Source organism: Nonomuraea sp. MG754425 (assembly GCF_021699195.1).
Taxonomy (GTDB): Bacteria; Actinomycetota; Actinomycetes; order Streptosporangiales; family Streptosporangiaceae; genus Nonomuraea.
This window is the reverse complement of the sequence record NZ_SSXE01000069.1, coordinates 1-53,801: the sequence shown is the minus strand read 5'-3', so window position 1 is coordinate 53,801 and position 53,801 is coordinate 1. Positions and strand designations below refer to the sequence as shown.

45 protein-coding genes are annotated in these 53,801 nt (G+C 72.8%); 19 read left to right on the top strand and 26 right to left on the bottom strand.

Translation table 11 applies throughout. From position 1 onward, the window contains the following. Positions 1-187 precede the first annotated feature (187 nt). The 9 genes from FAF44_RS23915 to FAF44_RS23875 form a co-directional block, all read right to left on the bottom strand. Complete coding sequence (locus FAF44_RS23915) at positions 188-1,033, bottom strand: single-stranded DNA-binding protein (protein WP_237105472.1); 846 nt, start codon at positions 1,031-1,033, stop codon at positions 188-190. A gap of 257 nt (positions 1,034-1,290) precedes the next feature. After that, positions 1,291-2,913, bottom strand: a complete 1,623-nt coding sequence (locus tag FAF44_RS23910; RefSeq protein ID WP_237105471.1) for a YfjP family GTPase — start codon at positions 2,911-2,913, stop codon at positions 1,291-1,293. After that, the gene (locus tag FAF44_RS55905) at positions 2,910-5,600 is read right to left on the bottom strand and encodes a dynamin family protein (protein ID WP_237105470.1); all 2,691 of its coding nucleotides are present in this window, start codon (positions 5,598-5,600) and stop codon (positions 2,910-2,912) included. Before FAF44_RS55905 ends, FAF44_RS23910 begins: the two co-directional genes overlap by 4 nt. Continuing rightward, a complete protein-coding gene (gene cobA / locus FAF44_RS23900) occupies positions 5,597-6,829 on the bottom strand; it encodes a uroporphyrinogen-III C-methyltransferase (protein ID WP_237105469.1) in 1,233 nt (410 codons plus the stop codon). The genes FAF44_RS55905 and cobA overlap by 4 nt, the downstream gene beginning before the upstream one ends. 79 nt (positions 6,830-6,908) lie before the next feature. Further along, positions 6,909-7,904, bottom strand: a complete 996-nt coding sequence (gene speB / locus FAF44_RS23895) for an agmatinase (protein ID WP_237105468.1) — start codon at positions 7,902-7,904, stop codon at positions 6,909-6,911. Positions 7,905-7,948: 44 nt separating this feature from the next. Further along, positions 7,949-9,019 (bottom strand): nicotinate-nucleotide--dimethylbenzimidazole phosphoribosyltransferase, encoded by a 1,071-nt coding sequence (gene cobT, locus FAF44_RS23890; RefSeq protein ID WP_237105467.1) that lies wholly within the window; start codon positions 9,017-9,019, stop codon positions 7,949-7,951. Positions 9,020-9,040: 21 nt separating this feature from the next. Continuing rightward, on the bottom strand, positions 9,041-9,886 hold the full coding sequence (locus FAF44_RS23885; RefSeq protein ID WP_237105466.1) for a sirohydrochlorin chelatase: 846 nt from the start codon (positions 9,884-9,886) through the stop codon (positions 9,041-9,043). Positions 9,887-9,956: 70 nt separating this feature from the next. Beyond that, the gene (gene cbiE, locus FAF44_RS23880) at positions 9,957-11,132 is read right to left on the bottom strand and encodes a precorrin-6y C5,15-methyltransferase (decarboxylating) subunit CbiE (RefSeq protein ID WP_237105465.1); all 1,176 of its coding nucleotides are present in this window, start codon (positions 11,130-11,132) and stop codon (positions 9,957-9,959) included. A gap of 81 nt (positions 11,133-11,213) precedes the next feature. Further along, the gene (locus FAF44_RS23875; protein WP_237105464.1) at positions 11,214-12,293 is read right to left on the bottom strand and encodes a GNAT family N-acetyltransferase; all 1,080 of its coding nucleotides are present in this window, start codon (positions 12,291-12,293) and stop codon (positions 11,214-11,216) included. A 78-nt stretch (positions 12,294-12,371) separates the two neighbouring features. Between FAF44_RS23875 and FAF44_RS23870 the strand changes: the two genes are divergently transcribed. Continuing rightward, positions 12,372-12,782: a DUF2795 domain-containing protein gene (locus tag FAF44_RS23870; RefSeq protein ID WP_237105463.1), complete on the top strand. Its 411-nt coding sequence runs from the start codon at positions 12,372-12,374 to the stop codon at positions 12,780-12,782. 3 nt (positions 12,783-12,785) lie between these two features. Beyond that, positions 12,786-13,826, top strand: coding sequence for a Vms1/Ankzf1 family peptidyl-tRNA hydrolase (locus FAF44_RS23865; RefSeq protein ID WP_237105462.1), 1,041 nt, complete (start codon positions 12,786-12,788; stop codon positions 13,824-13,826). Here FAF44_RS23865 and FAF44_RS23860 read toward each other — a convergent pair. The 3 genes from FAF44_RS23860 to FAF44_RS23850 are packed head-to-tail and all read right to left on the bottom strand — an operon-like array spanning position 13,816 to position 16,526. After that, positions 13,816-14,373 carry an LUD domain-containing protein gene (locus FAF44_RS23860; RefSeq protein ID WP_237105461.1) on the bottom strand — a complete coding sequence of 186 codons (558 nt, stop codon included), beginning with the start codon at positions 14,371-14,373 and terminating at the stop codon, positions 13,816-13,818. The two genes, FAF44_RS23865 and FAF44_RS23860, sit on opposite strands and share 11 nt — an antisense overlap. A gap of 18 nt (positions 14,374-14,391) precedes the next feature. Then, positions 14,392-15,798, bottom strand: coding sequence for a lactate utilization protein B (locus tag FAF44_RS23855; RefSeq protein WP_237105460.1), 1,407 nt, complete (start codon positions 15,796-15,798; stop codon positions 14,392-14,394). Then, a complete protein-coding gene (locus FAF44_RS23850) occupies positions 15,795-16,526 on the bottom strand; it encodes a (Fe-S)-binding protein (RefSeq protein ID WP_237105459.1) in 732 nt (243 codons plus the stop codon). The genes FAF44_RS23855 and FAF44_RS23850 overlap by 4 nt, the downstream gene beginning before the upstream one ends. An 87-nt stretch (positions 16,527-16,613) precedes the next feature. Between FAF44_RS23850 and FAF44_RS23845 the strand changes: the two genes are divergently transcribed. Beyond that, the gene (locus FAF44_RS23845; protein ID WP_237105458.1) at positions 16,614-17,312 is read left to right on the top strand and encodes a FadR/GntR family transcriptional regulator; all 699 of its coding nucleotides are present in this window, start codon (positions 16,614-16,616) and stop codon (positions 17,310-17,312) included. On the opposite strand, the gene FAF44_RS23840 is transcribed toward FAF44_RS23845, so the two are convergent. After that, positions 17,309-18,736, bottom strand: a complete 1,428-nt coding sequence (locus FAF44_RS23840; protein ID WP_237105457.1) for a sulfatase — start codon at positions 18,734-18,736, stop codon at positions 17,309-17,311. The two genes, FAF44_RS23845 and FAF44_RS23840, sit on opposite strands and share 4 nt — an antisense overlap. Before the next feature lie 82 nt (positions 18,737-18,818). Here FAF44_RS23840 and FAF44_RS23835 point away from each other — a divergent pair, with 82 nt between their 5' ends. After that, entirely contained in the window at positions 18,819-19,820 is a 1,002-nt protein-coding gene (locus FAF44_RS23835; RefSeq protein ID WP_237105456.1) for an LLM class F420-dependent oxidoreductase, read from the top strand. A gap of 21 nt (positions 19,821-19,841) precedes the next feature. Here FAF44_RS23835 and FAF44_RS23830 read toward each other — a convergent pair whose 3' ends face one another. Next, complete coding sequence (locus FAF44_RS23830) at positions 19,842-21,782, bottom strand: FtsX-like permease family protein (RefSeq protein ID WP_237105455.1); 1,941 nt, start codon at positions 21,780-21,782, stop codon at positions 19,842-19,844. Then, positions 21,779-22,456 (bottom strand): ABC transporter ATP-binding protein, encoded by a 678-nt coding sequence (locus FAF44_RS23825; RefSeq protein ID WP_237105454.1) that lies wholly within the window; start codon positions 22,454-22,456, stop codon positions 21,779-21,781. Before FAF44_RS23825 ends, FAF44_RS23830 begins: the two co-directional genes overlap by 4 nt. Positions 22,457-22,546: 90 nt before the next feature. On the opposite strand from FAF44_RS23825, the gene FAF44_RS23820 reads away from it, so the two are divergent. Then, entirely contained in the window at positions 22,547-23,194 is a 648-nt protein-coding gene (locus FAF44_RS23820; protein WP_237105453.1) for a response regulator transcription factor, read from the top strand. Positions 23,195-23,240: 46 nt separating this feature from the next. After that, positions 23,241-23,957, top strand: a complete 717-nt coding sequence (locus FAF44_RS23815; protein ID WP_237105452.1) for a DUF4328 domain-containing protein — start codon at positions 23,241-23,243, stop codon at positions 23,955-23,957. 11 nt (positions 23,958-23,968) lie between these two features. Here FAF44_RS23815 and FAF44_RS23810 read toward each other — a convergent pair whose 3' ends face one another. The 3 genes from FAF44_RS23810 to FAF44_RS23800 are packed head-to-tail and all read right to left on the bottom strand — an operon-like array spanning position 23,969 to position 28,791. Next, a complete protein-coding gene (locus FAF44_RS23810; RefSeq protein WP_237105451.1) occupies positions 23,969-27,700 on the bottom strand; it encodes a DNA polymerase III subunit alpha in 3,732 nt (1,243 codons plus the stop codon). Continuing rightward, positions 27,700-27,966: a DUF6504 family protein gene (locus FAF44_RS23805; protein WP_237105450.1), complete on the bottom strand. Its 267-nt coding sequence runs from the start codon at positions 27,964-27,966 to the stop codon at positions 27,700-27,702. Before FAF44_RS23805 ends, FAF44_RS23810 begins: the two co-directional genes overlap by 1 nt. A gap of 57 nt (positions 27,967-28,023) precedes the next feature. Continuing rightward, entirely contained in the window at positions 28,024-28,791 is a 768-nt protein-coding gene (locus FAF44_RS23800; protein ID WP_237105449.1) for a GntR family transcriptional regulator, read from the bottom strand. 223 nt (positions 28,792-29,014) lie between these two features. Here FAF44_RS23800 and FAF44_RS23795 point away from each other — a divergent pair, with 223 nt between their 5' ends. The 10 genes from FAF44_RS23795 (at position 29,015) to FAF44_RS23750 (ending at position 39,192) form a co-directional block, all read left to right on the top strand. Beyond that, the gene (locus FAF44_RS23795; RefSeq protein ID WP_237105448.1) at positions 29,015-30,055 is read left to right on the top strand and encodes an ABC transporter substrate-binding protein; all 1,041 of its coding nucleotides are present in this window, start codon (positions 29,015-29,017) and stop codon (positions 30,053-30,055) included. Next, entirely contained in the window at positions 30,052-30,894 is an 843-nt protein-coding gene (locus tag FAF44_RS23790; RefSeq protein ID WP_237105447.1) for an ABC transporter permease subunit, read from the top strand. The genes FAF44_RS23795 and FAF44_RS23790 overlap by 4 nt, the downstream gene beginning before the upstream one ends. Continuing rightward, the gene (locus tag FAF44_RS23785; RefSeq protein ID WP_237105446.1) at positions 30,882-31,748 is read left to right on the top strand and encodes an ABC transporter permease; all 867 of its coding nucleotides are present in this window, start codon (positions 30,882-30,884) and stop codon (positions 31,746-31,748) included. The genes FAF44_RS23790 and FAF44_RS23785 overlap by 13 nt, the downstream gene beginning before the upstream one ends. Beyond that, entirely contained in the window at positions 31,745-32,821 is a 1,077-nt protein-coding gene (locus FAF44_RS23780; protein ID WP_237105445.1) for an ABC transporter ATP-binding protein, read from the top strand. The genes FAF44_RS23785 and FAF44_RS23780 overlap by 4 nt, the downstream gene beginning before the upstream one ends. Further along, a complete protein-coding gene (locus FAF44_RS23775) occupies positions 32,811-33,422 on the top strand; it encodes an HAD family phosphatase (protein ID WP_237105444.1) in 612 nt (203 codons plus the stop codon). The genes FAF44_RS23780 and FAF44_RS23775 overlap by 11 nt, the downstream gene beginning before the upstream one ends. 67 nt (positions 33,423-33,489) lie before the next feature. Further along, positions 33,490-35,124 carry a serine/threonine-protein kinase gene (locus tag FAF44_RS23770; protein WP_237105443.1) on the top strand — a complete coding sequence of 545 codons (1,635 nt, stop codon included), beginning with the start codon at positions 33,490-33,492 and terminating at the stop codon, positions 35,122-35,124. A gap of 51 nt (positions 35,125-35,175) precedes the next feature. Continuing rightward, entirely contained in the window at positions 35,176-36,123 is a 948-nt protein-coding gene (locus FAF44_RS23765; protein WP_237105442.1) for a quinone oxidoreductase, read from the top strand. 5 nt (positions 36,124-36,128) lie between these two features. After that, positions 36,129-36,755: a LysE family translocator gene (locus FAF44_RS23760; protein WP_237105441.1), complete on the top strand. Its 627-nt coding sequence runs from the start codon at positions 36,129-36,131 to the stop codon at positions 36,753-36,755. 117 nt (positions 36,756-36,872) lie between these two features. Beyond that, a complete protein-coding gene (locus FAF44_RS23755; RefSeq protein ID WP_237105440.1) occupies positions 36,873-38,813 on the top strand; it encodes an FG-GAP-like repeat-containing protein in 1,941 nt (646 codons plus the stop codon). 76 nt (positions 38,814-38,889) lie between these two features. Then, positions 38,890-39,192 carry an antitoxin gene (locus FAF44_RS23750; protein WP_237105439.1) on the top strand — a complete coding sequence of 101 codons (303 nt, stop codon included), beginning with the start codon at positions 38,890-38,892 and terminating at the stop codon, positions 39,190-39,192. 92 nt (positions 39,193-39,284) lie between these two features. Here FAF44_RS23750 and FAF44_RS23745 read toward each other — a convergent pair whose 3' ends face one another. Beyond that, complete coding sequence (locus FAF44_RS23745) at positions 39,285-40,601, bottom strand: MFS transporter (protein WP_272894921.1); 1,317 nt, start codon at positions 40,599-40,601, stop codon at positions 39,285-39,287. Between the two features lie 135 nt (positions 40,602-40,736). On the opposite strand from FAF44_RS23745, the gene FAF44_RS23740 reads away from it, so the two are divergent. Continuing rightward, the gene (locus tag FAF44_RS23740; RefSeq protein WP_237105437.1) at positions 40,737-42,233 is read left to right on the top strand and encodes a cobyric acid synthase; all 1,497 of its coding nucleotides are present in this window, start codon (positions 40,737-40,739) and stop codon (positions 42,231-42,233) included. 1 nt (position 42,234) lies between these two features. Here FAF44_RS23740 and FAF44_RS23735 read toward each other — a convergent pair whose 3' ends face one another. From FAF44_RS23735 to FAF44_RS23725, 3 genes are all read right to left on the bottom strand, one after another. Next, complete coding sequence (locus FAF44_RS23735; protein WP_237105436.1) at positions 42,235-43,050, bottom strand: SAM-dependent methyltransferase; 816 nt, start codon at positions 43,048-43,050, stop codon at positions 42,235-42,237. Between the two features lie 84 nt (positions 43,051-43,134). After that, positions 43,135-44,142 carry a 1-acyl-sn-glycerol-3-phosphate acyltransferase gene (locus tag FAF44_RS23730; RefSeq protein ID WP_237105435.1) on the bottom strand — a complete coding sequence of 336 codons (1,008 nt, stop codon included), beginning with the start codon at positions 44,140-44,142 and terminating at the stop codon, positions 43,135-43,137. Positions 44,143-44,167: 25 nt separating this feature from the next. Further along, the gene (locus FAF44_RS23725; protein ID WP_368857768.1) at positions 44,168-44,749 is read right to left on the bottom strand and encodes a patatin-like phospholipase family protein; all 582 of its coding nucleotides are present in this window, start codon (positions 44,747-44,749) and stop codon (positions 44,168-44,170) included. Positions 44,750-44,842: 93 nt separating this feature from the next. Between FAF44_RS23725 and FAF44_RS23720 the strand changes: the two genes are divergently transcribed. Further along, positions 44,843-45,925, top strand: coding sequence for a MerR family transcriptional regulator (locus tag FAF44_RS23720; protein WP_237105434.1), 1,083 nt, complete (start codon positions 44,843-44,845; stop codon positions 45,923-45,925). A 53-nt stretch (positions 45,926-45,978) separates the two neighbouring features. Beyond that, a complete protein-coding gene (locus FAF44_RS23715) occupies positions 45,979-46,890 on the top strand; it encodes a DNA-3-methyladenine glycosylase (RefSeq protein ID WP_237105433.1) in 912 nt (303 codons plus the stop codon). A 16-nt stretch (positions 46,891-46,906) separates the two neighbouring features. Here FAF44_RS23715 and FAF44_RS23710 read toward each other — a convergent pair whose 3' ends face one another. From FAF44_RS23710 to FAF44_RS23695, 4 genes are all read right to left on the bottom strand, one after another. Beyond that, complete coding sequence (locus FAF44_RS23710) at positions 46,907-47,194, bottom strand: hypothetical protein (protein ID WP_237105432.1); 288 nt, start codon at positions 47,192-47,194, stop codon at positions 46,907-46,909. 129 nt (positions 47,195-47,323) lie between these two features. Beyond that, entirely contained in the window at positions 47,324-48,688 is a 1,365-nt protein-coding gene (locus tag FAF44_RS23705) for a cell wall metabolism sensor histidine kinase WalK (protein ID WP_237105431.1), read from the bottom strand. 95 nt (positions 48,689-48,783) lie between these two features. Continuing rightward, the gene (locus FAF44_RS23700) at positions 48,784-49,899 is read right to left on the bottom strand and encodes a HupE/UreJ family protein (protein WP_237105430.1); all 1,116 of its coding nucleotides are present in this window, start codon (positions 49,897-49,899) and stop codon (positions 48,784-48,786) included. A 99-nt stretch (positions 49,900-49,998) separates the two neighbouring features. Further along, a partial coding sequence (locus FAF44_RS23695) for a metallophosphoesterase (RefSeq protein WP_237105429.1) occupies positions 49,999-53,801 on the bottom strand: 3,803 nt, incomplete at its 5' end.

Sequence of the window (53,801 nt, the reverse complement as noted above, 5' to 3'; positions counted from 1 at the left end):
GTGCCTTCTTCTCCCGCCGAACCGCCCTCTCCCTCCCCCCCCCGAGGGCCTTTCTTTCGGGCCACACTTTGCTTCCTCCGGGGTTCTCCGCTTTCAGGCTTCCCCGCCTGTGGCTTGCCTCCTGCTGACCCCTCGCCGCTGCCAGGTGCCGCGGGGGCGACGGACGACGCCCCCGCGGTTCCCCTCGTTAGGCCGCCGCCGTCTCGGCCAGGGCCAGTTGCTCGTCGCCGGCGTCCGCGGTGTCGGCTCTCGTACCGCGTCGCCTTCCGCGGGCCTCACCGACCGGGACTCGTGCCGCGCTGTCCTCCGTGTCCGGTGCGCGCAGGGCGCCGCCCTTCTGGCCGCGCTTGCGCCCAGGGCTTCCCGTGGCATCCACGGTGCCGTTCGGTGCTTCCGGCAGGCTCGCCGAACCGGCCTCCAGCCCAGCCCAACCAGCCAGGTCAGCCGCGTTCGCGGGGTCGGCGCCGTCAGGGGCCTCAGGGGTGGGGTAGGTGTTCGCCGTGCCCACAGATGTCGTGCCGTCGGTGTCGGCGTCTGTCGTGTGGAAGGGGTTGGGCTCCTCACGAGGGAACGCGCGGGACGCGAGGTGCCGGTTGCGGGGGCCCATGGCCCAGTCGCGGGTTTCCTCGTCGAGGCGGTCGCGCATCTCCTTGCTCACCGCCCCGCTCCCGGCTCGCTCCGGTTTGGTGAAGGCTCCGGTGCCCCAGCGCAGGTCGTGCCCCACCGCGCTCGCCTCGATCTCGGGCATGAAGCGGCGATCTCCCTCGACGCCGAACTCCCGGATGCGCAGCCTGCCCGACACCACCACCGGATGACCTGCCCGGATGGAGGTCGCGACGTTCTCCCCCAGGGCACGCCAGCAGCGGACCGTGAAGCAGACCTTCTCGCCGTCTGCCCACTGGCCGGTCTTCTTGTCGAAGTATCGGTGCGAGGTGAGCACCTTCAGCGAGGTGACTCTGGTGCCCTCGTCGAAGCTGTACTGCCTCGGCTCTGCGGCGACGTTTCCGGTGAGCGTGATGTAGATGTCGTTCATCCCGTGCCTCCCATGTGGCGGGCCGACTGCCCGCGATCTGGGGAACACGGTGCCGTGGACGGGCGGGGGCCGAGGCAGGCGAACGCCATTCTGTGGATGACCGGGCACGGAGGCGGCGAGGGCTGTGGATGAGGACGTCAGCGCAGATGCACCCGCGAGTTCAGGCTCAACCCGCCCGTAGCCCCCCGGGGTCGAGAGGCAGGAGGACGGAGGCGGCCGGTGCGCGATCGTACGGGCTCACCGGCTACCGCCGCGTCTCAAACGGACAGCTCGCGCAGTGCCGTGTGGAAGGAGTGGTGCCGGCCCAGTTCCCGCTCCACCGGCTCCACCACCATCGTCGTGGACACCGCCGCGACCCTGCGGCGCATCTCGCGTTCCAGCCGCTCCCGCTCCCGTGAGGCCCCGAGTTCGACGAAGTTGCGGGACGCGATGCCGGACAGCGCCCCGAGGCCGAGCACGGAGGCCATCATCAACCCCACCCACGGCAGCGTCGCGGTGTCGCCGAGCAGTTCGAGGGACGAGGGAAGCCGGCCCGGCATGAGCAGCCCGACCGCCAGCCAGGCGATCCCGGCCACGAACGCCGCCACCAGGAAGTACTGCCACACCTTGAGCGCCCGCCACCAGCCCGGCACGCGGTCGAGTTGCGGCGCGACCTCCGAGAGGTCTTCGGTCAGGGCCTGCGGGAGCTTGCCGGAGCGGGACCTCGCCGCCTGGTGGACGGCCGTGCGCCACACCGGGCTCATGCCCACGGACAGGCCGTCGGCCAGCGCCTGCACCGCGTTGGAGACCTCGGCCGACTGGGCGCTCACCGAGGCGGTGGCGATGCCGTGGATCTCGGAGCTCACGTCGTCGAGGCGCAGGCTCTTCAGCGGGTCGCTGCGGAACTTGCCGAACCAGCGCGGGTACGGCCACCCCACCCACAGGTTCGACCGCGCCGCGTAGACGTTCTCCATGGCCTCGCCCACGGCCGGGACGCCGACCGCGTCGCACAGCGCGTCCGTCAGCCCCATCCGGCGGGCCTCGTCGACCGTCGAGGGCGCGGAGAGCGATTCCCCCATCGGCATGGCCTGGCTGAGCTTCTGCTCGAACCGGTGCAGGTCGGCCTCGAGCTTCTGGATGGCGGCGCGCCGCCGGGAGACCGCGGTCGCGATGACGCTCTTGAGGCTCTCGATGCCGCGCCCGGTGACGGCGGAGGTCGGTACGACGCTCGGGTGCTCGACGCCTTCCCTGCGCAGCAGGTCGTTGAGGTCGATGACCAGTTCGGCCAGTTCCTCGGTGGTCAGCCGGTCGGCCTGGTTGAGCGCGAACACGGTGACCGCCTCGTGGCCCGCCAGCTCCGTCACGTAGCGCCGGTGGGTGGAGGCGTCGGCGTACTTCTGCGGGTCCAGCACCCAGACCACCAGGTCGGCCAGCCCGATGAGCCGGTCGGCCTCGGTGTCGGTGAGCGCCCTGATCGAGTCGTGGTCGGGCAGGTCGAGCAGGATCAGCCCGTGGAGCTGGCTGTCGCCCTTGTCGAGCGCGCTGGCCCGGGAGAAGCGATGCCGCCACTGGATCTGCAGCCAGTCGAGCAGCGGCCCCGCGCCCTCCAGCCCCCACACGCAGGCGTGGGTACGGGCGGTGGTCGGCCTGCGTACGCCCGTCGGCGACAGCTCCAGCCCGGAAAGCGCGTTGAACAGCGACGACTTACCGCTGCCGGTGCCGCCCGCGAGCGCGACGACGGTGTGCTCGGACGACAGCTTGAGCCGGTTCCCGGCCCGCTGCAGCAACGCCCCGGCGTCGTCGAGCAGCTTCTTGTCCAGCCGCCCCGGGCCCAGCTCCACCACCTTGGTGAGCGCGGCCAGCCGCGGAGCGAGCCCCGGTCTGGTGGTGGTCATGGTCATCGAACGACCTCAAGGTTGTACGTTGCCTGATATAGCCGGGTCGCGACGGACTCGTCGGGAATGCCCGCGGAATCGAGCGCTCGCACGTAACGCATGGCCTCCTCGTCGAACAGCATGCTGATCCTGGCCCGCAGGTCGCTGAGCGCCTTGGCGCCGATGCCGCGCAGCGACTCCGCGCCGAGCAGCGCGTTGACCAGCCGGTGCGGGACCCCTTCGCCGTTGCCGCCGCTGAACATGGCGACCATGAAGATCACGGCGAGCGAGTCGGGGTCGAACGAGACCAGCTTCGACACCGACCTCTTGGCCACGCCCTCCGTGCGCACGAGCTCGCTCAGATGTTCCTGCCAGGACGCGATGGCCCGGCCGGTGAGCCGGATGAGCTCGTCGGACGGCCGGTCGAGATCCGCCCCGAGCTTGGCCCCCAGCTCGGAACGGCGTCGCCAGCGGGCCGCCGCGTCCGCGCAGGCACGGTTGGCGGCGGCGACGATGACCGACTCGAGCCCGGTGCGGATCGCCGCCTTGAACGCCAGCACCCGCTCCGGCGCCTGCTTGGCCGCCCGGCCGCGCTTGCGCAACTGCAGCGAGCGCACGAGGTCGCCGGACCCGGCGAAGTCCTGCCAGCGGGCCAGCACCTCGCCGTGCAGCAGCGAGCCGTTCTTGGATGCCTTGTCGATCTCACTGAGGGCGCGCAGGAAGGCCCCCTCCACGTCGCCGCGCAGCTCGGTCCGGAACGCGACCTGCGCCTCCAGGTGCTTGGCCAGCGCGGGTACGCGGGTGCGGAAGCTGTCGAGCACGCCGTTGAGCGTCTCGCGCACGGCCTGCGCCCGCCGCTCCTCGTCCACCGACAGCTCGGCCAGCCACATCCGCAGGTCGGTCACCTCGGAGTCGGGCAGCTTGCCGTCGCCCACCTGCGACTCGTGGATGACGAACCGGTCGATGTCGCCGAGGCCGTACTCGGTGAGCATGCGGACGAAGTGCTTGAGCACCACGTCCGCCGAGCGCTGCGGCACCCGTGACAGGACGATGGCCAGCCGGGCGCCGCGCTCCTTGGCCAGCCGCAGCAGGCTCCACGCGGGGGCGTCGGCGTAGCGGGCGGCCGTGGTCACGAAGATCCACAGGTCGGCGGCGTCGAGCATGCGGTGGGCGATCTCGTGGTGCTCCTCGACCACCGAGTCGATGTCGGGGGTGTCGAGCAGCGCGACGCCCTGCGGGAGCTTCTCGGTCGCGGCGATGACCAGGCCGCGCATCCCCGTCTCGGGGGACGCCTGGTCGAGGCGTTGCAGGCCGCCGAGCAGCTCGCCGTCCGCGAACCACCCCCGGTCGTCGGGGTGGCAGGCCAGGACGGGGGTGCCGGTGGTCGGGCGGCGTACGCCGGTGCGGGAGACGTTCTTCTCGGCGAGGCTGTTGACCAGGGTGGACTTGCCCGCGCCGGTCGAGCCCGCGATCACGATGAGCGCGGGCGCGGTGCGGGTCCTGACCCTCGGCAGGACGTAGTTCTCGAGCTGGGCCAGCAGCTCGGCCCGGGCCTGCCTGGCCTCGTCCGAGCCGGGGAGGTCGAGGCCGAAGCGCAGGTCGGCGATGCTCGCGCGAAGGGCGTTCAGCGCCGTCGTCAGCGCCTCCATGGCCTCCGGGGGCAGCTCCTCCAGGCGCTCACCCGGCCGCGACGGCTGCTCTTCGGCGTCGGGCGCGGAGCCGGGCTCGGAGTCGGGCTCGGCAACGGGTTCGGCGTCGTCGCAGGTGCCGGGAGCGTTCCCGCTCTCGGGGGCGGCGGTGCCGGCCTCGGCCGCGGCTTCGGCGGGGCTGTCCGGCTCGGGCTCGCCGCCGTCGCGCACCGGCTCGTCGGCAGGGTCTCCGGGCTGGTGGACGTCGGCGGCTTCGTCGGGGCGCTCGCCATCGGGGGCGACGGTCTCCGTGCTCGCGGGCTCGTCCGGGCGCTCGGTGCTCTCCGCGGTCGCCTCGGCCCACACCTGTCTCGCGGCGTCGTCCTGAATGGCGCTGTCCGGAAGGCCGTCCGGCGCCTGGCCGGGAGCCGGGCGGGCGCCGGGCCCGTCGAGTGCCGCCGGACGGACGAAGAGGGAGGGCCGTTCGGGGGCGGGCGGCTTCTCGAAGACGGACGCGGGCCGGAACAGCGACGACGGCCCCTCATCCGGCCGCGCCCCCTCACCAGGCCGCCGCCCATCACCCGGGCGTGGCCCGTCGTCCGGGGGCGGGCGTCGCAGGGCGGCCGGCTTCTCGAAGAGCGAGGGCCGGCGAGCAGGCGGCTCCTCACGAGCTTCCTGGGCTCCCGGCCCCCGAACAACCTCATCCGCGCGCGCATCCGGCCCCTCGCGGCCTTCGCGTCTCCCCTGCGCCTGGCCAGGCTCGCCGGCCTCGCGCAGGTCCGGCGCGTCGTGGGGCTCGCGGTCCGTACGCGGGTCCCGCGCGGCGCGGGGCTCGTCCGGGCCCAGGCCGGGCCCGGTGGCCCCGTCGCGGGGCTCGTGCTCAAGCGCACCGCGCCCCGATGACTCACCGTCGGGCGCCCCACCGTCCGGCAGCCCACCGTCCGGCGCGGCGCCGGTCGGCGGCCCGGCGGCCGGGGTGTCGTCGGTGCGGGCCTCGGGGTCGAGGTCCTCGTCCGTCACCGGGCGGAAGCTCAAAGTCTGCTCCCCGAGTGACTCCTGCCGCCCGTCATCCATGGCCGTGTTCACGGCAAGCGCTCCGCTCGTACCATCTCGACCTCCTGGCCGACCCGCACGACGTCGCCGACGATGACGATCGCCGGTGGCCGTATCCCAGCCGCGGACACGCGGTCGGCCACGGTGGAAAGCGAGGCGACAACCGCCCGCTGGGTCGGAAGGGTACCGTCCTGTACCACCATTACGGGAGTCTCCGGCGAACGTCCGTCGCGGACGAGTGCCTCGGCCACCTTGGCCAGGCGCTCGACGGCCATCAGCAGCACCAGCGTGCCCTGGGAACGGGCCAGGGCCGGCCAGTCGACGGTGGACCTGGGGTCGTCGGGCGCGACGTGCACGGAGATGACGTGGAAGTCCTGGCTCACGCCGCGGTGGGTCACCGGCACCCCGGCGGCGGCGGGCACCGCGACGGCGCTGGTGATGCCGGGGACGACCAGCACGGGGATGCCGGCCTCGGCGCAGGCGATCATCTCTTCGCCGCCGCGGCCGAACACGAACGAGTCGCCGCCCTTGAGCCGGACCACGAACTTGCCCTGCCTGGCGCGGTCCACGAGCAGCTCGTTGATCGTCTCCTGGGACAGCGAGCGGCCGTAGGGGACCTTGGCGGCGTCGATCAGCTCGACGTCGGGGGCCAACTCGTCGAGCAGGGCGCGGGGCGCGAGACGGTCGGCGACCACCACGTCGGCCTGGGCGAGGAGCTGTCGCCCGCGCACCGTGATCAGGCCGGGGTCGCCGGGGCCGCCGCCGACGAGGGCCACGCCGACCGGCTTGGTGCGGTTGCGCCGGGCGTCGACGGTGCCGTCGCGCAGCGCCTCGACCACCGCGTCTCTGATGCCGGCGGCCCGGCGCGGGTCGCCGCCCGCGGTGACGGCCACGCTGATCTCGTCGACCCGGCCGGTGGCGGGGGTCCAGGCGGCGGAGGCGTCCTTGTCGTCGGCGCGTACGCACCACACGCGCTTGGCCTCGGCCTCGGCGGCGATCGCGGTGTTGACGGCCCTGTCGTCGGTGCACGCCTGTACGAGCCAGGCCCCGTCGCAGTCGCCGACCTCGTAGGGCCGGGCGTGCCAGGTGACCCTGCCGGCGGCGATCAGGTCGTCGAGGGCGGGGGTGACGCCCGGCGACACGACGGTGACCTCCGCACCGGCCTCTAGCAGCGCGGGGACCCGCCGCTGGGCGACGCGTCCGCCGCCCACGACGAGGACCCGGCGGCCGGAAAGCCGCAGGCCGAGGAGGTAGGGGCCCATGGGGGGAATCTCCCGTTCGCGAAGGTTGTGTTAGGAGGTAAACCTACCGGCTCCGCATGTGTCATTTGCTGCGCACGCGTTAACGACCGTCAAGAAGGGGCTGCCTGGGGTCCCAGCGAGGCCCGCCCTCATCGTCTTTACGGCGTCTGGCCATCGCTGACAGGGCCTCAAGGATAACCCGGTTTCCGAGGAAGGCGGTGATGTCCGCGTGATCGTAGGGCGGCGCCACCTCGACGACCTCCATGCCGGCCACCGGCATCTCATAGCAGATCCGGCGTACGGCGTCGAGGAGCTGCCGGGCGGTGAGGCCGCCGGGCTCGGGGGTGCCGGTGCCGGGGGCGTGGCCGGGGTCGCAGACGTCGATGTCGACGGAGAGGAAGACCTGGTCGCACTCGTCGAGCGCGATCCGGAACGACTCGGTGAGGCACTCGTCGAGCCCCCGGGCCACGATTTCGGTCATCTCGAAAGAGCGCATGTTCTGCCGGGCCATCCAGCCGAGCGTCTCCGGCTCCGGCCAGTACCCGCGCAGGCCGAGCTGCAGGAACCTGTCGCCCCTGATGGCCCCGGACTCGATCAGCCGCCGCATGGGCTGGCCGTGCCCGTGCAGGTGACCGAAGGTGATGTCGCCCGTATCGGCGTGCGCGTCGAAGTGGATCATCGAGGTACGCCCGGCCAGGTACGCCCTGGCGGTCCCCCGCGCGTCCGGCAGCGCCACCGTGTGGTCGCCGCCGAGCACCAGCGGGATCGCCCCCGAGGCCGCCACCCGGTGCACCGCCTCCTCGATGGCCGCCAGCGAGCCCTCGACGTCGCCCGAGTAGCACTCCACGTCACCGGCGTCGAGCACCCGCAGGTCGCGCAGCGCGTCCACGCGCAGCGCGAGGCTGGGCCGCGAGCCGTCGTGCGGCAGGTAGCACGCCTGCCGCAGCGCCAGGGGGCCGAACCTGGCGCCCGGCCGGTTGGAGGTGCCGCCGTCGAACGGGGCGCCGATGATCACCACGTCGGCGCCGGCGTAGCTCTCCGGGTCGTTCACGTCGCAGCGGTCCACCCCGAGAAACGTGATGTCGGGGCCATACATGGGTCCATATCGCGACATTGTCCGTACCTCCCGTTTCCCCGTCATCACACGGGCTTTTCGGTCACTCCCGCGGAGTCGAACGTCGCCACGTCGTGCATGACGCGCACCGCCGCGCACACCATCGGGTGCGCGAGCAGGCCGCCCGTGCCCTCGCCGAGCCGCAGCTCCAGGTCCACCAGCGGGCGCAGGCCGAGGTGGGCGAGCGCGGCGGCGTGGCCGGGCTCGGCCGAGCGGTGGCCGGCCACGCAGTGATCGATCGCGGCCGGGTCGAGGGCCGCGGCCACGAGGGCGGCCGCGCCGGCGATGACGCCGTCGAGGATCACCGGGACGCGGACCGCCGCGCCGTACAGGATGAAGCCGGCGATGGCCGCGTGCTCGAAGCCGCCGACGGCCGCCAGCGCCCGCAGCGCCTCGCTGGGCGAGGCCGAGGGGTCGCGCACCTCGTTCGTCCGCAGGGCCGCACGCACGATGCCGACCTTGTGCTCGTACGTCCCGTCGTCGATGCCCGTGCCCCGCCCGGTCACCTCGGCCGGGTCGCGGCCGGTGAAGGCGGCCACGAGCGCGGCGGAGGCGGTGGTGTTGGCGATGCCCATGTCGCCGGTGACCAGGCAGCGAGCCCCCTCGGCCACCAGGTCCCTGGCCACGGAGATGCCGGCCTCCAGCGCCCGCACGGCCTGGTCGACGGTCATGGCCGGGCCCTGCGACAGGTCGGCCGTGCCGTACGCGATCTTGTGCTTGACCAGGTCGGGCGCGTCGGGCAGGTCGGCGGCGACGCCCACGTCCACCACCGTCACCGAGGCTCCGACCTGGGCGGCGAAGGCGTTGGCGACGGCGCCGCCGGCCAGGAAGTTGGCCACCATCTGCACCGTGACCTCCTGCGGCCACGGGCTGACGCCACGCGCGTGCACGCCGTGGTCGGCGGCGAAGATGGCCAGGGCGGCCGGCTCCGGCACGGGCGGCGGGCTGACGCCGGCCGCGCCCGCCAGGCGGACCGCGACCTCCTCCAGCACGCCGAGCGAGCCGCGCGGCTTGGTGAGGCGGTCCTGGTGGGCACGGGCCTCGGCGAGCACCCCAGGGTCGGCGGGATGGATGGCCGCCAGCGTCTCAGCGAACACGAAACCTCCAATTGCGGAACGTCACGGGACGAGCTGAAGCGCTTCCTCGTATCGGTCGATCACGACGTCGGCCAGGGTCTCGCAGTCGCCGATCACCTCGGCGCAGCGGATGTCGAGGTCGGGGTGCCCCGCCCCGTACGCCAGCGCCTGCGCCCACACCCGCTCCAGCAGGCCACCCGCGAACAGCAGGTACGGCACCACGATCACCCGCCTGGCCCCGAGCCGGCGGCAGCGCTCCAGCCCGCCGGGCACTCCGGGAGGGGTGACCGACACGAACGCCGTCTCGACGGTCATGTAGTCGTAGGCGTGCGTCTCCCAGAACAGCCGGGAGACCCGGTGGACCTCGGCGTTGGCGGCCGGGTCGGTGGAGCCCTCGCCGACCAGCACGACGGCGGTCTCCCCCGGCTCGACGTGCGGGTGGAAGTCCTCGGCGGGCGGGGAGTCGACGGAGCGCAGCCGGGGCCGGGCTCCGGCCAGTTCCAGCGCGCGCGGCCTGGACAGCTCGGCGGCGGCCTCGTTGAGCCGCTCGGCCAGCAGCGCCAGCACGCGCGGGTCGGGGCCGAGCGGGCGGCCGTAGTCGTACATGAGCGTGGGGTGGCGCTGCTGCTCCAGCGCCAGCGCGGCGGGGAACTCCTCGCCCACCCTGCCCAGGCTCAGCGGCAGCGCCACGAGCCGGTGGTGCCCCCTCGCGACCAGCGAGGCGACGGAGTCGCTCAGCCGGGGCGTGGCCCGCTCCAGGTAGCCCCCCGACACGTCGGCGCCCGACTGGTCGAGGCGGCAGCGCAGGCGGTGGACGAACCTGCCGAACTCGGCGGCGTAGGCGTCATCCTGGGAGCCCTGCCCGATCAGCAGGAGCGGCGGCTTCATCGTGAGGGATTCTCCGGTGCGGTGGACAAAGTCACGCGAGGATAACCGATGCGCACCGGTAGGGAACAGGTCACGCTGTGTGCGCGGGTGTCGCGTGCACGACGAAGACCGGGTCGGAGGCGGCCAGGTGGTGGGAGCCGTCGGGGTCGAGCACGAGTTTCGAGGCCAGGATCTGTGTGCCCTCGCCCCGGTAGCCGTGCTCGCGCAGCCGGCCGAGCACGGCGGCGACCTGTTCGACCTTACGCAGCGCGCACACGAGCACCCGCGGTCGCCTGACGGCGCAGGCCATGATCACGTCGAGGCCGCCGCCGCCCACGAAGACGGCGTCGGGGGCCGGCAGCGGTTCGAGCGCGGGGGGCGCCTGCCCCCTGGCCAGGGCCACCTTCACGCCGTGGGCGAGGACGGCGGCGCGCAGTTCGGCGCAGCGTGCCTCGTCGCGCTCCACGGCCACGACGGCCGCGCCCAGCCGGGCGCACTCGACGGCGATCCGGCCGTCGCCCGCGCCCACGTCCCACACCAGGTCACCGAGGCGGGGGCCGAGCTTGGCCAGCACGTACGCCCTGACCTCGGCCGGCAGGCCCCCGGCGGCCGGCAGCGCCCACTCCGGCGGGCCCGGCCGCGCGCCGGCCACCCAGGCCGGTTCCGTGGGCCGGTGCAGCGGATCGACGACGAGGACCACCTCGGGGTCCTTCCACGGCCTGGTGGTGGCCTCGCCCATGCGGCTGTGGGTGACCCGCTCACCCGGCCCGCCGAGGTCCTCGCACACGATGAGCGCGCGCGGCGTGGTGGGCGCCAGCTCCCTGGCGATCTCGGCGGGGCCGACGCCCGGCGCGGCCAGCAGCGCCACCTTGGGGTGCGCCCGGCAGGCGTTGACGACCCGGTTGAGCTGCCCGGGGCCCGAGGGGGCGACGACCAGCGCGTCCTCCCAGTTGAGCCCGGCGCGGGCGAAGGCCCGGGAGACGAGCGAGACGGCCGGCAGCACGTCCGGTTCGAGGCCGTGCGCCCGCAGCGCGCGTACGGCGCCGAAGAAGCCGGGATCGCCCTGCGCGAGCACGACCGCGGGGCCCTCGCCGTGTTCGAGATGGTGGTGGAGGGCCTCCAGGAGCGTGCCGTCCGCCGCGCTCGTCGCGGTCACGTCGAGCTGGGCGACGACGGCGCTCGGGCCCACCACGAGCCCGGCCTCCCGGAGCCGGCCGGCCGCCTCGGCCGAGAGTTCGGACCCGTCCCAGCCGACCACCGTGATCATTGCGCCTCACCGTCCTCCTCTCAAGGGTGACGGGTGCGGGAGGGTTTCACCAAGGGGTGCCGGGGTCAGTCCGGTGTGCCCTCAGGCGAGGTCCGAGGGGATGAGGCTGTAGACGACCAGGTCCCCGCCGCCGAGCGAGGCGCGGGCGACGCCCTCGCGGACGAAACCGGCCTTCTCCGCCACCCGCTGGGAGGCGGTGTTGGCCGGGGCGGCGCGCAACTGGAGGCGGCTGAAGCCGTGCCGCTCGAACAGCCAGCGCGCGATCGCCAGGACGGCCTCACCGGCGTACCCGTTGCCCCTGGCCCAGGGCGCGGTCATGTAGCCGACCTCGGCGGTCCTGCTGTGCCAGTTGACGTCGCGCAGGTCCACGTTCACCGCCCACCGGCCGGTGGCCAGCACCTCGGCCGTCCAGGCGGCGCCCGCGCCGCGCATCTGCACGCGCTCGGCGTGGGCGATGTAGTCGCGGGCGTGTTCCTCTCCGTAACCGCGCGGCACCCCTGTGTAGGTCTGGGTGAGCGGGTCCGCGCCCGCGGCGGCCAGTTCGGGGGCGTCGGCGAGGGTCTGCGGGCGCACGAGCAGCCGCTCGGTGCGCAGTTCCGTCTTCGGCAGGGTGGCGACGGGCCCGCGGCCGTCGTGGCGCAGCAGGCCGAAGATGACGAGATCGTAGCTCCCGCCGTCCTCCACGACCGCCTCGCGGAGCACGCCTTCCCAGGTGAAACCCGCTTTGCCGGCCACGCGGAGCGAGGCGAGGTTGTCCAGCCTGGCAGTCAGGTCGATCCTGCGCAGGCCCAGGGTCTCGAACGCGTAAACCGTCAGGCCGCGTACCGCCTCGGTGGCGAAGCCGCGGCCCCGGTAGAGGGGGTGCACGCCGTAGCCCACCTCGGCGGTGCCGGCGCTCCAGGACGTCTTGAACAGGCTGATGGCCCCGACGATCAGCCCTTCGGCGTCGATCATGGCCAGATGCACGCCCTGACCGGCGCGGCGCAGCTCGTGCACGCCGTGAACGAGCCAGCCGGCGATCCCGGAGACCTTGGCGGGCGCGCCGGGCGGCAGGAACCGCGCTCCGGACTGCACGATCGAGCGGATCCTCGGGGCGTCCCCGGGGCCGAACGGCCGCAGTGTCAGCCGTTCCGTGGCGATGCTCACGTCGGGATCGAACACCCTCGGCAGGGTACACAGGGGCGATGTTTGCCCACGAAAGCGGGGGTAGGGGGGCGAACTGAGGGGAAGTGAGTTCCGATGATCGAACGTGGGAGCGACAAACACGGGCCCCGCCTCGACGATCAGCAGAAGCACGAGACCGAGGGCATGATCCGTGGCTGCGGCACGACGCACGCCGAGGAGTGGAAGGAGCCCGAGGCCATGCCGGCGCCCGGTGAGGAGTCGCTTCGCCCGTACCCGCCCGGTCACGAGCCCGGCGTCCCGGAAGGGATGACGCGGCGGGGCGTGGATCTCCGCAGCGACCTGGCCAAGTGGCTGAGCGACACCCACTGGCCCGCGTCCAAGAGCGAACTGCGCTCCCGTGCCCACCGCTCGGGCGCGCCCGATCCGGTGATCGACCTGGTCGAGTCCCTTCCCGAGCGCGGCTTCAGGAACATGGCCGACGTCGCCAAGGCGCTCGGCCTCGGGGTGGAGAAGCGGAGGTGGTGAACGGTGCGGCTCGACTTCGTCCGCCCGCTGTACGAGCGGCGCGGCCCGTACGCGTCGGTGTACCTGGGCGCACTCACCGGACCCCAGCGCGCGACTCACTGGCGCAGCGTGCGCGATCGGCTCGACGGCCGTCCCGGCAAGGCCGGCCAGGACTCCAAGGCCGACCAGGCGACCCTCGACGCCCTGGAGGAGGAGGCCCTGCGTGCCGCCGCCGGGCGGGCGTTGTTCGCCACGCACGGTGAGGTGGTGCTGGCCGAGTCGCTGCCGGAGCCCCCGTCGGAGGTGGCCACGTGGACGGTGCTGCCGCACGTCACGCCGCTGCTCATGCGGCGCGGCGAGAACCTGCCGCACCTGCGGGTCATCGTGGACCACGCGGGGGCGGAGCTGACCGTGTTCGGGGCGGGCGCGCCGCGCACGACCACCGTCGAGGCCGCCTCGTGGCCGCTGCAGAAGACCTCCCAGGGCGGCTGGTCGCAGAAGCGGTACGAGCGCGCCGTGGACGAGACCTGGGAGAAGAACGCGGTGGCCGTCGCCCACGAGATCGACGAGCAGGTGCGCAGGATCGGCGCGCAGCTCGTCCTGGTGGCGGGCGAGCCGAAGTCGCGCTCGTACCTGCTGCAACATCTCGGCACCCAGGCCGCGGACCGGGTGACGATGGTCGAGCACGGCAGCCGCGAGGACCACGGCCAGTTCGAGCGGGACGTGGAGCAGGCGCTCGACGACTGGCTCGACCGCAGGCGGGCCGACCTGCTCGAACGGCACCAGGAGTCCGCCGGCCCCACCGGGATGGGGCGGGTCTCGCAGGCGCTGCGCGAGGGCCGGGTGCACGCGCTGCTGCTGCCCGGCGAGCTGCCGGGGCCGGTCTGGATCGACGCGGACGGCCCGCACCTGGCCACCGACCAGGGCGAGCTGCACCGCTGGGGAGTGGCGCAGCCGGTGCGGGAGCGCTCCGACTCCGCGCTGGCCAGGGCGGCCGCGATGACGGACGCCGAGCTGTGGTTCACCGACGCGGTCACGGACGTGGCGGCCGTGCTCAGGTACTGATGATCACTTCCAGGGTGCGCGGGCCGTGCACGCCCTCGACCCGGTTCAGCTCGATGTCGCTGGTGGCCGACGGCCCGCTGATCCAGGTGAGGGGACGCACCGGGTCGAGCCGGGCGACCGCCTCCGGCACGCCGGGCACGATCTGGTCGGCCCGGACGACGCACAGGTGGTAGTCGGGCACCAGCGTCTGCGCCCGCGTGCCCTGGCCGGGGCCGTGGTCGAGGACGATGGTGCCGGTCTCGGCGATGGCGACGGCGCAGTTCGTGACCACGCCGTCGGCGGTGTCGAGGTCGTCCCAGCCGCCCGCCCGGTCGAACCCGTCGGGGACGATCATGCGGCGCTCGCCCAGGCACGCGTCGATCCTGGCGGGCAGGTCGGCGGCCGGGACGACGTGCACGATCGCCCGGTAGTCGTCCACCCGCTCGGCGAACAGCGCCACCAGATCGTCCGCCTGCCGCCGCAGCCGGTAGGCGCGGGGGATCTCGACGTCCCCCGCCCCGGCGACGGCCTCGCGCACCCGGGCGAGGATCTCCTCACGTGCGCTCATTCCGCTCCTGTTCATGGGTCACTCTCCGTCCCGCTCGCCGCCCCCGGTGCGCTCCCACCAGTCCCTGAACGACTCCTCCGGGATCTCGGGCAGGTCGCGGGTGTCGGTCCACGCCGACAGCGGGCCGGGCAGCCGCCTGGGCACCAGCTTGCGTACGCGGGTGGCCGCGCGCTGCGCCTTGGCCAGCCGTTCGTGGTCGTCGAGGATCCAGCCGGCCACCTTCATGCCGGCCTTCTCCACCGCCGCGTGCGGGGCCTTGGCCCGCAGGTCCACCAAGACCTCCGGGATGTCGATGGCCACCGGGCACACCTCGTAGCAGGCGCCGCAGAGGCTGGAGGCGAACGGCAGCGAGGCGTCCAACTCGGAGGACATGCCTCTGAGCTGCGGGGTGAGGATGGCGCCGATCGGGCCGGGGTAGACCGAGCCGTAGGCGTGGCCGCCGGCGCGCTCGTACACGGGGCACACGTTCAGGCAGGCCGAGCAGCGGATGCAGCGCAGCGCCTGGCGGCCCACCTCGTCGGCGAGCACGTCGGTGCGGCCGTTGTCGAGCAGCACCAGGTGGAAGTCCTGGCCCTCGACGGCGCCGGTCCACATGCTCGTGTAGGGGTTCATCCGCTCGCCCGTGGAGCTTCTGGGCAGGAGCTGGAGGAACACCTCCAGGTCCCGCCAGGAGGGCAGCAGCTTCTCGATCCCGACGACGCTGATGAGGGTACGCGGGAGGGTCAGGCACATGCGGCCGTTGCCCTCGGACTCCAGCACGACGAGGGTGCCGGTCTCGGCCACCATGAAGTTCGCGCCGGAGATCGCGACCTTGCTCCTGAGGAAACGTTCGCGCAGGTGCAGCCGGGCGGCCTCGGCGAGGGCGGGCGGGTCGTCGGTCAGGCCGGGCGGGACGTCGGGCATCTTCTCGAGGAAGATCTCGCGGATCTCCGAGCGGTTGCGGTGGATGGCGGGCACCAGGATGTGGCTGGGGAAGTCGTCGCCGAGCTGCACGATCAGCTCCGCCAGGTCCGTCTCGTACGCGGTGATGCCGTGCGCGGCCAGTGCCTGGTTGAGCTCGATCTCCTGGGTGGCCATCGACTTGACCTTGACCACCTCGGTCTCGCCGGTGGCCTTGACCAGGCCGGTCACGATGCGGTTGGCCTCGTCGGCGTCCCTGGCCCAGTGCACGGTGCCGCCGGCCTCGGTCACGGCCGTTTCGAGCTGGAGCAGGTAGCGGTCGAGGTTGCGGAGGGTGTGCTCCTTGATGGCCTTGCCGGCCGCGCGGAGCTCCGGCCAGTCGGGCAGCTCGCCGACGACGCCCGCCCGCTTGCCGCGAATGGTGTGGGTGGCCTTGCGGAGGTTGAAACGGAGCTGCGAGTCGGCGACGGCCTTCCGGGAGTTGTCCGGAAAGTTGCCCGGCATGCCGAGGAACGTCCCGCTCATTGAGTCTCCTCCGTGGCTGCCAGGATCTCGGCCAGGTGCATGGTCCTGACGCCGGTCCGCTGGCGGTCGAGGGTGCCGCCGAGGTGCATGAGGCAGGAGTTGTCCGCCGCACACAGCACCTCGGCGCCCGTGTCCATGATGTTGCGGGTCTTGTCGGCGCCCATCGCGGCGGAGACGGCCGGGTTCTTGACCGCGAACGTGCCGCCGAAGCCGCAGCACTCCTCGGCGCCGGGCAGCGGCACCAGCTCCAGGCCGCGCACGTTGCGCAGCAGCCTCGTGGGCCGGTCGCCCAGGTGCAGGCCGCGCAGCGAGTGGCAGGTCGGGTGATAGGTCACGCGGTGCGGGAAGTACGCGCCGACGTCGTCCACCTTCAGGACGTCGATCAGGAACTCCGACAGCTCGTACACCTTCGGCGCGACCTCCGCGATCGCCGCCGCTCCCCGGCTGCCGGGTTTGGCCAGCTTCGGGTACTGCTCGCGCACCATGGCCGCGCACGACCCCGACGGGGCCACGACGGCGTCGTACCCGGCGAACACCTCGGTGAAGTGCCGGGCCAGCCGCACCCCCTCGTCCCGGTAGCCGGTGTTGACGTGCATCTGCCCGCAGCACGTCTGGGCGGCGGGGAAGTCCACGTCGCAGCCGAGTCTGCGCAGGAGCGACACCACGGCCTTGCCGGTGCCGGGGAAGAGGGTGTCGTTCACGCACGTGATGAACAGGGCGACTCGCACGACTCTCCTTCCAAGGTATGGTCCGACCACAGTATGGTCAGACCATATCGAACCACAACGTTTCCGGCCAGCATGAGGAGGCTCAGGGTGGACGACACCGGCTGGCGTCCCGTCAAGCGAACGCGGACGTTCGAGGACGTGCTCGCCCAGATCGAACGGCGCATCACCGAGGACGGCCTCACCGTGGGCGACCGCCTGCCCGCCGAACGCCAGCTCGCCGAGCAACTGGGCGTCAGCCGCTCCTCGGTGCGCGAGGCCATGCGCGTGCTGGAGACCCTCGGCGTGGTCTCCTCCCAGGTCGGCCGCGGCCCGGACGCGGGGGCCGTGCTCACCTCGCGCCCCGACTCGGCGCTGACCGACCTGCTACGGCTGCACCTCGGCCTGGCCAGCCTGGAGATGCGCGAGGTCATCGACGCCCGGCACATGATCGAGCAGTGGGCCGCCGCGCACGCGGCCACGTCGGGGGCCGACACCTCCGCCCTCGCCGCCGCGCTGGCCGGGATGGACGCGGCCCGGACGGCCGAGGAGTTCGTCGAGCACGACACGGCCTTCCACTGCGCGATCGCCGACGCCTCGGGCAACCGGCTCATCGCCGCCATCATGCGCTCGCTGCGCGACTCGATGCGCAGGTACTCGGTCGAGGCGGTGCAGCGCCTGGGCGACACGTCGGTCCTGCGCGCCGACCACGTACGCATCCTGGAGGCCGTCGAACGGGGCGAGGCGGGCGAGGCGACCCGGGCCGTCTCGGAGCACCTGGCGCACGCCTACCCGGCGCTGTTCCGCTAACCCTGCTGGTCGGCCTGCCGGCAGGTCGCCCCCGAGCACGCGACCATCCCCGACAACCGGGTGTCCAGCCACGCCACCAGCGCCGGATCGGCGCTGGTGGCCAGGTTGCGCAACTGGTACGGGTCGGCGTTCAGGTCGTAGAGCTGCCGCTCCCCCGTCTCGTAGCGCACGTAGGTGTGCTGCTCGGTGCGCAACGCCTGGTAGGCCGGGACCGGCGTCTGGGCCGCCGACGACCGGTTGGCGGGTCTGGTGAACTCCACCAGCGCCTGTTTTCGCCACTCGGCGGGCGTGCGCCCGCGCAGCAGCGGCACCAGCGAGCGCCCCTCCGCGAAGCCGGGCACGGTGGCCCCGCCCAGTTCGGCGACGGTCGGGGCGATGTCGATGGTGACCCCCATCTGCGAGATCGTGGACCCGGCCGCGATGCCGGGTCCACGGACGACCATCGGGATTCTGATCGTCTCCTCGAACGGGGTGGTCTTGCCTTGCTTGAGGCGGTGCGTACCGAGATGGAAGCCGTTGTCGGAGCTGAAGAAGATGTAGGTGTTGTTCAGCTTCCCGGCCTCCTGCAGCGCGTTGACCACCGAGCCGACCAGGTCGTCCACGCCGAGCATGGAGCGCAGCCGCTTGCGGTAGAGCTCGTCCACGGCGCCGAGCGCGGCCGGCTGGAGCATCGGCCTGGCCTGCATCCACAGCGGCTCGTCGCTGACGTCCTCCTGGTTGAAGGACGGCGTGCGCGGCGCCATCGCCAGCGGGAAGGCATGGGCGTGACGGACGGCGGGGTTGGCCGGGTTGTGCGGGCCGATCGGGGTGAGGTAAAGGAAGAACGGCTGCCTGGAGCCGGTGATGAAGTCGTGCGCCTTGCCGGCCAGCACGTCGGAGAGGTAGTCCTGCTCCGCCCAGCCGAAGTCGCGCAGGGTGCCGTTCTCGTTGAGGCGGTAGCCGTACTCCTCGTAGAGCTTGCGGACCGGCACGTTCCACTCGTTCCAGCCGGGCGGGACGAAGTCCTCCGCGGCCGTCTTGCCGGGGTAGTGGTTGAGGAACTTGCCCATCAGCGCCGTGCGGTAGCCCGCCTGCTGCATCCAGGAGCCGATCGTGGAACGTTCCAGATCGAGCGTGTGGAAGCGGTCGAAACCGCCCTCGGGGGCGGTGTTGGTCAGCACGCCGTGGCTGTGGACGTGCTGGGAGCGCAGGATCGACGCCCTGGAGGGGCAGCACCAGGAGTTCGTCACGAAGAAACGGTCGAACGAGGCCCCCTGGCGCACGAGTTGCTGGGTGATGTTCGGGAACAACGGCAACGTGCCGGTTTCGAGATCGTCGGCCAGGATGACGACGATGTTCGGCCGGGAGTCACCCACAGCGATCGAGGGCTCGGCCGCCGGCAGCAGGAGCAGCAGGCAGGCGAGACGACAGAGAGCCTTGAGCACAGAGTGTGACTACCCCGGAAGATCCTCCATTGACACTTGGGACATCCCCGGCGGTAATAGAACTTAATTCCGGAGGTGTCACATGAAGCTCGGCCTGAACCTCGGCTACTGGCAGCGCAATCCCGACGACGCGACCGAATCGGTGCAGGCGGCCGAGCGGCTCGGCTACGACTCGGTGTGGACCGCCGAGGCGTACGGCAGCGACGTCTTCACGCCGCTGGCCTGGTACGGCGCGCGCACGTCCCGCATCAAGCTGGGCACCTCGATCGCCCAGCTCTCGGCCAGGCCGCCGGTCACCACGGCGATGACCGCCATGACGCTCGACGCCCTCACCGGCGGCCGGCTGCTGCTGGGCGTGGGCGCCTCGGGCCCGCAGGTGGTGGAGGGCTGGTACGGCCAGCCGTTCGCCAGGCCGCTGGCCAGGACCCGCGAGTACGTCGAGATCATGCGCAAGGTGTGGCGCCGCGAGGAGCCGGTGACCAGCGACGGCGAGCACTACCCGCTGCCCCTGCCGGGCGGGCTGGGCAAGCCGCTGCGGTCCATCACCCACCCGCTCAGACCCGACATCCCCCTCTACCTCGGGGCCGAGGGGCCGAAGAACGTGGCGCTGGCCGCCGAGGTGGCGCAGGGGTGGCTGCCGCTGTTCGCCTTCCCCGAGAAGATCGAGGAGATGTACGGCGACGCGCTGTCGAACGCCGAACCGGGCTTCGACGTGGCCGCCATGGTGATGGTGCTGATCTCCGACGACGTGCGGGCGGCGCTCGACGTCGTCAAGACGATGCTGACGCTCTACATCGGCGGCATGGGCGCCAGGCAGCGCAACTTCCACGCCGACATCATCGGCCGGATGGGCTACGCCGAGGCCGCCGCGCACATCCAGTCGCTCTACCTGGCCGGGCGCAAGGACGAGGCGTTCCGGGCCATCCCCGACGAGCTGGCCGACGGCATCTCGCTCGTCGGCCCGCCCGGCCGGATCAAGGAGCGGCTGGAACTGTGGCACCGCAGCCCGGTCACCAGCCTGCTCGTCATGGGGGTGCGGGACGAGCCGTCGCTCAAGCTCGTCCGCGACCTCGTGCTGGACTGACTCCCATGGCCGCCGGTACGGCTAGTCGGGGCGGGGCGCCGGGTCGGTGGTGACCGAGCGCAGGAGCGGGCGGCTGAGCGCGCCCGCCCCGATCACCCCGGCGAAGCCGGCCACGACGCAGCCCGCCAGCGTCAGCACCCCCACCAGGCTCACGCCGCCGATCATGAACGGCACCGCGCAGAACGCGCCGGTCAGGATCGCCCCGCCGCCCATCACGGTCAGCGGGATGAGCGTCTCGGCCCGGCGGGCCCGGTCGAGCACCTCCAGCGGGGTGCCGGCCAGGCGCAGCAGCCCGTACGTCTGCCGCCGGTCCAGCACCGACGACGTGGCCGTGATCCCCGCGCTGGCGATGGCCACCAGGAACGACACCGACAGCACCACGATCGTGCCCACGCGCACGTCGGCCAGGATCTGGGTGCCGAAGCGCCGGTCGTCGTGGCCGGTGGTGGGCGTGCGGCCGGGCACGATCCCGGCCAGCGCGGTGCGGGCACGATCGAGCGCGGCCGGGTCGGCGGAGCTGCCCAGGGCGGCGACGACGACGTCCTTGACGGGCCGCACCGTGGCCGGCACCCCCGCGTCCCGCAGCCGGGTGCGGGCCAGCTCCGCCGTCCGCTCCGCCTGCCCAGCGGGCGCGGTGACGCGGAGCTGAAGCGGCCCGGCCGCGTCGCCGTCCAGCGCCGACGGGCTGAGCAGGCCGAGGAAGCCCGCCACGAAACCGGTCAGCGCCACACCGCTCACCGTGCGCCAGGCCGCGCGCGGGTCGTCCACGAGCCGGCGGCCGGCGAGCAGCCGGGCGGGGCCGCGGGCGCCCGCCGCCGTGATCCGGCCGATCATGCCGACCACCCACGGCCCGGCCAGGTTGACGCACAGGAACGCCAGGGCCAGCGCCACCACGATGACCGCGACACTGGTGCCCCTGGTCAGCAGCGGGAACGCGGCCAGCACCGCCAGCAGGGCGAGCACCCGGACGAACCGCATGGCGGGCGGCGTCTCGCGCTTGGCCACGCCGAGCGGGCTCACCACGACCCGCCGCAGCCCGGCCACCGCCGACAGCCCGACCAGCAGCGGCACCGCGACCAGCCCCCCGGCCAGGACGAGCGGGCCCGGGAACAGGTCGGCGGTGAACCACGGCCCGCCCTGCATCTCGATCCCGGCCAGCAGCGGCACGGCCAGGGCGAAGACGACGGCCCCCGCGAGCGCGCCGGCCAGCGCGACGATCACCGCCTCCGCCACGGTCATCGCGACGATCTGGCCGGGCGTGGCGCCGACCAGCCGCAGCGCGGCCAGCCGCCGATCGCGCCTGGCCACCGTGAGCCGCGCCGCCGCGCCCCCGAACACCAGCAGCGGCACCACCATGAGCACGCTCGCGATGAGCGAGAGCACCTGGTACGCCTGCGCGTCCTCGCCGGGCTGCCCGGCCAGGCTCGCGACCTTGACCGGCGGCCGGGCGACGACCCAGTCGTCCGTGCGCCCGGCGGTCAGCGCGGGCGCGTCCGGCTCGTGGCCGACGACCGCGACCAGCTCGCCCGGGTGGACGAGCGCCGCGTCGCCGAGCACGCCCTCCGGATCGGGGTAGCGCCCGGCCAGTTCCGCGGCGGGCAGGTCGCGGGCCAGCCCGGCCAGCGCCGGCGACAACCACACCTCGCCGGGCGCGGGGAAGCGGGGCAGGCCGGGCGGCGGGGCCGGGGCCCTGCCGGGCAGCGCGGCCAGATCCACGACGGTGATGGCACGGTCGCGGACGAAGTCGAAGCGCGATGCTTCGACGGCCACCGCGCCGGACGCGGCCGGGACCGGGTTGCGCCAGGCGCCGCGTTCGGTCCTGGCCTGGAAGGCGGAGTTCGCGGCCACGGCGAACAGCAGCAGCGCCGTGGCCACCGCGACCGCCCCCAGCGTGAGCCAGGTGCCGAGCAGGCCCCCGCGCCCGCCGCCGCGCAGCAGCCGCCAGGTCAGTTCCAGGTTCACGCCAGTGCCCCGCTCTCCAGGAGCCGGCCGTCGCGGACCTCCACCGTGCGGTCGCACCAGGCGGCCACGTTCGGATCGTGGGTGACGACGATCAGGCTGGCGTCGTTGTGCTTGGTGGACTCCACCAGCAGCCGCATCGTCTCCTGGCCGGTCTGCTGGTCGAGCGCCCCCGTGGGCTCGTCGGCGAAGACCACGGCCGGCCTGGTGACCAGCGCCCTGGCGATGGCCACCCGCTGCGCCTGGCCGCCGGACAGCTCCCCCGGCCGCCTGGTCTCCATCGAGCGCAGGCCGAGCGGGCCGAACCACTCGCGGGCCTGCCGCACGGCCTGGACCCGCGGCACGCCGCCCAGCATGAGCGGCAGCGCCACGTTCTCCTCGGCGGGCAGCTCGGGCAGGAGCTGGCCGAACTGGAAGACGAAGCCGAAGCGGGTGCGGCGCAACTGGCTGCGCCCGCGCTCGCCCATCGCGTCGATGCGCCGGCCGAGCAGGTGCACCTCGCCTCCGTCCGGCTTCATGATGCCGGCCAGGCAGTGGAGCAGCGTCGACTTGCCGGAGCCGCTGGGGCCCATGATCGCCACGGCTTCGCCGGCCCGTACCGTGATGTCCACGCCGCCGAGGGCGACCGTCTGCCCGAACCGCTTGGTCAGGGCTCGTCCAACAAGCACGTCGTTCATGCCGTCCAGGCTCCCGCCGGAGGCGGCTGCGCAGGATCGGCCGAGCGACCATATCCGCCTCGGCCGAACGGCTGATCCTAGAGTTGGGCCGTGACTATTCGGGTTCTCATCGCCGACGATCAGCAACTGGTGCGTACCGGATTCCAGATGATCCTGGACGCACAACCGGACATGGAGGTCGTGACCGCGGTCGCGGACGGGGCCGCGGCCGTGGCGGAGGCCAGGCGGCTGCGGCCCGACGTGTGCCTGCTCGACATCAGGATGCCCAAGCTGGACGGGCTGGAGGTGACCCGCGCGCTGGCGGGCCCCGGCGTGGAGAACCCACTGCGGGTGGTCATCGTCACCACCTTCGACCTGGACGAGTACGTGTACGGCGCGCTGCGCTCCGGCGCGACCGGCTTCCTGCTCAAGGACAGCGGGCCCACCCTGCTCATCGAGGCGGTCAGGGCCGCCGCGGCGGGCGACGCGCTGGTGTCGCCGTCGATCACCGTGCGGCTGCTGCGGCACCTGGCCCAGCCCCGCCGGGCCGCCCTGCCCGCGAACGACCCGCTGACCGAACGCGAGCTGGACGTCGTTCGGCTGGTGGCCAAGGGACGGACGAACCAGGAGGTGGCCGGCGAGCTGTTCGTGTCGCTGTCCACGGTGAAGACGCACCTGGGCAGCATCATGGGCAAGCTCGGCGTCCGCAACCGGGTCGAAATCGCTGCTTGGGCCTGGGAATCCGGCGTGGTGAGCTGATTAACAGCGGGGCTCGCGGGATACAAGTGAATCAGAACCTCAGCGCATGGCCCGGGGGGAGAACAACGTGCGCTACACCCAGGCATCGCCCGCCAGAGCCGCTTGTGCCGTCTACGTGACCCTCACCGCCCAGGTCCTGTCCATCGGCGCCCTGGTGCGCTTCGAGCTGTCGCGCGGGCGGCGGCTCGCCGCCGAGCTGGCCGCGTTCGGCGGCCGTCCCCAGGGGGCCGACGCCGAGGCCGTGGTGGGCGCGGTGACGACGTTCGCGGTGCTGATGATGCTGGTGACGGGTACCACGATCGCCGCCGCGGCGGCCTACGTGACCTGGCTCGTACGCGCCAGGCAGGCCAACGACCGCTCGTCCGCGACGTCCCCGGTGGCGGTGGCCTGGCTGGTGCCCGGCCTCAACCTGGTCGCGCCCGCGGTGCTGGTCGACCAGGTGTGGCGCGGCGCCCGCCCGCCGGCCGGGAAGCGCGGCCGGTGGCTGGCCCTGCTCACCGCCTGGTGGGTGGCCTGGCTGGGCATGCTCGCGCTGGTCACGATCCGGCTGCCGCTCGACTCCACCGAGGGCGGCCTGACGGGGGTGGGGGTGCCGGAGCTGGCCTGCGCCGTCGTGGCCGCCCTGCTGTGCGCGGCGACCGTGCGCGAGCTGACCCGGCTGCAGCGGGCGGCCCGCTCGGGCCACGCCGCCGAGCCGGGCGCGGTGCCCGCGTTCTCGTCGCCGTCGGCCCCGGGGCCCACGGCGATGGGGCGCACCAGCTAGCGGCCGGCCCGTCAGGCCGCCGTCGGCCCCGAGCTGCCCTGGCTGGCGTGCCAGAGCCGCCGGGGCGGGGCGGCCGTGACGGCCGGGGGGAGGTCGGCGTAGGGCGACAGGCGGTATCCGTTGGGGTATTCGATCGTGCGCCCGCCGACCCCCGCCGGCTCCTCCGGCGTCCGGTCGATGACGGCCCGGACCGCCTCGATGCCCCGGGAGCGCCAGAGCGCGTCGAGGTCGGCCAGGTTCCAGCAGTCGAGCGCCCGCATCGACACCGCCCGCTCCCCCGTGCGCCGGACCACCCCCCTGGCCAGCACGAGCCACGAGCCGAACACGGTCGACGCGCACCGCCCCTGCACCGACTCGAAGAACGTCAGGTCGATCGGCCCCGTCGAGTCGTCGAGGGTGGTGAAGATGACCCGCTGGCCCGAGCGCACGGCCGGGGTCTGGGTGGCCACCTTCACCCCGGCGACCAGGATCTCCGCCCCGTTGCGCCGGGCGAGCAGGTCCCGGGAACGTACCACCCCGAGTTCGTCGAGCAGTTCGTCGTGGAAGCTGATGACGTGCCGGCTGACGTCGATGCCGAGGATCTCCAGCTCGGCCTCGACCATCTCGGTCTCCGTCATCTCGGGCAGCTCCCCCGGCGGCAGCCGCTCGCCGAACCCCAGCGGGAGCTGCACCGCCGCGGGAGCCGCGCGCGCGGGTTGCGACGACAGGTCGAGGTGGGAGCTGTAGCGCCGGGACTTGCGCGGGCCCGCCCGCACGCCGATCGCCGAGGCCCGGTCGAGCACGCCGACCTGGGCGATCAGGTCGCGCCTGGTCAGCTCGCCCGGCCGCCAGCGGCGGCGCCCGCCCGGGTGCAGGTCGTGCAGCGCGTCGAGGCCGCCGACCTGGACGATCCGCTCGATCGTGGGCCGCGAGGGCCGGGCGCGGTCCCAGAAGTCGGCCAGCGACGTGTACGGCTGCCCGGCCACCATGCGCTCGACCTCGGCCTCGCTCACCCCCTTGATCGCCGAGAACGGCACCCGCAACGCGTACCCCTTGCCGATGTCCCCGATCCGGAAGTCCCTGACCCGCCGCCGCGCGTCGCCCAGCTCGGCGGGCCGCACGCGGACCTGGACGCGCGGGCCCAGCCGCTCCACCTGCCAGTCCTTGCCCGACTTGTTGACGTCCAGCGGCAGGATCCGCACCCCGCACTGCCTGGCCTCGTCGATGATGACCCGCGGCGGGTACATGCCGGGCTCGTGCGTGAGCACCCCGGCGAAGAACGCCGCCGCGTGGTGCCGCTTGAGCCAGGCCGACTGGTACGTGGGCAGCGCGAACGCCGCCGCGTGCGCCTTGCAGAACCCGAACGAGCCGAACGCGTCCAGCACCTGCCAGGCCCGCTCGACCGCCGCGTCGTCGAACCCGTTGGCGCCGGCCAGCGGGACGAACGCCCGGCGCACCCGCGCCCGTCCCTCCGGGGTGCCGAGCGTGCGCCGCAGCTTCTCGGCGTACGACAGGTCGCGCCCGGTCATCACGGAGATGATCTTCAGGACCTGCTCGTGGAAGACCACGACGCCGTGCGTCTCCTTCAGCGCCTCCCGCAGCCGCTCGTGCGGGTAGTACGGCCGCCGCCACCCGTGCCTGGCCTCCAGGTAGGGGGTGACCATGTCGGAGTTGACCGGCCCCGGCCGGAACAGCGAGATGTCCACGATCAGGTCGTGCATCCGGCGCGGCTCCAGCTTGGCCACCAGCTCTCGCTGACCGGGGGACTCGATCTGGAAGCAGCCGAGGGTGCGGGCGGCGCAGATCATGTCGTAGGTGTCCTGGTCGTCGTGCGGGACGTACTGGACGCCGGGGCCGTCGCCGCTCTGGGCGTCCAGTTCGACCACGACGTCGTCCACCCGCTTGACCTCGCTCAGCGCGTACGCCAAGGCGGACTGCATCCGCACGCCCAGCACGTCGAGCTTGAGCAGCCCGGCCTCCTCCACGTCGTCCTTGTCGAACTGCGACATGGGGAACTCCAGCAGGCTGCGCTCCACCGGGGTGCGGTCGCGCAGCCCGGCGTTGCCGATCAGCACGCCGCACGGGTGCAGCGCGATGTGCCTGGGCAGGCCGTCGAGCTTCTCCGCCAGCCGGAACACCCGGTCGAGCCCGGCCTCGCCGAGCCGGCTCTCGCGCAGCTCGGGCAGGTCCTCCAGGGACGCGGTGATCTGCCTGGCCCTGATGTGCGGGAACGCCTTGGCGACGGCGTCGATCTCGTGCGGCGGCAGGCCCATCGCCCCGGCGACGTCGCGGATGGCGCTGCGGGCCCGGTAGGTCTCCATCATGGACACGCAGGCCACGCGGGACTCGCCGTAGCGGTCGAAGATGGCCTGGTAGCAGTCGAGGCGGCGGGCCGACTCGACGTCCACGTCGATGTCGGGCAGCCCGACGCGGCCCTCGGACAGGAAGCGCTCCATGAGCAGGCCGTGGTCGAGCGGGTTCACCTCGCCGATGCCGATGAGGTAGTTGACCAGGCTGCCCGCGCCGGAGCCGCGGATGGCGCAGCGGACGCCCATGCCGCGGATCATGTCGGTGATGCCGGCCACGGCGACGAAGTAGCCGGACAGGCGTTTGCGCTCGATGATGGCCAGCTCGTCGCCGAGCCGCCGCCTGGCCTCGCCGGAGCGGTCGAGGCCGCGCCTGAACAGGCCGTCCTCGACCTGGTGGCGCAGCAGCGGCACGGGGTCGCGGCCGATCTCCGGCAGGTGCAGGGCGGGCGGGTCGTTGCGGAGCGCGAGCAGGTCGAGCGGCTCCATCGCGCACGCCTCGGCCAGCCGCCTGGTGGTGTGCAGCAGCCGGGCCACCCGCTCCCGGTCCGCGCCGCACACCTTGGCCGCCACCCGCCACATCTCCTTGCCGCTCTTGAGGTAGGCGTGGGAGGTGGTGCGCTCCAGGTGGCGCGGGTGCAGCGGGACGAGCTGGCGGGCCGCGTCGAGCACGTCGCCCACCTGGTGGTCGGCGGGGTCGAGGTAGCGCACGGCGTTGGTCAGGATCGCGGGCACGCCCGCGGACTCGGCCAGGCCGAGCATGCGTACGGCCGTGGTGGCGTCGCGGAAGCCGTACTGGTCGACCAGCTCGATCACCACGCCGGGCACCGCGGCCCGCCACCTTTCCAGCAGCGCCCTGGCGTGCTCGTCGCGCCGCGCGGCCACCGCGCGGCCGACGTCGGACCTGGGGCCGAGCAGCACCACGAGCCCGTCCTCGGCGCCGAACCCGTGCTCGCCGCCGGGGCCGCCGGCCCACTCGCCGACCAGCTCGCGGGTCACCTCGGGCGCTCCGCGCTCGCCCGCGTGGTGGGCGGCCGTGACCAGGCGGCACAGGCGGGACCAGCCCTTGCCGCGGGCCAGCACGGTGACGCGGTCTGCGGCGTCCGGGCCGGTCCGGGGGCGCGGCGCGCGGACGCCGGGCACGGAGACGCCGGGCACGGAGACACCGGGCACGGTGGCACCGGGCACGGTGGCGCTGGGCATGGGGGCACCGGGCACGAGGGCGCCGGCCGGGGCGGACGCGCCGAGCGCCAGGTTCACGCCGATCACCGGCGCGATCCCGGCCTCCGCGCACGCCTGGACGTGCTTGACCGCGCCGTAGAGGCCGTCGCGGTCGGTCAGCGCGAGGATGTCCATCCCGTGCTCCGCCGCCCGGTTCACCAGCGCTCGCGGGAACGCGGTGCCGTACCGCATGGAGTAGGCGGAGCTCACGCCGAGGTGCGGGAACGGGGGCGCCATCAGTCCCACGCCCGCAGCAGCAGCCAGCCGTTGCCGGCGGTGTCGTAACGCAGCTCGTAGGAGCCCACCTCGCGGCCCGGACTGGCCTCGACCCGCCAGAACTGGCGCTCACCGGGATCGCCCTCGCCGGTCTTCCACCACTCCCGCGCGACCACCCACTGGTCGAGGACGCGGCGGACGAGGTAGAGCCGGTCGCGCCAGACGAACTGGGTCGGCTCCCCGTCTCGGGTCCACACCTCTATCTGGTCGCCATAGAGTCTGCTCAAGACGCTTCTCCCCGCGGCTCTGGTGCTTTTGCTGGGCCGCCCGGGGGAAGACGGGCGTTATGACTCGAACATATGTTCTCCCGCCCTGAAACGCAAGTCGCCCGCCTGCCGTACGAGCGGGTTGGCGCCGATCGAATTGCGGATGCTGAAGGCCACGCTGCCCGCGCGGTACCGGTCGTCGGACGTCTCCACCGGGCGGCCCTCGTGGGTGGTCGTGGTCCTGCGCTGGCGCAGCAGCGGGCTGCCGCGGCGCACCCCCAGCAGGCGGGAGTCCTGGGCCCCCGCGGGCACCGCGTCGATCAGGTGCTCGCCGTAGGCGAACACCAGGCCGACGGACTCGTACAGCGCCTCGGTGACCGACTCGCAGCCGGCGGGCAGCCGCTCGACGGCGGCGGCCACCCACTCCGCGTAGACCGTGCGCTCCAGCAGCACCGGCTCGCCCTCCAGCGTGCGCACGCGCAGCACCTCCAGCACCTCCTCCGAGCCCAGCCGGGTGTACTCCCCGCCCCGGGAGACCCGGCGGCGCTGGGCGACCACCTGGCCGCCGAAGCGGTAGCCGTTGGCGCGCGCCCACTGGGCGAAGCTGTGCAACTCGGCGAAGCTCTGGCTGCGCGTCCTGCCGAGCACGATGCGCCTGGCGCCCTGCCGGGAGCCGACCAGCCCCTCGGCGGCCAGCACCGCGATCGCCTGGCGCACGGTGCCGCGGGCCGCGCCGTGGCGTTCGGCCAACTCGGCCTCGCTGGGGAGCTGGGAACCGACCGGATGCGCGCCGGACAGGATCTCATCCCGCAGCTCATCGGCGATCAGTTCATAGCGCGCAACCATCCCCGACCCTTCCCATTCACGAAAGAGCAACATTGATGCGACTAACTGGTGCTCGCTTGTTTGTACAAGTTCCTTTACGTTCTTGCCACACCCCCTGGAAAGTGGAGGCGTCGTGTTCACACCTAGCGCCCGTGCTGCCGCTGTCGCCGCAGCCCTTACCGTAGTCACCGCGGCCTGCGGCGCCGCACCGAGCACCCAGACCACCCAGGCGTCGCAAGGCGGGGTGAACGCGGCCACCGCCACCTCCGCGGCCGACTTCGGCGGATTCGACAAGCTGGTCGAGGCGGCCAAGAAGGAGGGCAGCCTGCATGTCATCGCCCTGCCGCCCGACTGGGCCAACTACGGCGAGATCATCGAGAGCTTCCAGACCACGTACGGCATCAAGATCGAGAGCGAGACGCCCGACGCGGCCAGCGCCGACGAGATCAACGCCGTCAAGACCCGCAAGGGCCAGGACCGCGCCCCCGACGTGCTCGACCTGGGCCAGTCGTTCGCGATCAGCGGGGCCAAGGAGGGGCTGTTCGCGCCGTACAAGGTGCAGGCGTTCGGCAAGATCCCCGAGGGCCAGAAGGAGCCGACCGGGCTGTGGGTCAACGACTACGGCGGCTACGTGTCCATCGGCTGCGACGCCAAGAAGATCGAGACCTGCCCGACGAGCTTCGCCGACCTGCTCAAGCCCGAGTACAAGGGCCAGGTCGCGATGAACGGCAACCCGACCGAGGCCGGCTCGGCCTTCGCCGGCGTGTACGCGGCCGCGATCGCCAACGGCGGCTCCTTCGACGACATCCAGCCCGGCATCGACTTCTTCGGCGAGCTCAGGAAGTCCGGCAACTACAACCCGGTCGAGACCACCCCCGCCACCATCGAGAACGGCGAGACCAGGATCAGCATCGACTGGGACTACAACAACGCCGCCTACGCCCCCCAACTGGCCGCCAAGGGCATCGACTGGAAGGTGAACGTCCCCACCGACGGCCGCTACTTCCAGATGTACGCCCAGGCCGTCAACAAGGACGCCCCGCACCCGGCCGCCGCCCGCCTGTGGCAGGAGTACCTCTACAGCGCCGAGGGCCAGAACCTCTACCTCAAGGGCTTCGCCCGCCCCGTCCTGCTGCCCGCCATGACCGCCGACGGCACCGTGGACAAGACGCTGGCCGCCAACCTGCCCGCGGTCGAGGGCGAGCCCGCGTTCCCGACGTCCGAGCAGGTGGACGCGGCCAAGGCCAAGCTGGCCGCCGGCTGGGACACCGCGATCTCGGGATGACCGCCGCCGTCTCGAAGGCCCGGCCCGGTTCGCGGGGATGGCTGGGCGCGCTGCCGCTGCTGGCCTTCTTCGCGCTCGTGTTCGGCGTCCCCGCCGTCGTGATGGTGGCGGGGGCGTTCACCGCGCAGGGGCGGCCGAGCCTGGCCAATCTGGCGCAGAGCCTGCAGGGCGGCTATCTCACCGCCATGATCGGCAGCGTGCGGCTGTCGGCCGTGGTGGCGCTGCTGGGGGCCGTGCTCGGCACGTTCCTCGCCTACGCCGTCGTGACCTCGCGGAGCACGCTGCTGCGGGAGGCGGTGCTGACCGCGTCCGGGGTGCTGGCCAACTTCGGCGGGGTGCCGCTGGCGTTCTTCTGGATCGCCACGCTCGGCAACTCCGGCGTGGTCAGCGGCCTGGTGGGGCTGCCCTCCGGCTCCCTGTACACGTTCTGGGGGCTGGTCGTGGTCTACCTGTACTTCTCGATCCCGCTGATGGTGCTGGCCATGGCCCCGGCGCTGGACGGGCTGCGCCCGCAGTGGCGCGAGGCCGCGGCCGGCAGCGGGGCCACCGCCTGGCAGTACTGGCGCTTCGTCGCGCTGCCGGTGCTGGCCCCGGCCGTGCTGGGCGGGGTGGTGCTGCTGTTCGGCGCGGCCTTCTCCGCGTACGCCACCGCGAACGCCATGGTCGGCACCGTCGTCCCGCTCGTCACCCTGAAGATCGCCAGCGCGCTGACCGGCGACGTGCTGGTCGGCTACGAGAACATCGCGCTCGCGCTCAGCCTCGACATGGTCGTGGTGGCCGGGCTGGTGATGGCGGTCTACCTGCCGTTGCAGAGGAGGACCTCCCGATGGCTGCGCTGACCGGCCTGGAACGGGTCTCGGGTGCCGCCAGGCCGGCGGCGCGCCCGCGGCGGGCATGGTGGCGGGCGGCGGTGTTCCTGCCCGCCGCGCTCTACTTCCTGGTCCCGCTCGGCACCGCCTTCTGGTACACCGTCCACTCGCCGGCCACCGGGGTGTCGCTGTCGGCGTACGGGGAGCTGCTCACGGCCGACGGCTTCGCGCGGTCGCTGTCGCTCTCGCTCGGGCTGGCGCTGGCCACGATCGTGCTCGTGCTGGCGCTGGCGCTGCCGGCGATGCTGGCCGTGCGGCTCTTCGCGCCCCGGCTGCGGCCGGTGATGGAGGTGCTGTGCACGCTGCCGCTGGTGGTGCCGCCGATCACGTTCGTCGCGGGGATCGGCACGGCGCTGCGCGGCGGGACCGACCTGCTGGCGCCCACGCCGTTCTGGGCCACGCTGATCGCGGCGCAGGATCCGGCCTTCCCCGTGGTGCTGGTGCTCGCGTACGTGGTGCTGGTGCTGCCGTTCGTGTACCGGTCGCTGGACGCCGGGCTGCGCACGATGGACGTGCGCACGCTGGTGGAGGCGGCCCGCAACCTCGGGGCGTCGTGGCCGTACGTGCTGGCGCGGGTGATCGTCCCCAACCTGCGCCCGGCGCTGGCCGGCGCCTCGTTCCTGACGCTGGCGCTGGTGCTGGGCGAGTACACCGTGGCCGCGCTGCTCGGGTACGAGCCGTTCGCGGTGTGGATCGTGACCGTCTCCGGCTCCAAGGGGCAGCTCTCGGTCGCGGTGTCGATCCTGAGCCTGCTGCTCATCTGGCTGCTGCTGCTCGCGGTGTCCACAGTCTTCGGCAAGTCACGTGGGGAGAAGCGGAAATGACGGCATCGGTGGAGTTCCGCGCGCTGCGGCGGACGTACGGCAGGACGGTCGCGCTGGACGGCCTGGACCTGGTCGTCGCGCCCGGGGAGCTCGTCGCCCTGCTCGGCCCCTCGGGCTGCGGGAAGACGACGGCGTTGCGCTGCGTGGCCGGGTTCGAGCGGCCCGACTCCGGCGCCGTGCTGGTGGACGGCAGGGACGTGACGAACGTGCCCGCCAACAAGCGGGACGCGGGCATGGTCTTCCAGTCGTACTCGCTGTTCCCCAACCTCGACGCCCGCGACAACGTCGCCTTCGGCCTGCGGGTCCGCAAGGTCCCGGTGGCCGCCAGGCGGGCGCGGGCGGACGAGCTGCTCGACCTCGTCGGCCTGCCCGACCACGCGGGCCGCTACCCGCACCAGCTCTCCGGCGGCCAGCAGCAGCGGGTGGCGCTGGCCCGCGCGCTCGCCCTGGAGCCGCGCGTGCTGCTGCTCGACGAGCCCCTGTCGGCCCTGGACGCCAAGGTACGGCTGGCGCTGCGTGAGGAGATCCGCCGCCTCCAGCTCGACCTCGGCATCACCACCGTCTTCGTCACCCATGACCAGGAGGAGGCCCTGTCGATCGCGGATCGCGTCGCGGTGCTGCGTGACGGGCGGCTGGAGCAGGCCGGCGCGCCCGCCGAGGTGTACGACCGGCCGGCCACGCCGTTCGTGGCGGAGTTCGTCGGCACCATGAACCATTTGGCCGGGCGGGTCTCCGGCGACCAGGTCACGGTGCTGGGCCAGCTCCTCCCGGTGGACGGGCCCGTTCCTCCCGACCCGTCCGTGGACGTGCTGGTCCGTCCGGAGGCCGTGCGGGTCGTCCCGGCCGGCGACGGTTCCGCCGTGGTGCTGGCGGCGTCGTTCCGCGGGGCCTCCGTCCGGCTCAGGATCGCCGTCGAAGGTGACGAGGGCGGCGAGGTGCTCGCTGACGTGCCCGGCCACGAGGCGGCCCGGCTGGGCCCCGGGGCGCGGGTCACGGTGCGTCTGGTGGAGCGGCCCGTGCTGGTGGCGGCCCGTACGGGCCCCGTCCCCGTTCCCACCGCCGATGCCGTCTGACCGGGCGGCCGTGCTGCTGGACCTGGACGGCACCCTGGTGGACACCGAGGGGCTGTGGTGGCAGGCCGTCGCCTCCGTCGCCGGGCGTCCTCTGACCGCCGCCGACACCCCCTTCGTGCACGGCCGCACGATCGAGGACGTGGCCGCCTACCTCGGCTCGCCGCAGCTCGCCGGGCCGCTCACCGACGCCTTCGCCGGCCGCGTCGCCCGCGGTCCGGCGATCGTGCCGGGGGCTGTCGAGCTGCTGGCCGGGCTGGCCGCCGCCGGCCTGCGCACCGCCCTGGTCAGCGCCTCGCCCCGGAGCGTGGTGGAGCTGGTGCTGCCGCGGCTGGGGCACGCGTTCGACCTGGTGATCGCGAACGAGGACACCAAGCGGGGCAAGCCGTGGCCCGATCCGTACCTGGAGGCGGCGCGGCGGCTCGGGACGGCGCCCTCGCGGTGCGTGGCCGTCGAGGACAGCCCGGCGGGGATCGCGGCGGCCCGTGCGGCCGGGTGCCGCGTGCTGACGGTCTCGCCGGAGACCGGGCTGCCGTCGCTGCGCCGCGTCCTTTTCACCAGCCGATTTCGCCTCATAAGCCACAAAAACCGCATCCGCCGCTGAAATCGCTTCCCGTGTCCCGGCCCTGCGCTCTGCGCCGGTGAGCGGTGTATCGGTAAGCTTGCGCGGCGTGAGCGGTGAAATCTCCCACATCGGGCGCTACAGGCTGCTCAGCGTGCTGGGACGAGGCGGGATGGGCACGGTCCACCTCGCCGAGGACGCTGCCGGGCAACGGGTCGCGATCAAGGTGATCAACCCGGAGCTCACCCAGCACGAGCAGTTCCGCATGCGCTTTCGCAGGGAGGCGGACGCGGCCCAGCGGGTGCGCAGGTTCTGCACGGCCGCCGTCATCGAGGCCGCGCTCGACAGCGAGCAGCTCTACGTCGTCACCGAGTACGTGCCCGGCCCCAACCTCGAAGAGGCCGTGCACCAGTCGGGCCCCCTGCGCGGCTCCAGCCTCGACGCGCTGGCCGTCAGCGTCGCCACGGCGCTCACCGCCATCCACGCCGCCGGGGTCGTGCACCGCGACCTCAAGCCGTCGAACGTGCTGCTGTCGCCCGTCGGCCCCCGCGTCATCGACTTCGGCATCGCGCGGGCGCTCGACACGCTCGGCGGCGTCACGGGCACCGGCGAGATCGTCGGCACGCCCCGTTACATGGCCCCCGAGGTGCTGCGGGGCGATCCGGTCTCGCCGGCCTGCGACGTGTTCTCGTGGGGCTGCCTGGTGGCCTTCGCCGCCAGCGGGCGGGCCACGTTCTCCGGGGAGACCCTGCCCGCCATCGTCTACCAGGTGCTCAACACCGAGCCGAACCTCGACGCCGTCGAACCCGGCCTGCGCGAACTGGTCGCGGCGGCGCTGCGCAAGGACCCGACCACCCGGCCCACCGCCCAGCAACTGCTCGACCAGCTCGTCGGGCGGGCGGCGGCGCCGGAGCAGGCCGCGCACACCGTGCAGGTGGCCTGGCAGCAGTCCACCACCCCGTTCGGCATCCCGCCGGTCCTGACACACAAGCCGGCGCGCGGGCGCCTGTACGCGGGCCTGGCCGCCGCCGCGGCCGTCCTGGTGGCCGGAGGGGCCGCCGCGTGGTTCCTGCTCACCCCAGGAGGCCCGCCCGACGACCTGGCCGTGCTCTACCGGGAGGACTTCACGCAGACCTCCGGCGACTGGAGCGGCGTGTACGACCCCGAGGCCGGCCTGAGCTACGGCTACCGCAGCGACGGGACGTACGGGCTCGACGTGGCCGGCGAGGCGGGCAACGAGCAGCGGTGGGCGAAGGCCCCCATCCCCTTCCTGGTCGTCACCCCCACCGACCCGCCGGAGCCCTCCGCCTCCCCCACGCCGATGCTGCCCGCGTCCGTCGTGATCTCCGTCACCGCCGGCATCACCCGCGCCGCGGGCACCGGCGAGTACGGCGTCTACTGCCACAACACCAACGACGACGAGAGCTACTACGAGTTCGGCCTGGACACCAAGGGCAACGCCAGGATCCGGCGCATCTCGAACGGGGCGGGCGGGACGCTCGTCCAGTCCGAGCAGGTGCCCGGACTGCCCGGCAGGGCGCGCCTGACGGTCGCGTGCGAGCAGGCGGGCTCGACCGTGCGGCTGCGGATGTGGGTCAACGACATGCTGGTGCACGACGTCGAGGATCCGAACGGGCTCGGCAACGGGACGCTCGGGCTGTTCGCCCGCGCCACCAAGGACGGCCGCTCGTTGCTGAAGACGACGTTCGACGACTTCGAGTTGCGCGGCCGGAAGGAGCCCTGACCCGCCGCCCCGGGTGGCGCGCGTCCGGGGCCGGGGAGTTGACTAGGGGGCATGCATGCCATCATCGTCTCCGCCCCGGGCGGCCCAGAGGTCCTGGAATACGTCGAGCGGCCCGACCCCGTGCCCGGTGACGGGGAGGTCGTGGTCGACGTCGCCGCCAGCGGCGTGAACTTCATCGACATCTACCACCGCTCGGGCGCCTACCCTCTTGACCTGCCCACGCCCATCGGCTCCGAGGGTGCCGGCACGGTCACGGCCGTGGGGGCGGGCGTGCGGGACGTGTCCGTCGGGGACACCGTCGCGTGGGCGAACGTCCTCGGCAGCTACGCCGGCAAGGCCGTGGTGCCGGCCGGCCGGGCGGTGCCGGTGCCCGACGGCGTGCCGGCCGACGTGGCGGCGGCGGCGATGTTGCAGGGGATGACGGCCCACTACCTGACCCACTCGACGCACGAGGTCAAGCAGGGGGATCAGGTGCTCGTGCACGCCGGGGCGGGCGGCATGGGGCAGTTGCTGATCCAGCTCGCCAAGCTCCGGGGCGCCAAGGTGTACACCACGGTCTCCACCGGCGAGAAGGAGAAGCTCGCCCGTGCGGCCGGGGCGGACGAGGTGCTGCGCTACGACGACTTCGCCGGGGCGCTGCGCGACCGGATCGACGTGGTGTACGACGGCGTCGGCAAGGCCACGTTCGACGGCGGGCTGGAGGCGCTGCGCCCGCGCGGCCTCATGGCCCTGTACGGCGCGGCCAGCGGCCCCGTGCCCCCGCTCGACCCGCAGATCCTCAACCGGCAGGGCTCGCTCTTCCTGACCAGGCCCACGCTCGTCCACTACATCGCCGACCGCGCGGAGCTGCTGCGGCGGGCCTCCGACCTGTTCGGCTGGATCACCGCCGGGCAGCTCACGATCAACATCTCGCACCGGTACCCGCTGGCCGACGCGCGGCAGGCGCACGAGGATCTGGCGGCCCGCCGGACGACCGGGAAACTGCTTCTCATACCCTGACTCGCATGGACATCGCAGGATCTGTCTGGTCGTTCGCCGCCGTGGTGGCCCTGCTCACGATCACGCCCGGCCTCGACACGGCCCTGATCCTGCGAACGTCCCTGCTGGCCGGGAGACGGCCCGCCTGGGGAGTGGCCCTGGGCATCCAGCTCGGCACGCTCTGCTGGGGGCTGCTGACGGCGGCCGGGCTGTCGGCGCTGCTGGCGGCCTCGCAACTGGCCTACGACGTGCTGCGCTGGGCCGGGGCGGCGTACCTGGTGTGGATGGGCGTGCGCATGCTGCTGACCAGGCACGCCGACGGCGGGCCGGACGCGCGGGAGCAGCCGCAGGAGGTGCGCTTCGGCGCCGGGCTGCGCCGGGGACTGCTGACGAACCTGCTCAACCCCAAGGTGGGCGCGTTCTACGTGGCGATGTTGCCGCACTTCATCCCCGCGGGCGCGCCGCACGCGCTGATGGGACTGGCGCTGGCGGGGGTGCACGTGGCCGAAGGGCTGGTGTGGAGCGCGGGGCTGATCGGGTTCGCGTCGCTGATGGGCGGGTTCCTGCGCGCGCCCGGGGTCCGGCGCTTCCTCGACCGGCTGACCGGCGTGGTGATCGTGGGCTTCGGGGTACGGCTCGCCTTCGACGACTGAGCGCCGCCGTGCCGCCGGTATGTCGCCGGTATGTCGGGTCCTCATTCCTCGCATACCCGGCTTGACGCGGCAGGCTCCGGCTGGCGGAATGGACGTCCTCACTCTGGAAGGAAGCTCGTGCGTCTCGCCCGCCCTCTCGCCGTCGCCGCGCTCGTGGCCGCCGCCCTGGTCGTCCCACAGCCCGCGCAGGCGGCCGTGTTCCAGCACCCGGGTGTGCTGGTGAGCCGTGCCCAGCTCGACTTCGTCCGGGCCAACCTCGGCAGCGAGCCGTGGAAGTCGGCCTGGAGCGCCCTGGAGCGCCACCCCTTCGCCGCGCTCTCCTACACGCCCACCCCCCGCTCGGTGGTGAACTGCGGCCCGACGTCCAACCCCGACAACGGCTGCACCGACGAGCGCGAGGACGCCATGGCGGCCTACACGCACGCCCTGCGCTGGTACCTGAGCAAGGACGCCCGCTACGCCAAGAAGGCGATCCAGATCATGGACGCGTGGTCGGCCGTGATCACCAACCACACCGGGGACAACGCGCCGTTGCAGACGGGCTGGGCGGGCGCGAACTTCTCCCGCGCCGCCGAGCTCATCAAGCACACCTACACCGGCTGGACCCAGGCCGGGCGCTTCGCCGGCAAGCTGCGCAGCGTCTATCTCCCGACGCTGATCGCCGGCCGGCCGAACAACAACGGCAATTGGGAACTGATCATGACCGATGCCGCCATCGGCATCGCCGTGCACCTGGACGACCGCGCCTCCTTCGACAAGGCGGTCGCCACCTGGCAGGGCCGGCTGCCCGCCTACATCTACCTCACGACGGACGGCTCGATCCCCAAGGCCCCGCCGAAGAGCACGTACAACACCAAGGCCAAGATCATCGACTACTGGCACGGCCAGACCAAGTTCGTGGACGGGCTCACCCAGGAGACCTGCCGCGACTTCTTCCACACCGGGTGGGGCCTGTCGGCCATCTCCCACGTCGCCGAGACGGCCGGGATCCAGGGCGTGGACCTGTACGCCAAGGCCAAGCACCGGCTGAGGTACGCCATGGACCTGCACGCCGGCCTGGAGATGGGCGGGACGGTGCCGTCGTGGCTGTGCGGCGGCAAGGTCACCCGCGGTCTCGGGGTGCCTCCGGAGGTCGGCTACAACGCGCTGCACCACCGGCTCGGGTACGACGACACCCCCGACGCCACGAAGTGGATCGAGCAGCGCCGTCCCGCCGGGGTGTCGCACTTCCTGGGCTGGGAGACCCTCACCCACGCGCAGAACCCGTACGTCGCGGGGGTGGGCGGATCGGCCACCCCCGACTTCGACGGCGACGGCGTGGGCGACCTGTTCTCGGCCGCCGACGGGTCGCTGACCATCTGGAACGGTGCGGGCGGCAACAAGTTCGGCCCGGCCACCACGGTCGGCGGCGGCTGGGGCGCCTTCAGCCGGCCGATCTCCGGCGACTTCAACGGCGACGGCCTCAGCGACCTCGCCGCGGTCAAGAAGGACACCAACACCCTGACCATCTGGAACGGCGCGGGCGGCAACGAGTTCACCCGCTCGGTCGAGACCGGCCCCGGCTGGGAGCCGTACGCGGCCAGCCTGATGTCGATGGGCGACGTCAACGGCGACGGCGTCACCGACATCGGCGCCGTGCACGCCGGCACCGGCACCTTCACCATCTGGAACGGCAAGGGCGGCAACAAGTTCGGCTCGGCCACCACGGTCGGCGGCGGCTGGGGCGCCTACACTGCGCCGATCTCCGGCGACTTCGACGGCGACGGCCTCACCGACCTCGCCGCCGTCAAGAAAGACACCAACACCCTGACCATCTGGAACGGCAAGGGCGCCAACCGCTTCGACGGCGCGATCGCGACCGGACCCGGCTGGGAGTCCTACGCCGCCACGCTGATGTCGCTGGGCGACGTCAACGGCGACGGCCGCGACGACATCGGGGCCGTGCACGCCGGCACCGGAGCCCTCACCGTGTGGAACGGCAAGGGCGGCAACAAGTTCAACCCGGCCGTCGTCGTCGGCCCCGGCTGGGCGTCGGCCTTCGGAGCGCCTGTCGGGTGAGGCCCTGCCCGCCAAACATCATTCGATGCTTCGGGGGTAGGGGCCGGGTCGTAGCCTGAAGAACGGGGATGGGCTCATGAGCCGCATCGCAGAATGGCTGAAGAAGGCAGAAGACCTGGCCAGAGGACACTCCAAGCAGGCCGACGAGGTCCTGGACCGCGCCGAGCAGTATGTGAAGGAGCGTACCGGACACAAGTACGACGACCAGATCAGCAAGGGTGCGGACGCCGTGCAGCGCCGTTACGGCGGAGGAGGCGGGGCCGCCGGTGACGAGCAGTCGCCGGACCGGCCCCAATCACAGGCGGGATCACCCCCGGAGTCACAACCGCAACCTCAGTCGCAGGAGGAACGCGACCGGCGCCCGCCGCCGCAGGGTTGACGCGCGGCGGGGCCCGGCCCGCGCCGCCGAGGAGTTGAACGCGTGAGGGGGCGCGGCTCATGCCGCGCCCCCCTTTCGCCTGGCGGGCCGGATCAGCCGCGCGCGGCCTCCATCACCTTGCGCGCGTCCCGCTCGAACGACGCCCTGGCCCCCAGCGTGAGCAGCCCGCCCACGGCCATGGGCAGCACCAGGATGTACATGCCGTACAGCAGCGACTCGAACTGGTCGGACGCGATGCCGACGACCAGCGAGCCGAAAGCGGTGCCGGCCGTGAGCAGCAGTTGCAGGACGGCGAAGCCGAGCCCGCGGGAGGCGGCCGGGACCACGTCGGCCAGGCAGGCCGTCATGTTGGGGATCGCGATCGACATCAGCGAGCAGGCGAGCAGCACGAGGGCGGTCAGCCCGACCAGGGAGTCCATGGACAGCGCCCCGGCCAGCACGAGCGAGCCCGCCGTGATGCCGCCGCCGCCCGCCAGCAGCCGCCCGCCCTTGCGGGTGCCGTGCCACTTCCTGCCCAGCCACGAGCCGACCAGGGTGCCGATCAGCGTGCCCGCGATGGTGATCAGGCCGCTGAGCGAGCCGGCCGCGCCCACACTGGCGCCGAAGGTGCGCACCATGAGCGTGGGCAGCCAGAAGAAGATGCCGGCCAGGCCGAGGCTGAGCAGCGACAGGCCGGCGCAGACGAACAGCAGCGTCGGGATGGTGAGCACCTGCCGGAACTGGGTCCAGAACGGCGGTTTGGCGGGCGGCTCCGGCTTGTCGGCCGGCGCCTCGCCGGTGGCGACGAGCCGGTCCAGCTCGCCGCGCCGGGGTTCGCGCAGGAACCAGACGAGCAGCGCCGTCAGCAGGCCCGGCACGACCATGATGAGGAACGCGGTGCGCCACGAGAACATCTCGGCCAGCAGCCCGCCGAGCAGGGTGCCGACGCCGCCCAGGTACGTGGTCACGCGGGTGAGCCCGTACGCCTTGGCCCGGCTGGCGGGCGGGTAGTAGTCGGCGAGGAGGCTGCCCGCGGCCGGGTTGTCGATGTTCTCGGCCACCGCCAGGAACACGCGCATGAGGTAGAACATCGCGAAGCCGGTGGCCAGGCCGGAGCCCAGGGTGGCGATGGCCCAGCAGAAGACGACGATCGTGATGATGCGCGTCCGGCTGAAGCGGTCCGCCAGGTATCCGGCGGGCAGCGAGACCACGGCGGCGGCCAGGGCGGCGGCCGTGGGGATGGAGCCCGCGGCGGTGTCGCTGAAGCCCCACTCCGCCTGGATCAGCGGGAGCACGCCCGATAGGAGGTTGTGCTCGATCCGGTCCACTAGTCCGACGATGAAGAGCACCACGAGGGGCGCCCAGCCGAATGGCGCGCGGGACTGCGCGTCGATGGTGCCTGTCCGTGGCGAACCGAGCGTGCCGACCATGCCCACCCTTTCCGTAGGGAAATCTAGAATCCTGTTCTAGGGCAATGTTCTAGCCAGAGTGGCAGAAGTCACAGCATTCGTAAATGGGGGATTACAGCGAAATTTCGCGACCTTTCTGCTGTGTACGGTGATCTCATGGTCAAAAGGGTCAAAGGGGCACTGCTGGTCGCCGGCACCACGTCGGACGCGGGCAAGAGCGTGGTCACGGCCGGCATCTGCCGATGGCTGGCCCGCCAGGGCGTCCGGGTGGCGCCCTTCAAGGCCCAGAACATGTCGCTGAACTCGTACGTCACCGCAGAGGGCGCCGAGATCGGCCGGGCGCAGGCCATGCAGGCGCAGGCGTGCGGCCTCGAACCCGTCGCCGACATGAACCCGATCCTGCTCAAGCCGGGCAGCGACCGCCGCAGCCAGGTGGTGCTGATGGGCAGCCCGATCGCCGACGTGGACGCCATGGAGTACGGCGCGCTCAAGGACCTGCTGCGCGCCACCGCCGTGGACGCCCTGGCCCGGCTGCGCGAACGGTACGACGTGGTGGTGTGCGAGGGCGCGGGCAGCCCGGCCGAGATCAACCTGCGCCGCGGCGACATCGCCAACATGGGCCTGGCCAGGGCCGCGAACCTGCCGGTGATCGTGGTCGGCGACATCGACAGAGGCGGCGTGTTCGCCGCGTTCTACGGCACCGTGGGCCTGCTGGACGCCGCCGACCAGGCCCACGTCGCCGGTTTCGTGGTCAACAAGTTCCGCGGCGCGAAGGAACTGCTGGAGCCGGGGCTCGACATGATCAGAGAGCTGACCGGACGGCCGGTGCACGGGGTGCTGCCCTGGCTCGACGGGCTCTGGCTGGACGTCGAGGACTCACTGGCCCTCGACCACCGGCAGGTCAGGGCACGCGGCCCGTACGGCGGGCAGACACTGCGGGTGGCGGTCGTACGGCTGCCGCGCATCTCCAACTTCACCGACGTGGACGCGCTGGCCGCCGAACCCGGGGTCGTGGTGCGCTTCGCCACCGACCCGGTCGAGCTGGACGACGCCGACCTGGTGGTGCTGCCCGGCTCCCGGGCCACCGTCTCCGACCTGGCCTGGCTGCGCGAGAGCGGCCTGGCGGCGGCGATCACCGCCAGGAAGGGCCCCGTCCTGGGGATCTGCGGCGGCTTCCAGATGCTCGCGCGCGAGATCGTGGACGAGGTCGAGTCACGGGCCGGCCGGGTCGAGGGCCTCGGGCTGCTGCCGGCCCGGGTGACGTTCGGGCGGCACAAACGACTGGCCAGGCCGGAGGGGACGGCGTACGGGCAGCCGGTGCGGGCCTACGAGATCCACCACGGGGTGGCCACGGTCGAAGGGGGCGAGCCGTTCCTCGACGGCTGCCGGGCCGGCGACGTCTGGGGCACCACCTGGCACGGCGTCCTGGAGAACGACGGCTTCCGCCGCGCCTTCCTCGCGGACGTGGCGGCGCGGGCCGGGCGCGACTTCACCCCCGACCCGGCCACCGACTTCGCCGCGCTGCGCGAACGGCAACTCGACGCGCTCGGCGACCTGGTCGAGCAGCACCTCGACACCGGCGCGCTGCTGCGCCTCATCGAGCACGGCCCGCCCGCGGACCTGCCCACGCTGCCGCCCGGCACCGTGCGCTGAGCTACGGCTTGCGGCCCACGACGCCGTACTGGAACACCTCGCGGTCGGTGAAGCTGGTGCCGGGCTCGGGCCGCCACTTCGGCAGCGACACCAGACCCGGCTCCACCAGCTCCATGCCGTCGAAGAAGGCCAGCAGCTCGGCCTCCGTGCGCAGGGTGAGCGGGGTCGCGCCGCTGGCGTTCCAGCGGGCGGCGGCCTCGTCCATCGGGGGGCACTTCAGGCTGTGCGCGATCGCCAGGTGGCTGCCCGGCGGCAGCGCGTCGAGCAGCGTCCCCACCGCGGCGTGCGCCTCCCCGGCGTCGGGGACGAACTCCAGCACCCCCATCAGCATCAACGCGATCGGACGGGAGAAGTCCAGGGTCCGGGCGGCCTCGCGCAGGATGGTCTTCGGGTCGCGCAGGTCGGCGTCGATGTAGTCGGTCTCCCCCTCGTCGGTGCCCACCAGCAGGGCACGGGCATGGACGAGAACGATCGGATCGTTGTCGACGTAGACGATCCGGGCGGCCGGGTTGACCTCCTGCGCCACGCCGTGGGTGTTGGTCGCCGTCGGGATGCCGGTGCCCACGTCGAGGAACTGGTCGAGGCCGCGCTCGCCGGCCAGGTGACGCACGACCCGGCCGATGAACTCCCGCTCGGCGCGGGCGTTGACCGGCAGGTCCGGCATGACCTTGACGATCTCGTCCCCCACCTCGCGGTCGGGCGCGTAGTTGTCCTTGCCGCCCAGCCAGTAGTCCCACACGCGAGCCGGGTGCGGGACGGAGGTGTCGATCCGGGCCAGTTCCGCGGCCCGGTCGGCGTCCTGAGGTCGGTTGCCCATCAATGCCTCCCCAGTGGCATCCGTGATCCTCGTGTCAGAGATCAACATAGACGCCCGCCGCCGGACATGCGCGGAGAATCCTCGCTAACCGGGCTTGGCGGCCAGGTGCTGGGCGGTGATCCAGTCGTCCATCCGCTCCCAGTGGTCGTACAGCCAGCGGATGCGTTCCTCCCGGTCACCGGGGATGTCTTCGGCCGGGACCCGCCACCACGTCGCGGTGATGCGCGCGCTGAGGGGCAGCTTGCGCCAGACGTCCCCGAGCGTGACCAGATCGTCGAGGCCGGTGTGCGCGACGAAGACGACGTCCGCCGACGGGCACGCCTCGATCGCCTCGATGGCGCCGTTCGGACGGGGCGGCAGCAGATGGTAGAGGCCGCGGGCCCGCTCCGCCTCCGCGCCCAGGCCCTTCTCCTCCAGCCGCCGGATCGCCAGCCGCCGCCGGCGCGGGGTGAAGTTCCCGCCCTCCGGGAAGATCACCAGGGCGTCCTGGCCGCCCATCGTCGCCGACAGGCCGCGGATCTCCTCGACGACCCGGCTCTCCCCGTGCCGGCGGGAGACGAACGCGTTCGGCAGGCGGTTGACGATGACGTCGAGCGAGGGGTCGTACTGGAGCGCGGCCTTCATCACGATGCGCGGCCGGCGCCCGTACCGCTCCAGGAGCTGGTGGATCAGCAGGAAGGAGTCTCCGGGGCCGGCGTGCCGGGACAGCACGATGACCGGCCGGGCCGGGCGGGCCGCCCACGTCCGCCGCGGGGGCTCCTCGATCTCCACGGACAGCCGGAAGATCCGCACCGCGGCCGCGAACACCTTGGACAGCGACCACCTGATCAGCGCGTAGTGCCGCTCCTGCCGCCGCGCGCCGCCGCCCGCCACCCACAACCACAGGCAGGCGATCAGCACCGCCGACTCCAGCGTCAGCCAGGCCACCCCGAACCACACGAACCGCAGCCCCCTGCGCTGCGGCGGCGGCAGGCGCAGCGAGGCGGCGGCCGTCACGACCAGCCAGAACGGCAGCGTGACCACCATGAACACGGTGACCACGATGACCAGCGGTGCCAGCACGAGCCTGCGCAGAATCCGGGGTGGCAGCACCTCGGCCTCCTTCAGGGGTGTGCTCTCATCCTGCCCTGTTCCCCAGGTAGCGGGAAGATGCCTGGTAGGCCCGGTCGATGCAGGCGGAGATCTGCGACCCGTCACGGTAGCGCAGCGGCGAGAGCGGCTCGGCCACCCCCGACGGCAGCACGTGCACCTCCACGCCCGCCGGCAGCGTGGCCAGGTCCTCGGCGAACCGGTGCCGGCGGGCGATCTCGAACGCCACCATGCCCACCTCCCAGAACCGCCTGGGCGGCGACAGCGGGCGCTCGATGCGGCCGACGTGCAGCACGTAGACCCGGCCGGCCCCGAGCTGCACGGCCCGCCCGATCGGGATGCTGTGCACCAGCCCGCCGTCGTAGAAGTGCTCGCCGCCGATCACGACGGGCGGCAGCAGACCGGGCACCGCGCAGGACGCCAGCACCGCGTCCACCAGCGGACCGCCGTCGAACCAGTGGGCCGCCGCCCGCTCGATCGAGGCCGCCACGCACTGGAACGGCACGGCCAGCTCCTCGATCCTGGACGCCTTCACGGTGGCGCTCAGCACCTCCCGCAGCGGCCCCATCGGGTGCAGGTGGGTGCCGTCCGGGCCATGCTGGGATCTTATCGAGGCGGCCGGTGACGGTCGCTCACCGCATCGCGGGCGGGACGCGATCGCCCGCTTGAGTCTCCCGTGGGGGGAGGCGCGAGAGTGGGGGGCATGGACGGGGACGCGCTCTGCTCGATCGGCGACCTGGCCCGGCGTACCGGGCTGACGGTCAAGACCATCAGGTTCTACTCCGACGAGGGGATCGTGCCGCCCACCCGCCGCAGCCCCGCCGGCTACCGCCTGTACGACCGCGCCGCCGCCGCCCGGCTCGATCTCGTGCGCACGCTGCGCGACCTCGGGCTCGACCTGCCCACGATCCGCCGGGTCGTGGACCGGGAGACGTCCCTGCCCGAGGTCGCCGCGGCGCACGCCGAGGCCCTGGCGGCGCGGATCCGCACGCTGCGGCTGCGGCGGGCGGTGCTGACCGCGGTGGCCAGGCGCGGCTCCACCCCGGAGGAGATGGAACTGATGCACGAACTCGCCCGCCTGTCGGAGGCCGAGCGGCGCCGCCTGATCGGCGACTTCCTCGCCGCCGCGTTCGGCGACCTGCGCGGCGACCCCGCCTTCGCGGGGATCATGACCTCACTGACCCCCGAACTGCCCGACGACCCCGAACCGGAACAGGTGGCGGCCTGGGCCGAACTGGCCGAACTGTCCCGCGACCCGGACTTCCGCGCCGGCCTCCGCCGCATGGCCGCCACCCACGCCGCCACCCACGCCACCGCCCGCACCGACCACCCCACCGAACCCCGCACCGACTCCCCTGCCGACTCCCGCGCCGAGTCCCGGGCGGGACTCCCCTCCGAACCCCCGACCGGGCGCCACACCGCGTCCCGTGTCGGCTCTCATGCCGAGCCCGGCACCGGGTCCCCGGCCGGGTCCCGGGGCGGGGCCGGAGTGGCCGTCATCGCGCCTGATCCCGCGGCGCTGGCGCGGGACCTGGCCGCACCCGCCCTGGCCGCCGGCATCGACCCGGCCGCACCCGAGGCCGGGCCGTACGTCACGGCGCTGGTCGCCGCCTGCGGGCTGGACCCCGCCACGCTCACCGCCCGGCTGGCGACGGCCGACGACCCGCGCAGGGAGCGGTACGTCCACCTCCTGGCCGTGATCAACGGCTGGCCGCCGCCGGAGTGCCTGACCCCGGCGCTCGGCTGGTTCCGCGCGGCCCTGCGCACCCACCCCGCCGGGCGCTGAGCCGGGCCGCCGTCACGACGGGCCTGGTCGCAGGGCCCGCCTACGATACGCGCATGACCACGCACGGATTCACACTCACCGCCGAGGGCCCGTTCGACTTCGCCGACTCCCTGCGTTTCGTCGAGGACTGGCCGGCCACGAGCGCGCTCCCGTCCGACGGCCGGACGCTGCGCTTCGCGTACTGCGCGGAGTCCGACTGGCGGCCGATCGGCGTGAGTGTGACGGCCGCGCCGGGCGGGGTGGCGGTCACCACGACCCGACCGGCGGGGCCGCGCATCCGCGGCGAGGTGGCCCGGATCCTCTCCCTCGACGTGGACGGCTCCGGCTTCGCCGCACTCGGCGCGGCCGACCCGGTGCTCGGCGACCTGCGGCGGCTGCGTCCCGGCCTGCGGCCCGTGTGCTTCTGGAGCCCGTGGGAGGCGGCGTGCTGGGCGGTGATCGTGCAACGTTCGTCGATGCTCGTCGCCTCCCGGATCAAGCAGCGCATCGCGGCCCGCCACGGCGCGGAGGTCGTGGTGGACGGGCAGCCGTGCACAGCCTTCCCGCCGCCCGTCTCGCTGCTCGACGCGGGCGGGCTCGGGCTGCCGGCGCAGAAGGAGGAGTGGGTGCGCGGCCTGGCCAGGGCGGCGCTCGACGGCGTGCTCACCACCGAGCACCTGCGCTCGCTCTCGCCCGAGCAGGCACTCGCCGAGTTGCGCGCGCTGCCGGGCGTGGGGCCGTTCTCGGCGGGCCTGATCCTGATCCGCGGCGCGGGTGCGCCGGACGCGTTCCCCGGCGACGAGCCGCGGCTGTTCGCGATCCTGCGCGAGGCGTACGGGCTGGCGCAGGACGCGCCGCCGGCGGCGTACCGGAAGCTGGCCGAGTCGTGGCGGCCCTACCGCTCGTGGGCCTCGTTCCTGTTCCGGGCGACCTCCTACGGCGTCATGGACGACCGGGACGGAGCCCGTCCCGGGCACGGGGAGTGACCGTGGCGGGCCCGGGTCACTCGGGGCGGCGGTGCACCCCCACCAGGTGGCCGTTGTGCCGGACCTGCGCCACGTCGTAGGGGCAGAGGGGTCGGGTCACGTACGCCTCGGCGATGCTGTCGGCGTCTCCGCGGTTCACGCCCCAGCCGATGGTGTGCCAGCGCGCCTCGCCGTCGCCGCCGGTGGTGTCGAGGACGGTGATCTCGAAGAGTTCGGCGGCGGCGGGGGGCGTGCAGCGGACGTGGCCGGGCGCACGCCCTTCAGGGGTGCGGACCTCCCGGTTGCCGGTCCCCCACTGTTCCATGTGGATCTCCCTCCGGTCACGCGTTCCTGGTGCGAAGAGCATGCCCCGATCATCAGCAAGTCAGTCATGTCGCAGGATGTCGGTGGTACGCACGAGGCCCGTGCCCGCCGGGCGACCCGCAGGTCCGCGTCAGTCCACCAGCGCCGGCAGTCGCAGGACGAACCGGGCGCCGGTGCGGGAGTCGTCGAGGGACAGGGTGCCGAGGTGCGCGGTCGCGATCTCGCGGGCGATGGGCAGGCCCAGGCCGGTGCCGCCCGCGTCGCGGCTGCGTGAGGCGTCCAGGCGGGTGAAGCGCTGGAAGACGAGTTCGCGGTGCTCGGGCGCGATGCCGTTGCCGTCGTCCAGCACCTCCAGCACGGCGTCGTCGTCCTGCCGCCGCACGGTCACGTCGATCCGGGTCTCGGCGTGCCGCTCGGCGTTGTCCAGCAGGTTCGTCAGCAGGCGGGCCAGTTGCAGCCGGTCGCCGTACACGGTCACGCCGGGGCTCAGGGAGGTGACGACCTGTTTGCCGCGCGGCCTGGCCGTCTCGGCGGCGACCAGGCCGGCGAGGTCCACGGGTTCGCGCTGGTCGGGGGCGCCCGCGTCGAGCCTGCTCAGGGTGAGCAGGTCGGCCACGATCGCCTGCAGCCGTTCCAGGCTGGCCAGCACCTCGGGGCCGGTCTCCGTCCAGTCGGCTTCCCCGGGGTGGAGCAGGGCGTCCTCGATCTGGGCGCGCATCGCGGTGATCGGGCTGCGCAGGTCGTGGGAGGCGTCGGCGGCGAACTGGCGCTGGCGTTCCATCGCGGTCCGCTGCTGTTCCAGGGCCGATTCCAGGCGTTCCAGCGTCTTGTTGCCGGTCTCGGCCAGGGCCCTGATCTCGTCGTCGTTCTCGGGCACGGGGACGCGCATCCCGCCGCCGCCCTCGCTGATCTCGGCCAGCCGCCTGGTGATGCTGCTGACGGGCGCGAGCGTCCTGGCCACGACGCGGGACACCCCGAACCAGGCCAGCGCGACCAGCACGGCCGCCACGCCGGCCTGGAAGGCGATCACCTGGGGCGCGACGTACCAGGGCACGGCGGCGTCGACGGCGTAGATGACCCACTGGCCGTCGGCCTGGTACGCGATCAGCGCCGCGACCGTCTTGCACTGGCCGGGGAAGGAGGGCAGGTCGCAGAGCGTGGCGTACTCGTTGGCCTGGTTGGGGTGCGGGAGCGCGGTCGTCAGTCGGGGCGCGCCGGCCAGGCTCGGCGACCAGGCGACCGGCCGGCCGCTCGGGTCGAGCACCTGAAGGCCCTGGAGCCCGTCGGGGTCGAGCACCTCGGGCAGGTGCTCGCGCTTGACGAGGAGCAGCACGCGGACGGCCTTGCTCGCGATCTCCCCGGCCCTGATGTCGACCACTTCGTTACGGATGCCGAACAGCACGAACGCGCTGACGATGACGTTCAGCAGCAGCATCGCGATGCTGGCCAGCAACGCCAGCCGAGTCCGCAACGACCGGCCCAATCGTCTGCTCACGCGCCTCCCCCGAGGATCAGCAGAACACAGTGATCGGGCTCGCCGCTAACCTCGGGAGATTCCCCGACAAATACGATTTACGGGGTACGCCACCGTCAGAGCGGCAGCGGAATGCGGTCGAAGAACCAGTACAGGCTGATCCCCACGATCGGCGCCGACAGCGCGAGCACCGCCCAGCGGGACCACGGGGCCCGGCGCAGCAGCGTGAGCAGCGGGAAGAGCACCGCGATCAGCACGAGCTGGGTCAGCTCGATGCCGACGTTGAAGCTGAGCAGCGACAGCAGCAGCTCCCACGAGCCGCTCTCCCTGATGTCGAGCGCGCCCGCGAAGCCCAGCCCGTGGATCAGGCCGAAGACGAACACGACGGGCAGCCGCCACCTGCCGAGCCGGTCCTCGTCCCGGCCGAGCAGGTTGGCCAGGGCCACGACGACGATCGAGGCGGCGATGACCGGCTCGACGATCGCGCCCGGCACGTCCACCACCCCCATCGCCGCCAGCAGGAACGTGATGCTGTGCGCGGCGGTGAAGGCCGAGGCGGTGACGACGACGTCACGCGGGCGGCGCGCCCCGATCAGCAGCGCCAGCAGGAAGAGCACGTGATCCAGGCCGAACAGCAGATGTTCCGCGCCGAGCAGCAGGAACTCGCCCGCCTGGTCGGCCGCCTGCCGCTCGCCGACCTTGAGCGTCGGGCTCTCGGCCACCAGGACGGCGGAGCCGCGCTCACCGTCGAGCTCGTAGCGGACCAGCGTCTCCGTGCTGTGGACGAACGTCTCCCCGTCGGGGAACAGCGCGCTGGAGATCGCGTGCGACCCGCCGGGCTCGCCCCGGCAGGCGAAGTCGAGGGTGAGCACCGCGAATGCCCTCTTGTCGCGCGCTCGCACGTCGGCGTCGCGGGCGAGCGCGGGCACGCAGGGCCGGTCGTCGTAGGCCACCGCGAAACGCTCCGTGACGTACCCGATCACGGCGTCGCGGTTGAGTGCGAGCTGACGGAGCTGCTCGGTCCGCTCCTTCGCCTCGTACGCCGAGGCGTACAGCCAGGCCGACTTCATCAGCAGGTCGTACTCGAGGTCCAGCACGGCCCGTACGTGCACGCCCGTGCCGGTGACCTCGGCGTGGGCCTTCGTGGTCGCGTCGTGGGCCGCGGCCGGGGCCGCGAACAGCAGGGCGGCGGCCAGCGACACCATGACGGACGCCAAGCACCGGCGCAACATCGTCTCGTCCCTCCAGGAGGGGAAGGCCGCCCCGGGACCACGCGGGGCCCGGGGCGGCGGGTCGTCAGGAGAAGGTCAGGCGGTCACCCGCGGGGCGGGTCACCGGTTGAACCAGCGGTGCATCGGCGAGTCGGCGTCCCACCTGCCGGGGCGGCCGCGCTCGTCCTTGGTGACGAAGACGCTCGGCTCGGAGGCGGTCACGCCGCCGCCGGTGGAGCGGGCCGTGACGAACCAGGCGTAGGCCGTGTCGTCCTTGAGCCGGTCCCACCTGACCGACGCGACCTGCCCGGAGGCGACCTTGTCGCGGCCGATCACCCGGGTGGGCTTGTAGATCGCCAGCGAGTCGGTCCGCAGGGTCGTCGTCCGGGTGGTGAGGTCGACCGGGAGCACCATGTTGTCCTCGAGGCCGTTGTAGCGGCGCAGCGGGTCGTACTCGGTCGCGCCGAACTCGTCGAGCAGCGGCGAGTAGGTGTCCACGATCAGCTCCGAGCGTTTGACGTTGAACTGCAACATCCGCAGGAAGCTCGCGCCGAACTGGAGCTGGTCGGCCGGGTCGTACCCGCCGACCTCGGTCAGCCCGAGCCGGTCGGCGGAGACGGTGTAGAACTGGTAGTCCGCCAGCAGCTCGACGACCCCCTTGCCGACCTGGCCCACCTTCGGCTTGACGTTGGTGCCCACGCCGTGCTCGTGACCGGCGAGGATGAGGAAGACGTTCGCGTTCTTCTCGACGACCGTCTTGTACAACATCGAGCCGTCGGGGGCGGAGAACCCGGCCCCGCGCCCGTCGGGGTTCGTGCTCGGCACGAGGTAGTCGTGCGAGAGCAGGATGCCGTTGCGGTTGGCGTACTTCTTGAAGACGGAGTCGGCCCACTCGGCCTCCTCCCGCGTCACCCCGTACGACAGGCCGACCACCACGAAGTCCAGGCCGCCCGCGGAGAACAGGTCGAAGTGGTTCTGGTTGTCGCCCTCCTTCCACGGGCCGCCGTACTCCGCGTGCTGCCAGCCCTTGGCGGCCTCCTGGTAGCGCGAGGGGCCGTAGTACTGGTTGTAGGCGGCCCCGGGGCCCTCCTCGGTGCCCGACTGGTTGTCGTGGTTGCCGGCGATGACGCCGTTCGGGATGCCGGCGTCGTCCAGCACGCGCTGCTGCTTCGAGGAGACCTCGAACTCCCCGGCGATCTGCCGCCGCATGGCGTCGTCGGCGGGCTGGCGGATGTTGTTCTCGATGATGTCGCCGGTGTGCGCGACGTACGAGATCTTCCGCTGGTCCTTGTTCTCCTTGATCCAGTCGACGATGCCGGCGTAGGCGGACTCCCACACCGCGCGCTCCTCGGCCGTCTCCTGCTCCACCGCGCCCTCGGAGATGTACTGGGTGTCGGTGAAGTGCACGATCGAGAAGTCGTACGTGGAGGGGTCGGCGAAGCCGTTCGGGTCGCCCGGCTCGATGTCGTCGGCGAACGGATCCTCGCCCGTCACCATGACGTGCACCTTCTGCCGGTCGATGTACCCGGTGTCCACGACGGCCGTGAGCGTGGTCTCGCCCTCGGCCGCGCCCCGGGAGCTGGTCAGCAGGTCCCACGCCTTGGTCTTCGTGTTCCAGACCCGCAGCGAGGCCAGCCGCTCGGGGTCGATCGTGCCCTCCCAGCGCAGGACGGGGGCGTCGGCGTGCCCCTTCACCTGGACGTCGTAGCGCTGGTAGACGAGGTCCTGGCCGCTCGGCGCGTCGATGGTCTTACCGTCGGCGGGCTCCAGCCCGTCGGTCCTGACCTTCTTCTCGCCGGGCACCTGAAGCGTGGTGGGCAGGGTCTTGGCCGTGCCCTGGTAGACCTCGTCCGGGGTGAGGATCTCGGCCTGCGAGAACGTCGCCGTGACCGGGCCGCCGTCCGGCTCGGCCACCTTGGCCGACAGGGTGGCGGGGTCCGACACGTCCACCGCGCCCAGCGCCGGGCTCAGCTCGCCCGGGACGTCCGGGATGCCGGCCGACTCGAAGACGACCTCGCGGGTGGCGGTGTTGCCGAGCCCGTCCACGCCGATGACGGAGAGGGTGTGCTTGCCGGCCTTCAGCCCGGGGCCGATCTGCGCGCCGAGCTGGACGGGCTTGCCGTCGAGCTGGACGTCGGGGCCGGAGACGACGCCGGAGGCGTCCTCCAGCTTGACGTCGAGCACGACCGTGGCGCTGATCCTCTCGTTCGCGGCCGGGACGCTGGTGGTGACGGCCGGCGCGGAGTTGTCGGTGATGAGCAGGCGGGTGGCGCTCTCACCGGTGCTCGACTCGGCGGCCAGGGTGTGCCGGCCGTCCTTGATCGCCGTGGTGTCGAGGTCGGCGCGCAGGCCGCGGGCCGGGGCGTCCACGAGGAACTGGAGGTCGATCTCGGTCAGCGGGTTGACGTTGTCGCCGCAGTTGCCGTCGCCCATGGCGTACGAGCTCTTGAGCATCTGGCCGGTGGCCGTGCCCTGCGCCGGGGTCAGGGCGAGGTTCGAGATCGTGAAGTCGTCGCGGTTGTTCCCGCAGGACGTCGGGTAGGTGCCGGCGACGAGGTCGATCGTGTTCCAGCCGGGCACCAGGTACTCGTTCGGGATCGTCAGGTCGACGCGGCGGCTCACGAAGTCCCCGTCGACGATGACCTTCTGGCCGTTGACGAGCAGGTAGCTCTGGTAACGCGCCTCGATCGAGTTGCTGCCCACGGTGAAGCTGAGCGTGGCCGCGCCCGAGCCGAGCGTCGGCACGATGTGCACGGCCGGGGCGTCGATCGTGTAGCGCAGCTCGACCTCCCGCAGGGCCGTCTGGCTGCTGCCGCAGGTGCCGTCGCCCATCTCGTACGACGGCCGGACGTCCTGCCCGGTCACCTTCGCGCCGTCGAGGGTGAGGGCCAGGTTGGAGAGCGTGAAGTCGTCGCGGTCGTTGCCGCAGGACTCCTTGTAGTCGCCGGTGACGACCTTGATCGTGTTGTCGCCGGGGGTGAGGAAGCGCGCGGGGAGCGCGACGGTGGCCCGGCCGCCGGCGTACGAGCCGCCCAGGTCGATGCGCTTGCCGTTGACGAGCAGGAAGTTGTTGAACTTGTCGTCCAGGGGGTCGGCGCCCACGTCGAAGGCGAACATCGCGGCGCCGTTGCCGAGCGTGGCCCTGGTGACGGGCTGCTCGCCGTCCACGGTGAGCTTCTCGACGCCGCCCGCGCCGTCCGCCGGGACCGTCGCGAAGACCGCCTGGTTGCCGGAGACGAGTGTGCCGTCCGTGGGCGTCAGCCGGGGGGCTCCGGCCGGGGCGTTGTTGACGGTCACGGTGTGCTTGACGGTGACGCCCGCCGCCGTCGTGGCGCTGACCACGTGGGTGCCGTTGGCCAGCGTGGTGGTGTCCACGTCCGCGGCCAGGCCGCTGGTGCCCTGGGGGTCGGACTGGGTGAAGAAGGTCAGCGTGGCGCGCTTGAGCAGCGAGGTGTTCGTGCCGCAGCTCCCGTCGCCGAAGGAGAGGGTGTACGGGTTGTCCTCGCCGTCCGCGACCTCGCCGAGCAGTTCGAGGCCCACGTCCGACAGCACGAAGTCGTCGTAGTTGGTGCCGCAGGACGACGGGATCGCGCCGACCACGATCTCGACGGTGTTCTCGCCCTTGACGAGGTGCTCGTTCGGGATGTCCAGCATGGCCCGCTGGTTGACGAAGTCCCCGATCTCGACCTTGTACGCGCCGTTGACCAGCACGTAGCTGTGGTACTGGGCCTCGGTCGAGTTGGAGCCGACGTCGAAGGCGAGCTTGGAGACGCCCACCGTACGGGTGGCGCCGGGGAGCGCGGCTCCGTCGAGGGCGAGTTGCGTGACGCTGTCGCCGGCCGTGGCCGGGACCGCCGCGGCCTTGACCGTGCCTTCGAGGTAGGAGCCGTCGGCGGGGGTGAGCGCCGGCGGGGCCTGGGAGG

What these genes read in the sequence shown, in the direction of transcription:
- FAF44_RS23825 (WP_237105454.1), bottom strand. Translation starts at nt 22,456, where the DNA reads ATGAACGACGTGCTTGTTGGACGAGCCCTGACCAAGCGGTTCGGGCAG.
- FAF44_RS23750 (WP_237105439.1), top strand. Translation starts at nt 38,890, where the DNA reads ATGAGCCGCATCGCAGAATGGCTGAAGAAGGCAGAAGACCTGGCCAGA.
- FAF44_RS23700 (WP_237105430.1), bottom strand. Translation starts at nt 49,899, where the DNA reads ATGTTGCGCCGGTGCTTGGCGTCCGTCATGGTGTCGCTGGCCGCCGCC.
- FAF44_RS23810 (WP_237105451.1), bottom strand. Translation starts at nt 27,700, where the DNA reads ATGGCGCCCCCGTTCCCGCACCTCGGCGTGAGCTCCGCCTACTCCATG.
- FAF44_RS23760 (WP_237105441.1), top strand. Translation starts at nt 36,129, where the DNA reads ATGGACATCGCAGGATCTGTCTGGTCGTTCGCCGCCGTGGTGGCCCTG.
- FAF44_RS23720 (WP_237105434.1), top strand. Translation starts at nt 44,843, where the DNA reads ATGGACGGGGACGCGCTCTGCTCGATCGGCGACCTGGCCCGGCGTACC.
- FAF44_RS23785 (WP_237105446.1), top strand. Translation starts at nt 30,882, where the DNA reads ATGGCTGCGCTGACCGGCCTGGAACGGGTCTCGGGTGCCGCCAGGCCG.
- FAF44_RS23815 (WP_237105452.1), top strand. Translation starts at nt 23,241, where the DNA reads ATGGCCCGGGGGGAGAACAACGTGCGCTACACCCAGGCATCGCCCGCC.
- FAF44_RS23800 (WP_237105449.1), bottom strand. Translation starts at nt 28,791, where the DNA reads ATGGTTGCGCGCTATGAACTGATCGCCGATGAGCTGCGGGATGAGATC.
- FAF44_RS23860 (WP_237105461.1), bottom strand. Translation starts at nt 14,373, where the DNA reads ATGAGCGCACGTGAGGAGATCCTCGCCCGGGTGCGCGAGGCCGTCGCC.
- FAF44_RS23910 (WP_237105471.1), bottom strand. Translation starts at nt 2,913, where the DNA reads ATGACCATGACCACCACCAGACCGGGGCTCGCTCCGCGGCTGGCCGCG.
- FAF44_RS23715 (WP_237105433.1), top strand. Translation starts at nt 45,979, where the DNA reads ATGACCACGCACGGATTCACACTCACCGCCGAGGGCCCGTTCGACTTC.
- FAF44_RS23885 (WP_237105466.1), bottom strand. Translation starts at nt 9,886, where the DNA reads ATGAAGCCGCCGCTCCTGCTGATCGGGCAGGGCTCCCAGGATGACGCC.
- cobA (WP_237105469.1), bottom strand. Translation starts at nt 6,829, where the DNA reads ATGGGCCCCTACCTCCTCGGCCTGCGGCTTTCCGGCCGCCGGGTCCTC.
- FAF44_RS23915 (WP_237105472.1), bottom strand. Translation starts at nt 1,033, where the DNA reads ATGAACGACATCTACATCACGCTCACCGGAAACGTCGCCGCAGAGCCG.
- FAF44_RS23735 (WP_237105436.1), bottom strand. Translation starts at nt 43,050, where the DNA reads ATGGGCAACCGACCTCAGGACGCCGACCGGGCCGCGGAACTGGCCCGG.
- FAF44_RS23835 (WP_237105456.1), top strand. Translation starts at nt 18,819, where the DNA reads ATGAAGCTCGGCCTGAACCTCGGCTACTGGCAGCGCAATCCCGACGAC.
- FAF44_RS23870 (WP_237105463.1), top strand. Translation starts at nt 12,372, where the DNA reads ATGATCGAACGTGGGAGCGACAAACACGGGCCCCGCCTCGACGATCAG.
- FAF44_RS23710 (WP_237105432.1), bottom strand. Translation starts at nt 47,194, where the DNA reads ATGGAACAGTGGGGGACCGGCAACCGGGAGGTCCGCACCCCTGAAGGG.
- FAF44_RS23790 (WP_237105447.1), top strand. Translation starts at nt 30,052, where the DNA reads ATGACCGCCGCCGTCTCGAAGGCCCGGCCCGGTTCGCGGGGATGGCTG.
- cbiE (WP_237105465.1), bottom strand. Translation starts at nt 11,132, where the DNA reads ATGATCACGGTGGTCGGCTGGGACGGGTCCGAACTCTCGGCCGAGGCG.
- FAF44_RS23740 (WP_237105437.1), top strand. Translation starts at nt 40,737, where the DNA reads ATGGTCAAAAGGGTCAAAGGGGCACTGCTGGTCGCCGGCACCACGTCG.
- FAF44_RS23765 (WP_237105442.1), top strand. Translation starts at nt 35,176, where the DNA reads ATGCATGCCATCATCGTCTCCGCCCCGGGCGGCCCAGAGGTCCTGGAA.
- FAF44_RS23855 (WP_237105460.1), bottom strand. Translation starts at nt 15,798, where the DNA reads ATGAGCGGGACGTTCCTCGGCATGCCGGGCAACTTTCCGGACAACTCC.
- FAF44_RS23775 (WP_237105444.1), top strand. Translation starts at nt 32,811, where the DNA reads ATGCCGTCTGACCGGGCGGCCGTGCTGCTGGACCTGGACGGCACCCTG.
- FAF44_RS23780 (WP_237105445.1), top strand. Translation starts at nt 31,745, where the DNA reads ATGACGGCATCGGTGGAGTTCCGCGCGCTGCGGCGGACGTACGGCAGG.
- FAF44_RS23745 (WP_272894921.1), bottom strand. Translation starts at nt 40,601, where the DNA reads ATGGTCGGCACGCTCGGTTCGCCACGGACAGGCACCATCGACGCGCAG.
- speB (WP_237105468.1), bottom strand. Translation starts at nt 7,904, where the DNA reads ATGTATGGCCCCGACATCACGTTTCTCGGGGTGGACCGCTGCGACGTG.